At 69.2% G+C, this 57,671-nt stretch carries 40 protein-coding genes and 1 pseudogene (1 of these 41 running past the window's edge); 19 read left to right on the top strand and 22 right to left on the bottom strand.

Annotated elements, in window-relative coordinates; translation table 11 throughout:
• The 5 genes from ACTWPT_RS53890 to ACTWPT_RS53870 form a co-directional block, all read right to left on the bottom strand.
• Positions 1 to 771: the 5' end (the start) of a glycoside hydrolase family 127 protein gene (locus ACTWPT_RS53890; protein ID WP_443185341.1), read on the bottom strand. It extends 999 nt beyond the left edge of the window; 771 of the gene's 1,770 nt are visible here — the first part of the coding sequence; its start codon is at positions 769 to 771; the stop codon falls past the left edge of the window.
• Positions 772 to 1,048: 277 nt separating this feature from the next.
• The gene (locus ACTWPT_RS53885; RefSeq protein ID WP_443185340.1) at positions 1,049 to 2,047 is read right to left on the bottom strand and encodes a LacI family DNA-binding transcriptional regulator; all 999 of its coding nucleotides are present in this window, start codon (positions 2,045 to 2,047) and stop codon (positions 1,049 to 1,051) included.
• Entirely contained in the window at positions 2,044 to 3,072 is a 1,029-nt protein-coding gene (locus ACTWPT_RS53880; protein ID WP_443185339.1) for a LacI family DNA-binding transcriptional regulator, read from the bottom strand. The genes ACTWPT_RS53885 and ACTWPT_RS53880 overlap by 4 nt, the downstream gene beginning before the upstream one ends.
• 266 nt (positions 3,073 to 3,338) lie before the next feature.
• Entirely contained in the window at positions 3,339 to 6,983 is a 3,645-nt protein-coding gene (locus ACTWPT_RS53875; RefSeq protein WP_443185338.1) for a LamG-like jellyroll fold domain-containing protein, read from the bottom strand.
• A gap of 193 nt (positions 6,984 to 7,176) precedes the next feature.
• Positions 7,177 to 8,193: a LacI family DNA-binding transcriptional regulator gene (locus ACTWPT_RS53870; RefSeq protein WP_443185337.1), complete on the bottom strand. Its 1,017-nt coding sequence runs from the start codon at positions 8,191 to 8,193 to the stop codon at positions 7,177 to 7,179.
• A gap of 245 nt (positions 8,194 to 8,438) precedes the next feature.
• Here ACTWPT_RS53870 and ACTWPT_RS53865 point away from each other — a divergent pair, with 245 nt between their 5' ends.
• The 4 genes from ACTWPT_RS53865 to ACTWPT_RS53850 are packed head-to-tail and all read left to right on the top strand — an operon-like array spanning position 8,439 to position 13,180.
• Positions 8,439 to 9,719, top strand: a complete 1,281-nt coding sequence (locus ACTWPT_RS53865) for a sugar ABC transporter substrate-binding protein (RefSeq protein ID WP_443185336.1) — start codon at positions 8,439 to 8,441, stop codon at positions 9,717 to 9,719.
• Positions 9,720 to 9,723: 4 nt separating this feature from the next.
• A complete protein-coding gene (locus tag ACTWPT_RS53860; RefSeq protein WP_443185335.1) occupies positions 9,724 to 10,689 on the top strand; it encodes a carbohydrate ABC transporter permease in 966 nt (321 codons plus the stop codon).
• Entirely contained in the window at positions 10,686 to 11,492 is an 807-nt protein-coding gene (locus tag ACTWPT_RS53855) for a carbohydrate ABC transporter permease (RefSeq protein ID WP_443185334.1), read from the top strand. The genes ACTWPT_RS53860 and ACTWPT_RS53855 overlap by 4 nt, the downstream gene beginning before the upstream one ends.
• 17 nt (positions 11,493 to 11,509) lie before the next feature.
• Complete coding sequence (locus ACTWPT_RS53850) at positions 11,510 to 13,180, top strand: amylo-alpha-1,6-glucosidase (RefSeq protein ID WP_443185333.1); 1,671 nt, start codon at positions 11,510 to 11,512, stop codon at positions 13,178 to 13,180.
• A gap of 137 nt (positions 13,181 to 13,317) precedes the next feature.
• On the opposite strand, the gene ACTWPT_RS53845 is transcribed toward ACTWPT_RS53850, so the two are convergent.
• The 6 genes from ACTWPT_RS53845 to ACTWPT_RS53820 all read right to left on the bottom strand — a co-directional run bounded on the left by ACTWPT_RS53845 (position 13,318) and on the right by ACTWPT_RS53820 (position 19,888).
• Positions 13,318 to 14,841 carry an RICIN domain-containing protein gene (locus ACTWPT_RS53845; protein WP_443185332.1) on the bottom strand — a complete coding sequence of 508 codons (1,524 nt, stop codon included), beginning with the start codon at positions 14,839 to 14,841 and terminating at the stop codon, positions 13,318 to 13,320.
• 1,450 nt (positions 14,842 to 16,291) lie between these two features.
• Positions 16,292 to 17,206, bottom strand: a complete 915-nt coding sequence (locus ACTWPT_RS53840) for a phosphotransferase (protein WP_443185331.1) — start codon at positions 17,204 to 17,206, stop codon at positions 16,292 to 16,294.
• A gap of 110 nt (positions 17,207 to 17,316) precedes the next feature.
• A complete protein-coding gene (locus ACTWPT_RS53835; RefSeq protein WP_443185330.1) occupies positions 17,317 to 17,586 on the bottom strand; it encodes a hypothetical protein in 270 nt (89 codons plus the stop codon).
• Between the two features lie 165 nt (positions 17,587 to 17,751).
• Positions 17,752 to 18,774, bottom strand: a complete 1,023-nt coding sequence (locus ACTWPT_RS53830) for a DUF2855 family protein (protein WP_443185329.1) — start codon at positions 18,772 to 18,774, stop codon at positions 17,752 to 17,754.
• A 20-nt stretch (positions 18,775 to 18,794) separates the two neighbouring features.
• Complete coding sequence (locus ACTWPT_RS53825) at positions 18,795 to 19,133, bottom strand: nitroreductase/quinone reductase family protein (RefSeq protein ID WP_443185328.1); 339 nt, start codon at positions 19,131 to 19,133, stop codon at positions 18,795 to 18,797.
• Positions 19,134 to 19,147: 14 nt separating this feature from the next.
• A complete protein-coding gene (locus tag ACTWPT_RS53820; RefSeq protein WP_443185327.1) occupies positions 19,148 to 19,888 on the bottom strand; it encodes a hemerythrin domain-containing protein in 741 nt (246 codons plus the stop codon).
• A gap of 59 nt (positions 19,889 to 19,947) precedes the next feature.
• Between ACTWPT_RS53820 and ACTWPT_RS53815 the strand changes: the two genes are divergently transcribed.
• Together ACTWPT_RS53815 and ACTWPT_RS53810 are read left to right on the top strand one after the other, a co-directional pair.
• Entirely contained in the window at positions 19,948 to 20,577 is a 630-nt protein-coding gene (locus ACTWPT_RS53815) for a TetR/AcrR family transcriptional regulator (RefSeq protein ID WP_443185326.1), read from the top strand.
• A 755-nt stretch (positions 20,578 to 21,332) separates the two neighbouring features.
• A complete protein-coding gene (locus ACTWPT_RS53810; RefSeq protein ID WP_443185325.1) occupies positions 21,333 to 22,289 on the top strand; it encodes an alpha/beta hydrolase in 957 nt (318 codons plus the stop codon).
• Positions 22,290 to 22,440: 151 nt separating this feature from the next.
• On the opposite strand, the gene ACTWPT_RS53805 is transcribed toward ACTWPT_RS53810, so the two are convergent.
• Positions 22,441 to 22,713, bottom strand: coding sequence for a hypothetical protein (locus ACTWPT_RS53805; protein ID WP_443185324.1), 273 nt, complete (start codon positions 22,711 to 22,713; stop codon positions 22,441 to 22,443).
• A gap of 17 nt (positions 22,714 to 22,730) precedes the next feature.
• Between ACTWPT_RS53805 and ACTWPT_RS53800 the strand changes: the two genes are divergently transcribed.
• Positions 22,731 to 24,209, top strand: a complete 1,479-nt coding sequence (locus ACTWPT_RS53800; protein ID WP_443185323.1) for a hypothetical protein — start codon at positions 22,731 to 22,733, stop codon at positions 24,207 to 24,209.
• A 418-nt stretch (positions 24,210 to 24,627) separates the two neighbouring features.
• Here ACTWPT_RS53800 and arfA read toward each other — a convergent pair whose 3' ends face one another.
• Positions 24,628 to 26,118, bottom strand: a complete 1,491-nt coding sequence (gene arfA / locus ACTWPT_RS53795) for an arabinosylfuranosidase ArfA (RefSeq protein ID WP_443185322.1) — start codon at positions 26,116 to 26,118, stop codon at positions 24,628 to 24,630.
• Between the two features lie 249 nt (positions 26,119 to 26,367).
• Between arfA and ACTWPT_RS53790 the strand changes: the two genes are divergently transcribed.
• Positions 26,368 to 27,390, top strand: coding sequence for a LacI family DNA-binding transcriptional regulator (locus tag ACTWPT_RS53790; protein WP_443185321.1), 1,023 nt, complete (start codon positions 26,368 to 26,370; stop codon positions 27,388 to 27,390).
• Here the strand turns inward: ACTWPT_RS53790 and ACTWPT_RS53785 are convergent, their stop codons facing one another.
• From ACTWPT_RS53785 to ACTWPT_RS53760, 6 genes are all read right to left on the bottom strand, one after another.
• The gene (locus ACTWPT_RS53785) at positions 27,391 to 29,427 is read right to left on the bottom strand and encodes an RICIN domain-containing protein (RefSeq protein WP_443185320.1); all 2,037 of its coding nucleotides are present in this window, start codon (positions 29,425 to 29,427) and stop codon (positions 27,391 to 27,393) included. It lies immediately after the preceding gene.
• A 3-nt stretch (positions 29,428 to 29,430) separates the two neighbouring features.
• A complete protein-coding gene (locus tag ACTWPT_RS53780; protein WP_443185319.1) occupies positions 29,431 to 30,903 on the bottom strand; it encodes an alpha-N-arabinofuranosidase in 1,473 nt (490 codons plus the stop codon).
• A 13-nt stretch (positions 30,904 to 30,916) separates the two neighbouring features.
• The gene (locus ACTWPT_RS53775) at positions 30,917 to 31,750 is read right to left on the bottom strand and encodes a carbohydrate ABC transporter permease (RefSeq protein ID WP_443185318.1); all 834 of its coding nucleotides are present in this window, start codon (positions 31,748 to 31,750) and stop codon (positions 30,917 to 30,919) included.
• Positions 31,747 to 32,673 carry a carbohydrate ABC transporter permease gene (locus ACTWPT_RS53770; RefSeq protein WP_443185317.1) on the bottom strand — a complete coding sequence of 309 codons (927 nt, stop codon included), beginning with the start codon at positions 32,671 to 32,673 and terminating at the stop codon, positions 31,747 to 31,749. The genes ACTWPT_RS53775 and ACTWPT_RS53770 overlap by 4 nt, the downstream gene beginning before the upstream one ends.
• Positions 32,674 to 32,679: 6 nt before the next feature.
• The gene (locus ACTWPT_RS53765) at positions 32,680 to 33,999 is read right to left on the bottom strand and encodes an ABC transporter substrate-binding protein (RefSeq protein ID WP_443185316.1); all 1,320 of its coding nucleotides are present in this window, start codon (positions 33,997 to 33,999) and stop codon (positions 32,680 to 32,682) included.
• A gap of 631 nt (positions 34,000 to 34,630) precedes the next feature.
• Entirely contained in the window at positions 34,631 to 38,113 is a 3,483-nt protein-coding gene (locus ACTWPT_RS53760; RefSeq protein ID WP_443185315.1) for an ATP-binding protein, read from the bottom strand.
• A gap of 110 nt (positions 38,114 to 38,223) precedes the next feature.
• Between ACTWPT_RS53760 and ACTWPT_RS53755 the strand changes: the two genes are divergently transcribed.
• The 3 genes from ACTWPT_RS53755 to ACTWPT_RS53745 all read left to right on the top strand — a co-directional run bounded on the left by ACTWPT_RS53755 (position 38,224) and on the right by ACTWPT_RS53745 (position 40,786).
• Positions 38,224 to 38,940 (top strand): hemerythrin domain-containing protein, encoded by a 717-nt coding sequence (locus tag ACTWPT_RS53755; protein ID WP_443185314.1) that lies wholly within the window; start codon positions 38,224 to 38,226, stop codon positions 38,938 to 38,940.
• A 34-nt stretch (positions 38,941 to 38,974) separates the two neighbouring features.
• Entirely contained in the window at positions 38,975 to 39,433 is a 459-nt protein-coding gene (locus ACTWPT_RS53750; protein WP_443185313.1) for a nuclear transport factor 2 family protein, read from the top strand.
• A 123-nt stretch (positions 39,434 to 39,556) separates the two neighbouring features.
• Positions 39,557 to 40,786 carry an AI-2E family transporter gene (locus ACTWPT_RS53745; protein WP_443185312.1) on the top strand — a complete coding sequence of 410 codons (1,230 nt, stop codon included), beginning with the start codon at positions 39,557 to 39,559 and terminating at the stop codon, positions 40,784 to 40,786.
• Positions 40,787 to 41,014: 228 nt separating this feature from the next.
• Here ACTWPT_RS53745 and ACTWPT_RS53740 read toward each other — a convergent pair whose 3' ends face one another.
• Complete coding sequence (locus ACTWPT_RS53740) at positions 41,015 to 41,311, bottom strand: hypothetical protein (RefSeq protein ID WP_443185311.1); 297 nt, start codon at positions 41,309 to 41,311, stop codon at positions 41,015 to 41,017.
• A 292-nt stretch (positions 41,312 to 41,603) separates the two neighbouring features.
• Here ACTWPT_RS53740 and ACTWPT_RS53735 point away from each other — a divergent pair, with 292 nt between their 5' ends.
• The 8 genes from ACTWPT_RS53735 to ACTWPT_RS53700 all read left to right on the top strand — a co-directional run bounded on the left by ACTWPT_RS53735 (position 41,604) and on the right by ACTWPT_RS53700 (position 54,069).
• Entirely contained in the window at positions 41,604 to 42,788 is a 1,185-nt protein-coding gene (locus ACTWPT_RS53735; protein ID WP_443185310.1) for a DUF5685 family protein, read from the top strand.
• A 207-nt stretch (positions 42,789 to 42,995) separates the two neighbouring features.
• Entirely contained in the window at positions 42,996 to 43,841 is an 846-nt protein-coding gene (locus ACTWPT_RS53730; protein ID WP_443185309.1) for an NTP transferase domain-containing protein, read from the top strand.
• Positions 43,842 to 44,031: 190 nt separating this feature from the next.
• Positions 44,032 to 45,804 carry an aldehyde ferredoxin oxidoreductase family protein gene (locus ACTWPT_RS53725; RefSeq protein WP_443185308.1) on the top strand — a complete coding sequence of 591 codons (1,773 nt, stop codon included), beginning with the start codon at positions 44,032 to 44,034 and terminating at the stop codon, positions 45,802 to 45,804.
• A 176-nt stretch (positions 45,805 to 45,980) separates the two neighbouring features.
• The gene (gene fdhF / locus ACTWPT_RS53720) at positions 45,981 to 48,944 is read left to right on the top strand and encodes a formate dehydrogenase subunit alpha (protein ID WP_443185307.1); all 2,964 of its coding nucleotides are present in this window, start codon (positions 45,981 to 45,983) and stop codon (positions 48,942 to 48,944) included.
• Positions 48,945 to 50,690: an NAD(P)H-dependent oxidoreductase subunit E gene (locus ACTWPT_RS53715; RefSeq protein ID WP_443185306.1), complete on the top strand. Its 1,746-nt coding sequence runs from the start codon at positions 48,945 to 48,947 to the stop codon at positions 50,688 to 50,690.
• Positions 50,687 to 51,904, top strand: a complete 1,218-nt coding sequence (locus tag ACTWPT_RS53710; protein WP_443185305.1) for a molybdopterin molybdotransferase MoeA — start codon at positions 50,687 to 50,689, stop codon at positions 51,902 to 51,904. The genes ACTWPT_RS53715 and ACTWPT_RS53710 overlap by 4 nt, the downstream gene beginning before the upstream one ends.
• Positions 51,904 to 53,823 carry a molybdopterin biosynthesis protein gene (locus ACTWPT_RS53705; protein WP_443185304.1) on the top strand — a complete coding sequence of 640 codons (1,920 nt, stop codon included), beginning with the start codon at positions 51,904 to 51,906 and terminating at the stop codon, positions 53,821 to 53,823. Before ACTWPT_RS53710 ends, ACTWPT_RS53705 begins: the two co-directional genes overlap by 1 nt.
• Positions 53,824 to 53,907: 84 nt before the next feature.
• The gene (locus ACTWPT_RS53700) at positions 53,908 to 54,069 is read left to right on the top strand and encodes a hypothetical protein (protein WP_443185303.1); all 162 of its coding nucleotides are present in this window, start codon (positions 53,908 to 53,910) and stop codon (positions 54,067 to 54,069) included.
• Here ACTWPT_RS53700 and ACTWPT_RS53695 read toward each other — a convergent pair.
• Together ACTWPT_RS53695 and ACTWPT_RS53690 are read right to left on the bottom strand one after the other, a co-directional pair.
• On the bottom strand, positions 54,053 to 57,151 hold the full coding sequence (locus ACTWPT_RS53695; RefSeq protein WP_443185302.1) for a BTAD domain-containing putative transcriptional regulator: 3,099 nt from the start codon (positions 57,149 to 57,151) through the stop codon (positions 54,053 to 54,055). The genes ACTWPT_RS53700 and ACTWPT_RS53695 overlap by 17 nt on opposite strands.
• A 335-nt stretch (positions 57,152 to 57,486) precedes the next feature.
• Positions 57,487 to 57,671 (bottom strand): annotated as a pseudogene (locus ACTWPT_RS53690) (NADH-quinone oxidoreductase subunit NuoH); the annotation flags it as partial.

The raw sequence follows: 57,671 nt of genomic DNA, 5'->3' as shown, positions 1-57,671 counted from the left end.
GAGCTCCTTCTCTCCCGTCTCCAAGTAGAGGTCGGTCACGCCCGCGTTGAGATAGAGCTGCCGTACGGCATGGCCGACGGCGGTCCGCGCCTGCCGTACGGGCAGGTGGTCCTGGAAGTACTGGGCGCCGAAGTGGCCCGTCTTGAGCAGGCCGAGGCCGCGGAGGTCGATCATCCGCTGGGCGAGGGTGAGATCGCGCTCCTCGCCGGTGTGGCGGTAGAGCTCCACCAGGGCGGTCTCGATCTCCGGGTGTCCGCAGACGCCCTCCTCACGTCCGGGGCCGAAGTGCCGGTGCAGCAGGTCGGTGAAACGCCGGGCGATCCTCAGCAGGTCGTCGCGGCCGGCGGCCCGGTCGAGCGCGACCGCCGCCTGGATCAGGTGGCCCAGGACGTACATCTCGTGCGTCCATTCGAGCTCGGCGAAGCGCTTTTCCGGGTGTACGCCCTGGATCCAGGTCATGACGTATCCGGTGGAGTCCTGAACCCGGCCCACCAGGCCGATGACCTCGTCGAGCCAGGCATCCCAGCGGTTGGTTCCGGAGCGCCCGATCTCCCAGGCGACCGCCTCGATGACCTTGTAGAGGTCGGAGTCGGCGAAGACGAAGCCGCGGTAGGCGGCTCCGGACTCGCCGACGACGCGCCGGAAGTTGTCGAGCACGCCGCTGGCCTCGAGCTGGGTGATGCAGTGCGGGATGGTCGCTTCGGCGTTGCGCTGCTGCCAGGCGCCGAGAACGCCGTGGGGACTCAGCCGCGCGGTGAGGGGACGCAGCACAGCCACTCCGGAACGGGGGAGAGCGGGGCTGCGAAGGGGGTGCGAAGTGGGGTTGGCCAAGGATGGCTCCCTCAGGTCGAAGTGTGAAGCAGACGTTAAATCCCTAGTTCAGCGTTGTCAACGATGAGACAAAAGATGACGCGCGGGTAACAACGCCATCAGTGTGCAGTCGGACGGACTTCAGGCAGGAGGAGTCACGCAGCACACCACACGGGCGGCCGTGCGAACGTCAGACGGATGAGTCACACAGCGCACCACGCGGGCGGCCGTGCGAAGGTCAGACGGATGAGTCGCGCAGCACCAAGCGGACACCCGTACGAACCTGGCGGCCGGGCCCGTCGAACCCCTCGATCCGGTCGAGGAGCATACGGATCGCCACGTCCACCATCTCCGCTTGCTCGGGGCTGACCGAGGAGAGCGAGGGGATGGTGAACTCGCCCTCGTCGGTGTTGTCGAACCCGGTGACCGCGACATCCTCGGGCACCCGGATCCCGTGGCTGCGCAACGCGCGCAGCACGCCGCTGGCGGTGGCGTCGTTCACGCACGCGACGGCGTCGAACCGTACGCCGGAGCGGAGCAGCCCCACCATTGCCTCGTATCCGGACATGCGGCGATCCCAGTCCGAACCGAACGTCAGGAGCGTCTCGTCGAACGGCAGGCCGTATTCCTCCAGCGCCGCGAGATAGCCGGCGAACCGATCCCCGGCCGGAGGGACTAACTCCGGGCCCGTCATGACGAGGGCGATCCGGCGCCGACCGGAGGCGAGCAGGTGCCGGACGATCGCCTCGAACCCCTCGCGCTCGCCCATGATGACGCAGTCGACCAGCGGCGTGGCGTAGCCGCCCAGCTGGACCACGGGCCGCAGCGGCACCCGGTCCTCGACCATGTGACCTGTGAAGTTATGAGGGCAGATGATCACGCCGTCGACGTCGCGGGTCGTCACCCCGAGCGCGGCGTCCAGCTCGGCCTCGCGGTCGTGGGCGATACGCAACGTCGTGGATAGGTTCTTCTCCGACAGCGCCAGGATCAGGCGTTCGGCGATCTCGGCGAAGTAGGGCTGGTAGAGGTTGGGCACGGCGACGGCGATCCGCCCAGTCCGGCCCGATGCGAGCCCCCGGCCCGCCTGGTTCACCACGTAGCCCAGCTCCGCCACGGCGGAGCGGACTCGCTCGCGGGTCACGGCCGAGACGTTGGGACGGCCGAGCAGCACGTTGGAGACCGTTTTCGCGGAGACTCCGGCGCGCGCCGCCACGTCGGCCAGCGTAGGCCGCCTCATCCGGCGCCCGTCCCGAGCGTCGACTCCCGGCGCACCAGCTTGACGGGCAGGACCACCGCGCGGGCGTGCGCGGGAGCCGTCCCGTCCAGGCGTCCGGTGAGCAGGTCGAACGTGGTGCGGGCGAGCCGCTCCCGGCCCGGGTCGATGGTGGTGAGTGAGGGCGTGGAGAACCAGCCGTCCTCGAGGTTGCCGTACCCGATGACCGCCACTCCTCCGGGCACATCGACTCCGCGCGCGGCCAGTGTTGCCAGCGCGCCCAGTGCGACCTCGTCGTTGACGCAGAGCAGCGCGTCGACCTCCGGATGCCGGGCGAGGACCTCGGCGGCGGCCCGCGCGCCGACGCGACGGTCCGCGGGAGCTTCGAGGGGCATCACCGGAACCTTCTCCGGGTCGATCCCGGTCGTGACCAGCGCAGCACTCAGCACCGCCCCGATCCTTCCTGCGCCGGGACTCGGCGCCGCCGAGGGGAACCCGCCGTAGGCGCCCAGGACGGCCGGGCGGGTCCTGCCCATGACCGCTAGGTGACGACCGATGAGCATCGCGGCCTCGACCACATCGTCGTCCACCCGGTCCGCCCCGGCCTGCTCCTGTTTCCCCTGGACGACCACGACCGGCCTCTCGCCCAAGCCGTCCGCCACCGCGTCCGGCAGGTCATGACCGATGAGGACGACCCCGTCGAAGGCCCGGCCACGGGCTTCCAGGATGCGGCGGACGCGCTCGGGATCGCGCAGGGTCGGCTCGACGGCGACCTGCATCCCTCGCTGGTTCGCCTCCGTCACCAGGGCTTCCACCAGACCCGCCAGGTACGGCCTGCGCAGTTCTGCCACCCCGATGCCGACGATCCCGGTCAGTCCAGTCCGCAGGGCGCGTGCAGTGCCGTTGGGCACCCACCCGAGCTCGTCGATGGAGGCCCGCACCCGCTGAATCACCTCGGGGCGGGTGTGCGGTTCGAAGTTGACCACGCGCGAGACGGTCTTGATGGAGACTCCGGCGTGCTTGGCCACGTCTCGCATGGTCACGCGCATGCAGCCAGTCTACGGTGATCCGCTGGCGGCGGCGCCGAAGTGCCAGCGACCGTCAGCGACACTGTTCGGTCAGGTGACCGACGCGGTCCGGGAGGCGTGACCGGTCTGCCCCCAGCGCCTCGTGGCGCACAAGCCCGTCCACCGGCAATGGCCACAACGAGGCACGTGGCCGTGTCGGCTCCGCCTTGGCACGCGCTCAAAGCGAGAGTGACGGATGAGCTGGGCGGGATCATTGCCTCCCGCCCAGCTTCACTCGTAGAGAGGGGTCACTTGGCAAGTGGTGTCACTGCGATCTTGTCCACGATGGGGGCGTATTTCGATCGGAGCAGGATGTCGGGGAAGGTGTCGGAGATGTAGGAATCTCCGTCGAAGTTCGGCAGTTCGTTGGAGGCGAAGGCGATGGTGTTGGCTCCCTGCTTGAGCTGGACCGGGATGGTCAGCTCCCAGAAGTTGCCGGCGTGGAAGGAGTGGGGGAACCAGGCGCGCTGGGGCTGGGCGCCGTTGATGGAGATGTTGGCGTGGCGGGCCAGCGGGTCGGGGTTGTAGTGGGAGGCGGGGGACTGCTCGGGGTTGGAGTAGCGGACGGTCACGGCGTAGGTGCCATTGCTGGGGGCGGTGACGTCGAAGGTAAGGGTGTTGGCGTTGCCGGGGGCGCCGCCGATGTCGGTGACGGCCTTGCCGCCGCTGGCCAGCAGGTAGTCGGCGACCTTGGCGGTGCCGGCGATGCGGGCGGACTCGGCTTCGTACCAGGTGGGCTTGAGGGTGCCGTCGGTGTCGGCGACGCCCAGGCGGTCCAGACGCAGCTTGCCGGACTGACCGGTGAGGGTGATCTTGTTGATGCCGCCGGACAGGAACGCCTTCACCTTGGTGTCGGCGTTGACGCCGGTGAGGCGCCGGCCGTTGACGTCCAGCCAGGCTCGGCCGCCGCCCAGGGTTTCGATGGTGAGGGTGGATTCGCCGTCGTCGGGGGAGTAGACCCAGAAGGTGGCGGTCTGGTCCTTGGTGAGGGTGGTGTGGCCGGAGCCGGAGACGTTCTTTCGGGTGTAGTCGGTGCTCGCACCCTTGAGGGTGGCGTACTCGGCCTCGTACGTCGTCTCGGCCGCCGCGGGATTGGCGAGGGAGAGGTCGATCTTGTCGATGAGGGCGTCGCCCTTGGTGGTGCCGGTGCCGTCGAGGCTGCGCGCGGCCAGGGTGAGCACGTGGTCTCCCTTGGTCAGCTTGACCTTTGTGTCGGCGTGGTCCCAGACGACCCACTTGTATCCCAGGGGGAGGTGCAGATCCTGCTCGGCGCCGCCGTCGACGCGGAGGAAGACGTTGGTGGGGCCTTGCTCGCGTACGGCGTCGAAGGTGTTGAGGGAGTTGGCGAAGACGGACAGGTCGTAGGCGCCGTCCTGCGGCACCGAGACCTTGAAGTCGAGCGTCACGTTGGAGCCGGTGCGCAGACCGCCGATGTCGTAGCCGCCGGAGGTGTAGAACTTGGCCACGTTCGAGGGTGAGCCTTCGGGGCCGTTGCGGTAGTAGGGGGCGCCGGTGTGGGCGGCGTTCTCGGCCTCGTACGTGGCCTGCCACAGCTTGGTCGCCTGGGCGGGGGAGGTGGTGTCGCCTCCCGGGGTGAGGATGATCTGGTACGCCGACGACTCCTTGAGCTGGGGCAACGCGTCGCCGAACGCGAAGGTCACGGAGCCGTTGCGCACCGGCTGGTCCAGTTCGGCGAGGACCTGAGGCTGGGTGGAGTCGCCGACCTGGCCGGTCCACGGGATCTCCTGGACCAGTGCGTGCACGGTGTCGCCGAACAGCCCGGTGTCCACGTTGCCGAAGCGGACGTCGGCCTTGCCCGGCGCGCCGCCGAACAGGGCGCGGGCCTGCGCCTTGGCCTTGTCGAGGGTGGCGACGCCCTGCAGCGTGTAGCTGACGTTGGGGCGCGGCGGGGTGACCTTGACCGTGTTGCCGGTCATCTGGCCGTAGGCATTGAGCAGCCACCATTGGCCGTTGCCGCGGTTGGCCTGGACGGCGGAGTCAGACAGGTTGCCGTCGATGTTCCAGTACGCGATGTCGGCGTCGACCTTCGATTCCTCGATGGCCGAGGCCCACTGGATCATCTGGCCGGGCACCGAGGTGTGGTAGTTGTAGGCGTACTCGTTGAGGTTGATCGGCAGTTGCTTGCCCTCATGCGGAGTCCCCGCGAACGCGGTCTTCTCCCAGCCGCGGTACTTCGCCACGTTGCTGCGGATGCGCGCGGGGTCGCCAAGTTCGTGCCAGGTGACGACGTCGGGGATGGTCTTCGCCGCGATGGTGTGCCGCAGGAAGCCCTCCACCTGGGAATACAGCACGCTCGTGTTGGGTCCGGCGATGCGGGCGTCCGGCATCTTGCCCTTGATGAGCGCGTAGACCTCGTCCCACGCCTTGAAGTAGTACTGCGGGTCGCTGAGCCAGCTGATCCGGTTGTAGCTCCACTCGCCCGTGCCGAACATGTTGCCTTCGGGTTCGTTGAACGGCACGAAGACGATGTTGTCCTGGTATTTCGGGTCGAGCTTGCGGAGCTCGAGGACCTGGTCGACCTGCTTGGCGATCTTCGCCTTGAAGTCGTTCAGTCTGGCCTCGGGAGTGCTGCCGGGCCACTGGTAGGGGAAGCCGCGGTAGATGTCGGTCATGTAGATGTACACGTCGCCGTCCGTGGCGTCGGCCAGGGGCTTGACCACTTCGAGGGCGTCGGCGCCGGGGTGCTGGGGACCGTCCTGCGCCTTGGTGGACACGGTTCGCAGGTTGATGCCTTCGAGGAGGTTGCTGGTGGGGACGCCCTCGCCGTAGACGCCGTACAGCGTGCCGGACGCGCCGCCGTGGAAGGCGCCGGTCTCGGCGCCGAGGTCGATGGCCAGTTCGTTGGCGATGACGCGGACGGTGGCCTGGACGTGGGTGCCGTGCGCGGTGCCCTTGGCGGTGAACTGGCCGACCTTGGCGTACTGCGCAGGATCGACGGCGTCCCAGGTGATCGGGACGCTGCGGCGGATGCCGTCGGAGAACTGTGCGGCGGCGTTCTTCGGAAGGTCCGGAGCGACGTCCCTGAACGTCGTCACCTCGAAGGAGGTCTGCTCGACCTTCGTGAGGGTGGCCAGGTGGTTGCCGGCCAGACCGCTGACCTGCTCGGCGGTCATGGCGGCGTCGTAGACGCGGAAGTCGTCCAGGGTGCCGGCCAGGAACGGGTGCCCGTTCCAGAACGGCTTGCCGAGGAAGCCGGAGGTGGTGTTGCCGTCGGCGTGCATGACCGCGGCCAGGTCGAGCTGGGCGTTGGTGCTGCCGATGGTGGCGCCGTTGACGTAGTAGGTGATGGTCTTGCCGTCGATGGTGGTGACGAGGTTGACCCACTGGCCGGTGGGCAGTTTCTGCGCACCGGGCACGCCCACCTCGGTGTTGCCGTTGACCGGTTTGATGGAGGAGCGCGTGGTCGCGTCGCCGGCATAGGACGGGGTGACGAAGGTGGCTGTCCCGGCGTCCTTGCCGAGGTTGTAGACCCACTGGAAGTCGGGGCCGCCCGACCACTTGAGCCAGGTCGAGATGGTCATGGCGGGGCGGTCGCGGAACAGGCCGTTGGGGATCGTCACGTAGGGGGCCGTGGTGGAGCCGTTCGCGCCGCCCGGCAGGGTCAGCGCCTGCGTGCCGTCGGCGCCGGTGGCCGTGGTGGCGGAGCCGGGGTTGGAGAGGGCGCCGTCGAGGCCGGAGGGGGAGCGGTCGGTGATGGTGCCGCCGGACAGGTCCCCTTCGAAGTCGTAGTGCAGGACGAGGTTCGGGGCTGCTGCCGGTGCGGCGGCGACCGCCGGTGAGGCGGTTGCAGGGATCGCGGTCAGCGCGAGCGTGGAGGCGAGGATGGCGTGCGGCACACGCATACGTGCCCGCCGGGACGAGGGTTGAGCCATGCGCCTTTCCCATTCGGGGAGTGCCAAGGAGTCAGTCGAATCGATTCGGCGAATCGATTCGACTGGACCATAAGCGTGTTGTGGCGCGAGGGTCAAGAGCCCGAAACCCGCGTGACACGTCGCCGCCATGTCGCAGTCATGCGAGCCGCGACGGGCCCTCAAAGGGCCGACCTGGGGGAATCGTCCGGGTGGTTCAGCCGCGCGGCCGGGCGGGCCCGGTCGTGCTGCGGAGCGAGATGGGCGGGGCGGCCAGGAGGTGGCGGTGCGGGGTGGCCGGGTCGGCGATGCGCTGGATGAGCAGCTCGACGGCGCGGGCGCCCATCTCGTCGGCGGGGACGTCGGCGGCGGTGAGGGGTGGGTGCAGGTTCTCGGCCCAGTGCTGGGCGGCCACGCCGGCGATGGAGAAGTCTCCGGGCACGGTCAAGCCCGCTTCGGCCAGCGCGCGGTACATGCCGGACACCGCCGCCTCGTTGATGGTGGCGATCGCGGTCAGCTCCGGGTGCTCGGCGAGGAGTTGCTGGAGACAGGATTGCCCGGCCTGGGCGTCGTCGGCACAGCAGACCTGCACGCCGTGCAGGCCACGTTCGGCGATGGCGCGCTCGAAGCCGGCCTGCGCGCGGTGGCCGGGACCGTATCCGGCGGCGACCAGCTCGGCGTTGCGATTGACCAGCGCCAGATGCCGGTGGCCGAGGTCGGCCAGGTGATGGACGCACTTGGCGATGAGCGTCTCGAAGTCGACGTCCACCCAGGACATGTCCTCGGGGTGGCGGGTACGGCCGATGCCGACGAACGGCAGCCCGCTCTGCAGCAGCCGGGCGACCCGGTCGTCCTCCAGCCGGATCTCCATGAGGACGACGCCGTCCACGCGCCGTCCGGTGACGACGCGCTCGAAGGAGCGGTCGTGCTCGCCGCCCGAGGGCGACAGCAGGACGTCCAGGTCGGCGCGGGCGGCGGCGTCGACCACACTGGCCACGAAGCCGAGCTGCATGTCGGTCAGGCGCTGGCCGGCCGGCGGTATGACCAGGCCGATCGTGCGGGTGCGGCCCTCCTTCAGCGCCCGGGCGGAGGCGTTGGGCCGGTAGCCCAGCTCGTCGATGACCGTCATGATGCGGCGCTTGGTCTCCTCCGACACCGGGCGCTTGCCGGTGAGCGCGTACGAGACGGTGCTGCGCGACACGCCCGCCCGCTTGGCGATCTCTCCGATGTTCACCCGTGCTCCCTCGTCCGAATCCGCCGGTCGGCGACCATCGTAGGTCGAACCGGTTCATGAGAGGTACGCCGCCGGATTCCGTGACGACGAAGTGCCGCCTGTCGCACGTTGCGCGCAAACCTTGCCGCACCGCCCATTGACGCCCACGGTGAAGCAGGCCTATCTTCGGTCGAACCGATTCGGCGAATCGATTCGATCGACATTCGAAAACAGCCGCGTAAAGCCTGTCAGCGGAGGTCAGCTCAATGAGATCAGCGGCAAGGAGCCGGCGTGCGGCCGGTGCGAGTCTGGCGGTCCTGGCCGCCGTGGGCGGGCTGGTCGCCTGCTCGTCATCGTCCGACGGCGGCAACGGCGGCGGTTCGACGAGCGCGAGCCAGGCCGCCGGGGGCGGAACCTACACGATCTGGGACCCGTACCCGCAGTATGACAAGAGCTCAGAGTGGGTGAAGCTGCTGGAGAAGTGCGGCACCGACGCCGGGGTCAAGGTCGAGCGCACCGGCTATGACACCAGCGACCTGACGAACAAGGCGCTGCTGGCGGCCCAGCAGGGCAACTCCCCGGACGTGCTGATCGTGGACAATCCGGTCGTCTCCACCCTGGCCGAGGCCGGGGTGCTCACCACCACCGAGGAGAACAAGCTCGACGTCTCCGCGATCGCGCCGAACTTGCTGGCGGCAGGTCAGAGCGGCGGCAAGGCCTACGGCGTCCCGATCGGTGCCAACACCCTCGCCCTGTACTACAACAAGGAGGTCCTGGAGAAGGCCGGGGTGGACATCGCCTCGGTGAAGGACTGGGCCTCGCTGACTGCGGCACTGGAGAAGGTGAAGGCGGCGGGCAAGAAGGGCATCACCTTCTCGGCGATCGGCACCGAGGAGGGCAGCTTCCAGTTCCTGCCCTGGTTCTGGGGCTCCGGCGCGAACCTCACCAAGCTCGACTCGCCCGAGGGCGTCTCGGCCGTGGCGCTGTGGACCGACTGGCTGAAGAAGGGATACGCCCCCAACTCCGTCATCAACAACACCCAGACCACGAGCTGGCAGGAGTTCGCCGGCGGCGACTACGCCTTCGCCGAGAACGGCACCTGGCAGCTCGCCAACGCCAAGGAGGCCGGCTTCGAGTACGGCATCATCCCGGTCCCCGGCAAGGACGGGGGCACCGCGCCCGCGCCCACCGGCGGCGAGTTCGTCAGCATCCCCGTGCAGTCCGACACCGGCCGTTACACCACCTCGCAGAAGCTGGTGACCTGTCTGACCAGCACCGACAACTCGCTCACCACGACCACCACCCTGTCCTACATCGCGCCCACCGAGGCGGTGCAGGCCAAGCAGGTGGCGGCCACGCCCGACCTGCAGGTGTGGGTGGACGCGGTCAAGGCGGCCAAGGGCCGCACGAGCGACGACCTGGGCACCAAGTACCCGAAGATTTCCGAGCCCATGTGGGGTGCGGTCCAGGCGGCGCTGAGCGGGTCCAAGTCTCCGCAGGAGGCGATGGCGGCGGCGCAGGCGGCCGCGGCGAGCGCGACCCAGTAGCAGCATGAGCCGAGTCACACAGACGCAGGCGCGTCCTGCCGCCCGCGACTCCGTACCGGCGACGGGACGGAGCCACCGGGCGGCACGCGCGCGGTCCAGCCAGTGGGCGGCATGGGCCTTTCTCGCCCCGGTCGTGCTCTACCTGCTCGTGTTCTACGCCTATCCGCTCTATCGCAACGTCGAGCTGAGCCTGCGCAACTACACGGTGCGCTCCTTCGTGCAGGGCGATGCCCCGTTCGCGGGGTTCGCCAACTACGCCAAGGTGTTCGCGGATGCGACGTTCGGGCCCGCGCTGTGGCACACGGTGGTGTTCACGCTGGTCTCGCTGGCCTTTCAGTTCGCCATCGGGCTCGGGCTGGCGTTGTTCTTCCTGAAGAACTTCCGGCTGTCGGCCACGCTCAGGGGATTGTTCCTGGTGCCGTGGCTGCTGCCGCTGATCGTGTCCGGCTCGACGTGGTCGTGGATGCTCAACAGCGACTCCGGCGTGGTCAATGCCGTGCTGAGCTGGTTCGGGATCGGGCCGGTGAACTGGCTGACCTCGCCGGACTGGTCGCTGTGGTCGGTCATCATCGCCAACATCTGGATCGGCGTCCCGTTCAACCTCGTGGTCTTGTACTCGGGGCTGCAGGCGATTTCGCCGGCCATCTACGAGGCCGCCGCGCTGGACGGTGCCAATGGCTGGCAGCGGTTCTGGAAGGTGACGTTCCCGCTGCTGCGCCCCGTGTCGGCGATCACCCTGCTGCTCGGCCTGGTCTACACGCTGAAGGTGTTCGACATCATCTGGATCATGACCAAGGGCGGGCCGAGCGGGGCGTCGACCACGTTCGCCACCTGGTCCTACCGGCTCGGGTTCGGCAACCTCGTACCGTCATTCGGGCCCGGTGCCGCCGTCGGCAACCTGCTGATCGTGACGGCTCTGGTCTTCGGGCTGGTCTACATCCGCGCGCAGCGAAGGCAGGCCCTGGCATGAGGCACCTCAAGACCGCGATCGGGCTGGTGCTGACCGCCGTGATGCTCTTCCCGGTCTACTGGATGATCAACGTGTCGTTCACCCGCGATCAGGACATGCGTAAGAGCCCACCGAACTGGTTCCCGGTCGACGGCACGCTGGAGGGCTATCGGGCGGTGCTGGATCAGCAACTGCCCTACCTGGGCGTCAGCCTGGTCGTCGGGCTCGGCACGGTGGCGCTGACCCTGCTGCTCGCGGCGCCGGCGGCGTACTCGCTGGCCAAGCTGCGCCCGCGCGGTGGCGGGGCGCTGAGCTTCGTGCTGCTCATCGCGCAGATGATCCCCGGGATCATCATGGCGATGGGTTTCTACGCCATCTTCCTCAGCACCGGCGTGCTCAACACCGTTCCAGGGTTGATCGTGGCCGATTCCACCCTCGCGGTCCCGTTCGCGGTGCTCATCCTGACCACGTTCATGTCCGGTATCCCCGAGGAGTTGCTGCAGGCCGCCCGCACCGACGGTGCTGGGGTGGTGCGCACGTTCTGGTCGATCGTGCTGCCGGTCAGCCGCAACTCGCTCATCACGGTCTCGCTGTTCGCGTTCCTGTGGGCGTGGTCGGACTTCATCTTCGCCTCCACCCTCGATCAGGGCGGCGACCACCAGCCGATCACCCTCGGCATCTACCACTACATCGGCAACAACAACCAGGAGTGGAACGCCATCATGGCCACCGCCGTGATCGCCTCCATCCCGGCCACCGTCCTGCTCGTCGTCGCCCAGCGCTACGTCGCCGCCGGCGTCACCGCCGGGGCCGTCAAAGACTAAGAAGGGACCCTCACTTCATGACCGTCGCCGCCTCAGGCCCGGTGTTCTCCCTGCGGGAAATCCCGTTCAGCTACCGCGGATCCTGGTTCGGCTTCTCGCCCGTGGTGGCGGAGAAGACCTACGCCGAGGACGTGCACCTGGTCTCGCACCAGACCGGCATGCACGCGATCCTGCGGCTGATCCCCACCGCCGAGACCGCCATCACCGCCACCCCCCACCAGCTCACCTGGAGCAGCGACGAGGACCGGATCGACCTGGCCTACGAGAATCCCGACACCGTACGCGTCAAAGGCCGCGGCCTCGGGCTCCGCCTGCTGGCCGCTGATCCCGTGCTGACGCCGTTCAGCGGCTCGTACTTCTACCAGGACCCCGTCGACGGGTCGTACGTCTTCACCGTCTACCAGACCGGCCGCCGCTACCGGATCACCCTCCTCAGCGGGCAGGCCGAACACCTCGGTACGCAGGCGCTGGGCACCGCCGAACGCGGTCTCATCCTCAGCGGCGAGTGGGAGATCGCCATCGAGGAGTACGAAACCGCCCGGGCCCCTTACGCGACCACGGACGCCTTCGAGCAGGTCGCCAAGGCAGCGCGGGCCGAGTTCGACGCGTTCGCCGCGGCGGTCGCGCCCTGGCGCAGCGACCGCACGCCGGCCGCCGAACTGGCCGCCTACGTGCTGTGGTCGGCCACCGTCCGCCCGGCCGGGTTCATCACCCGGCCCGCCGTGCTCATGTCCAAGCACTGGATGGACAAGGTGTGGAGCTGGGACCACTGCTTCAACGCCATCGCCCTCGCCGGCGGCCTGCCGGAGCTGGCCTGGGACCAGTTCCGGCTGCCCTTCGACCACCAGGACGCGGCCGGCGCGCTGCCCGACTCCGTCACCCACTCCGAGATCCTCCACAACTTCGTCAAGCCGCCCATCCACGGCTGGGCCCTGCGCCACCTCCCTGCTGCGCCCGAACCAGCCGACACCTATCGGCTGCTGGAACGCTGGACCGCCTTCTGGCTCGACGCCCGCCGCGCCCCCGGCCGTGAGCTGCCGCACTACCAGCACGGCAACGACAGCGGCTGGGACAACGCCACCACGTTCGACCCCGAGCGGGTCGTCGAAACCGCTGACCTGGCCGCCTTCCTCGTGCTCCAGATGCGCGAGCTGGCCCGCCTGGCAGCCGACCCGGACACGTCCGCCAGGTGGACCGGCCAGGCCGACAGGATGCGCGACGCCCTCCTCGCCGAGCTGTGGGACGGCGAACGGTTCGTCGCCCGCGGTGCGCGGTCGGGGCGTACCTGGTCCACCTCCAGTCTGCTCGACCTCATGCCGATCGTGCTGGGGGACGAGCTGCCGCAACCCGTCCGCGCGGCGTTGGCCGCCCGGATCGAGCGGCACCTGACCACGTTCGGGCTCGCCACCGAACTGCCTGTTTCGGGGCACTACCAGGACGACGGCTACTGGCGTGGCCCCATCTGGGCGCCCTCGACCGTCCTGATCGAGGACGGCCTGCGCCGCGCCGGATACCCGGACCTGGCCGACGAGATCAGCGCCCGCTTCCGCGCTTTGTGCGAGAAGTCGGGGTTCGCCGAGAACTTCGACGCCCGCACTGGGGAAGGGCTACGCGACCGCGCCTACACCTGGACGGCCAGCGCCTATCTCATCCTCGCTGCAGCCCACGAGCGGCGAAGCAGCACGTGATCCCCGCCTTGGCAGGTGAGGCAGCACCCGCCCAATCTGTTGTCGAATCGATTCGAGTAGCCGGGTAGATGGTGCGCGGCGCACCGGGAAGCGGTGCGCCGCACACGCGCTGCGGACGGTTGCCGAGAACGGCGCTGTCAACGGCCCCAGAGCCGCCAGGTCTGGTTGAGAGGACTGGCTTGGCCTGCTGGGTTGCAGGTCCATTGGTGGACAGGGGCCCTGGGCGCGGTCGAGATGGTGCTGACGTCGACGCACTTGCCACTGTGGCGGGCGACGAGTTGGTAGTCCCGGGGATCGTTGCCCCCGTAGGTGACCTTGCGCAGCGTGAACTGCTGGTGCTGCACTCCGCCGGCGCAGGTCCACTGCCGAATCGGGGCGCCGTCGGCCGTGGACGCCGCGCTCACCTCCAGGCACTTGCCGCTCTGCTGGTTGACCAGCGTGTAGGCGCCGGCCACGCCGGTGACCGGCCGGAGGTTCCACAGCTGCTGATCGCCGCCCTCGCAGTAGAACTGCTGTTGGACGTTGCCGTCGGCGGTGCTGAGGTTGGTGTTGTCCAGGCACTGCTGGGAGTGTTGCGCGACGGCGACGGACTGGAAGCCGCCGTCTGATGGCGGCAGCAGCGTGATGGTGAAGGTCTCGTCGGCGTTGGTGTGCGGCAGGGTCACCGTGGCGGCGTTGCCGGACAGCGTCAGGACCGTGTTCTGGACGGTGATCGGTCCCTGGACCGCATCGCCGCCGTTGTACGGGATGCGTTGCACGACCGCGCGGACCTGGTTGTTCTGGACGATGCCGCTCGTCGTGTCCAGCCGCCGGAGATCGACGGCGATGTTGCCGGTTGTCCCGCCGCCGCCCACCAGCACCTTGGCCACGCCTGTCGTCTTGGTGGCGAAGGCGTCGTAGGACACGCTCGGGGTCACGGCGACGATCTGGCCGGTCTGGGAGGCGTAGAAGCGGTAGACCCACCATTCGCCCTTGGGCAGGTGCTGGCCTGCGCTGTTGCGGACGAGCAGGTTGCCCAGATCGTTGTGCAGGTTGCCGGCGCTCGCCCAGTTCGCGCGCAGCCCGTCGGCGCCTGCCCGCTCCAGCCGGGCGATGTACCAGGACCCGTCACCCGGGTTCTGCTCGTTGGACGCGCCGTATTCGTTGATCTGGTACGGGCGCGGGTGCGGGATGCCGCGCGAGTCGAGGGTCGTATTGGCGGCCACCACGTTGGCCACCGGGTCGCCGGGGAGGGAATGCCAGCTGACGATGTCGGGGACTACGTTGTTGGCACGGACGAAGTCGAGGTAGGAGTTCCACCAGGCGTACGTGGTGGAGGGCACGCAGGCGCAGCTGGGGCCGACGATCAGGTGGCTCGGGAAGGCGGCGCGGATGCGCTGGTAACTGCGGCGCCACAACTCGAGGTACTGGGCCTGCGGACGGTTCCAGAACAGGGTGATGTTCGGCTCGTTCCAGATGTCCCACTGCACGGTGATCCCGGCCGACCGCACGTCGTTGATCAGGCGAGTGAGGAAGGCGTCGTAGTCGGACCAGTTGCCGTTGTCGCCGGGAAAGCGGGAGATCGGATAGCCGTCCGCCCCCCACAGGTCATGCGGCAGGATGATGAACTGGCCACCGAGCGCGCGATCGTCCGGCGCGCCTGGGCCAGCGTTGCGTTCCACCTGCGCTCGTAGGCGCCGGATACCCAGCCGCCGGGTGAGCCGAGTTGCGCGCCGCCGGCGCGCATGTAGCGGAACTTCACGTCGCGGAAGAAGTGATCTGCCGGCCCGGAGGCGTTCTCCGTCATGCCGTAGATCCAGCCGGACGCACGGTAGGTCGGGGCGCCGCCGGCCACGGCGAAATCGACGCTGATGGATTCATCCGCAGCCTGCGCCGGCGCCGGGATGGTCGGGAGGATGACGGCGATGAGCATCCCGGCCAGGAGCCGGGCGGCCAAGGCGAGACGTCTACTGGGCGGTCGCTGGGTCGTCGTAATCATGGGTGGCTCCTTCGGGAGTGGGGGTGAGTGCGGCAGAAGGACCACGAATGTGAATGGGGGTGAGAGGGACGGCGAAGTGGGCGGCCTCGATCGCAGTAGCTGAGCAGCTATGGGGTGCTACGGCGACTGCGAGGGTTTACAGCCCCTCCGGCGAACGATCTCGCTGACCATGAAGCCAGTGCACGATGAATCGATTCGATTTTGGCCCATATATGGGCAGCTAGAGCTATGAGTTCAACTGCGAGAGTTGCTCAAGAGAGGTAAACGAATCGATTCGATGAGAGCGTAGATCTCGCAACGCAGGAATGTCAATGGCATGTCAACGGTGTCACCGTCATATCTCGCCTATGGGAGCGTGTCCCGCTCGAAAATTCGGTTTCGGGCTCTGAGCTGGGGTTCTGATGCGCGATCAATGTGGCGGCTGCCACCATCGCGGGGTGTCGTCGTCGCTGATCTACAGGGTGGTTCGGTGCGTGTGCAGCCTTGTGGCGGTGCTGGCCCCTGCTCTGATTTGTCCAAGGAAGCCGAGCTGTTGGTGCTGCGTCACGAGAATCAGGTCCTTCGACGTCAGCTCGGTGGCCGGCCTCGGTGGGGTCACGCCGACAGGCTCTGGCTGACGGTGTTGTCGCGGCTGGTCCAGCGCCGTCGTTGGGCGGAGGTGTTCCCGGCCGCCCCGGCGACGACCTTGCGCTGGCATCGTCACCTGGTGGCGCGGAAGTGGACCTTCACCGACAGGCGGCGCCCAGGACGGCCTTGCACCCGCCGGCCGGTCAAGGCGCTGATTGTTCGGATGGCGCGGGAGAACCCGATCTGGGGGCACAGGAGAATCCAAGGCGAGTTGGCCCCGGCTGGGGTACCCGATCGCGCCCTCCACGGTGTGGGAGATCCTGCACACCGCCGATTATCGCTCCGGCGCCTCGCCGGGCTGGGCCGACCTGGCGGCAGTTCCTGTCCGCTCAGGCCCACGCGCTCATCGCGTGTGACTTCCTGGTGGTCGAGACGATACCCACGCACCACGTTTAGTGGTCGACCAGCGGAGCCACTGATGAGGCGGTCCAACGCGTTCCACAGTGCGGCTCTGTTGATCGGTGTCATGTTCTGGAGGGGGCGTGCTCTCGCAGGCCGACCGAGTCCTATCCCACCCAGCCGGGGGCCTGCGCCCGCAGGAGCCGGCGTAGCCACATCGCGGTGCCGCCGCCCACCATTTTCTCCACCGGAGGCGGCAGGTGGGCGGCGAGAGAGGCGTAGCTGATCGCCTGGTTCAGCGCGCACAGCGGCGCGGCCAACTTCCAGGCGGCCCGCAGCCTTTCAGGCGAGTCGAACTCCGCCCAGCGCGCCAAATATCCGTCGAGCGCACTGCCGCCGGGCTGGAAGAATTGGCTGCTCAGGTCGAGGAACGGGTGCGCGATTGCGGCATCCGTCCAGTCAAAGAACAGGTAGCCGAGCGGCCCCCGCGCCACGTTGCCCAGATGCAGGTCCCCGTGGACCAAGGAGTACGGCACGGCGAAGCCGGTCAGCTCCGCGCACGCGGCCATCAGCCCGGGCATGGACTCGCGCAACCGGGCGGCCTCCTCGGCCGTCACCCAGGTGGCCGGATCGCACCAGGCCGGCGGTGCGGCATGATCCACCTCGCCGAGCCATGCGATCTGCCCGGACAGCCACGGCAGCCGGCGATCGAGGCACCCGGCACTCCGCACCTCCGGCACCCGCTCGACTGACTCCACCTGGAGAGCTGCGTAGGAGCTCAGCATCTCGGCGTTGACCTCGTCGGACGCGTGTCGGATCGCCGGGCCGAAGTCGGCGAGTGCGAGCAGCCGCCTGTCGCCGTGGTGGCCGAGAGCGGCGGGCACCTGAGCGGGGAAGAGCTTGGCCAGGACGGCGGTGACTGCTCCCTCGTCGGCGAAGAGCGGGGTGGCGACGGAAGACTTGACGTAGATGTCGCCGTGCGGCGTGGCCGCCCGCAGCACTGCGGACAGATCCCAGAGACGCACCTGCTCAAGCCGGTCGTCGAGGTCGAGCCCTAGGTCCGCACTCAGCCACTCGGCCACGTCGTCGATCCATCGCGGATCCGTCCATGGCGGACCACCGTCGAGGCCCGCCTCGACGGCACTGACCCAGGTGGCTGGTTCGGCGTGCCGGTCGCCGCGTCCTGCGCCGCTCAGTGGCCTTTGCGGAGGGACGTTTCGCCCGTGCGCGGCGCGGCGACGAGGGTGCACCGGACGATGCGTGCCGTCTCGTCCGTCTCCGCCCCGCTCAGCCGGAGCACGGCGGCGTCGATCCCGGTCTGCTTGCGCAGGGCCGCCAGCGCCTGCCCGGGCTTGTCGGGCTCGACCCTTCCGACCAGCTCGGTCTTCAGCGCCAAGACCCGGCTGTCGTCGTCCCAGACGATCAGCCAGTCGATCCGCGTGTGCCACTCGGTCTCGGTCATCGGCTGCGACGAAGTCCGACGCGCTGAAGTGCGCCATGGTTGTGCAGGATGTCGAAGCTGATGATGACGGTGCGGGGCTCTTGCCTCGCGGCGAGCGGCCATGGGTGCTTGTCAGCCACAGGTCTCCTGTCGGGTCGCGGAGGGCAAAACCGGCGTGGCGGCGGCTCACGATGGTTTGATGATGTGGAGGTCTTCGGGTTTCGCGTGGCCGCCGATGACCGTGTTGTAGATCTTTTGCAGGGCGTCTGGCCCGGTGTGTTCGACGATGCGCAGCCACGCCGACGCGGCGACGAAGTCGCGCATCGCGGTGTCCATGCGTTGGAGCAGCTCGGTGCCGCCGATGCCGGCGGACAGGCTGCGGACCCGCTCGGGTGCGAAGAACAGTGTGGGCGTGGGACCGGGCAGGTCACCGCCGCGTGCGGGCGCGTCCCAGTGGGTGCCTCCGACGATGATGCTGCGAGTGAGATGGTGTGCGAATCGCTGATGCACCGCGGCGACCACATCGGGATTGCCGGCGAAGTCGACGAAGGCCACGGGGCCATGGAGGTTCTGATCGGCGATCGCGTCGTAGGAGACGAGCTGGTGATAGAGCCCATGCCGGGTCAGTGCAGCGACCTTGTCGGCCGCGGTCAAGCCCACCACGGGGATCTGGCGGCGGCGCAGCAGCCAGGCCAGTCCCATCGCGGTCTTGCTGGAGGCGCTGGAGAGCACGACCGTGGTGGGTGCCGCCGCCTGAGCCGGTTCCGCCTGGGATAGGTCGTGGTCGAGCAGGTAGGCGGTGGAAAACAGCGGCCGCCACACGGCTCGATGGTTGTCGAAGGGATCAGCCGGCATCGCGGCGTAGGTGTTGTAGGTCGCCGACCCTTCGGCGCGGTGTGCCGCGGTGTCGACGTACCCGCGGTCAGGTACGTCGGCGCGAGCGCTGCCGGGCGTCAGCCGCATCGTGACGTGAGTGGACATCGGCAGGTAGCCGTACACCCGGAGGCCTTCTGCGACGCCCGGCGCGCGCGAGCGCACCACCCGGGCGAATCCCCAGCAGGGCAGCCGGCCCCAGCCGTGCGGAGCTGGAAAGAACCGCCAGTAACCGAAGCTGTCGCCGACCCTTCCATAGGTGATGTTGTTGCTGGTCAGGGCGAATCGTTCGACCTCCAGCAGAACCTCACCGTCTACCAGCTCTGGTGCCGGCATCGGTCGTACCTCGGTCTTACTCAGATCATCTCGGGCGGTGAGCAGATCCCACATGGTGACTTCTCCTTGACTCGATGGGTGCCGCAATGGCGTAAGGAATGCGTGGGCGGCTGCCGGTTGCTCTCTCGATGCAGGCTTCGCTTCGAGATGCTCAGGGGTGCCCGGCGGTCTTCGGGCGATGTAGTCCCGGCCGTCGCGGATATGCAGCGGGGGATGGTGAACGCCTGCCCGGAGCGCCGGCTGCGCACGGTCAGCAGGAGTACGTCGCCGCCGCGGAAGCGGTGCCCGAAGCGGGCCCGGGTGCGGCGGAACAGGAAGGTGTGCACCCTGGCGGCGTTGCGGCTGGTCCAGGTGAGCACGCTCGCCCGGGTGATTACGGCCGATCCGCAGGGGACACGTGATGGAAGGTACGCCGCTCGGCGCGGGCGAAGCGCCGGGCGAGCACTCTGCCGGCGGCGCGCAGGACGGGACCTCCTGGCATCAGGCGCACGGCGTGCGGGGGGAGTCCGTGCAGGATCCAGCCGAGCACCGCGGGGATGTCGCGCGGACTGTATTGGGCGCCGAAGTGCTCCTTGTCGAGGCGCTCCCAGTCGTGCTGGGTCAGGTAGGCCTGGACGAGTGCCATCGCGTCGCGCTCTTCGTGGGCGAGGTGCGCCAGTAGCAGGTCGCGCAGCTCGGCGGTGTGCCCGGCGAGATCTCGGCGCACCTGGGTGTCGCCGGCGCGGGCGAGCGTGGCGAATCCGGTGTCGCAGGCGTGGAGCAGGGGGTCGATGTGCTTGTGCTCTGCGGACATGGCGGCCAGCACGGCGCCCGCCTCGGCGCCGCGGGCGCGTTCTAACAGCAGCGGCCACAGCCCGATGTCCTCACCCAGGTGGTGCTTGTGCAGGGTGCTGGAGAACAGCTGCCACCGGCGGCTGAGGCGGGTCCAGCACTGCCGGTCCTCGATCGGGGTGGCGGCGGTGGCGGCGGCGAACAGGTCGAGGTCCCGCCGGAAGGCGCGGTGCATGAGGTACATGCCCGCGACGTCGACGGGACCGGGCGGCGCGGCGGCCTGACCGGTGAGAAGCAACTGCCCGGTGTGGGGGGCGGTGGCGGAAGGGGAAGAGCCTGTCATGATCACTCCTTTTGGATTTAGTCACGATAATATGAATTAAGTTGGGGTAAAGTCAATCCATGACTGAGCGAAAGCGGGCGTACCACTCGGCCTTGCGCGCCGAGCAGGCGGAGCGCACGAGGGCGGCCGTGATCGCCGCCGCCACCGAATGCTTCGTCGGCCAGGGCTACACGGAGACGACGATGAAGGACATCGCCGAGCGGGCGGGGGTCTCCGCGCCGACCGTGTACGCGCAGGGCAGCAAGGCGGCGCTGCTCCTGGCCGTGGTCGACGTGAGCATCGCCGGCGACGCCACAGCTGGGCCGCTGATACAGCACGACCGGTTCCGGCAGCTGCTCGATGAACGCGACAAGGAGACAAAGCTACGCCTGATGGCGCGAATCGCGCAGGACTGGATTCCCCGGGTCGGGCCGGTGATGCGGGTGTTCCGGGAGGCCGCGGCGGGCGATCTGGAGATCGCCGAGGCATGGGAGGACTACGAACGGCGCCGCTACACCGACTCCCGGGCCATCATCGAATCCTTCTCCAGCCTGCTGCGCCCGGGACTGACCGTCGAACGTGCCACCGACATCTACTGGGCGACTTTCACCACTCACACGGCGGAGGCGTTCATGGCCGGCAGGAAATGGGAACTGCGCGAGTACGCCGACTGGCTGGCAGACGCGATGGACCGCCTCCTGCTCCGCTGACGCGGCGGACTGCCCTTGCTCCGGTGACGCAGGAGCGATTCTTCGATGACGCGGCCCGCTATTTCGATGCCCTTCAAAATGACAGTGCCCAGATCGGGAGCGGGTGTCACGATCTCGAAGGGGCCTGCAAGCGGTCCTTGCTCTGATCAGGGCCTGAGAAACCCGCGGAGCACAGGAGGACCCATGAAGGACGGTAACGGGACAGGGAATGCCGCGAGGAGATTTTCCGCCCGGAGGATCACCGTGGCGCTGATCTCGGTGGACATCGCGACCATCGCGAACCAGCAAATGCCGCTCGAAATTCGAGCCTGGGGTGTGAGCTGGGGCTTTGTCTGCGGCAGCGTGAGCCGGTCTGGGAGCCTTGCGAGGTGCTGTTGTCCCTCGCTTACATGATCGTGCGGCGGGTGCTGGAGCGGCTCCATGGATTCCCGGCCTCGGAGGCGACGCGTGTCGGCGTACTCCCTGGTGTGCAGGGGCGAAAGTACAGTCCGATGCTCGAACTATCGGCCAGTACGGCTGCGGCCCATGTGCCGATGTGCGGCGGTATCTCGGTCGCCACCATCGAGCTATGAAGGTGATCGTCCGGACCTGTACCGCTCGCCGACGCCTCGACCGAGCCTCGCGCTACCCCTTCTGGTCACCGCCGCCCGGAGTCGCGTCTTTCCTGTTCTACGAGCCCGATGGCGCCCTCATCCAGACGATCGGCATACCAAGCGATCAACTCGCATAAGCGCATCCTCCGAAGGAGACGACCCATGAATCCCTCCGTTCCCTCCCCGCTGCCGATCCCCGCGCACCTCAGCGAGGCAGCCCGCCAATTCCTGGCGCAGCCGCCGATGCAAGCGCCCACTCTTCCCAAACGGGACGACACCGACGGCTGGTTGCGCCTGGTCGAGCAGACCGACGGCTACATCCGCACCTGGCTCGGAGACCGAGCCCTTCCCTTGCCGGTCGCCGTCCAGGACACACAGGTCGCCGGCGTCCACACGTACGTCCTGCGCGCCGAGAGCGATCCCGCCACCGACGAGGGGCCGATCTACCTCGACATCCACGGCGGCGCCCTCCTCTACGGCGGTGGCGACCTGTGCGCTCACAGCTGCAGCGACACGGCCCTGAGCACCGGGATGACCACCTGGAGCATCGACTACCGGATGCCGCCGCGGCATCCCTTTCCCGCCGCCCTCGACGACTGCCTCGCCGTCTACCGGGCCCTGCTGAAGGTCTGCGACCCGGCCGACGCCTTCGTCGGCGGCGCCTCGGCCGGCGGCAACCTCGCCGCCGCACTGCTGGTGCGGGCCAAGGATGAAGGGCTCCCGATGCCGGCGGCGCTGGTGCTACGGACGCCGGAGGTCGACCTCACCGAGTCCGGCGACAGCTTCCACGCCAACGCCGGCATCGACAACGTCCTGTCCAGCCTGCGGGAGGTGAACGAGCTCTATGCGAATGGGCACGACCTCTCCCACCCCTACCTGTCCCCGCTGTTCGCCGACCTGTCCGGCTTCCCGCCCACGTTCCTGCAGTCCGGCACCCGGGACCTGTTCCTGTCCAACACCGTCCGCATGCACCGCAAGCTGCTGTCGGCCGGCGTCGAAGCCGAGCTGCACGTCTTCGAGGCGATGCCACATGGCGGCTTCGGCGGCGCCAGCCCCGAGGACACCGAAGTCGCCGCCGCGGTCCGCCTCTTCCTCGACCGGCACCGCCGCCGACACTGAGCCTTCATCAAACCCGCCCCATGCCGTCCTGGTGCCCGAGATCGGCCAGTTCGCCGAGGCCGCCCGGTGAGCTTTCAGGTGGACTTCGTCGAGCCGGCGCCGGACATGATGGCTGGGTGCGACGTCGTCCAGCGGCTGGATATTGTCGAGCTCACCGGCGTGTCACTCGCTCGACGGTGATGGTCCAGGTGATCGCCGGGATGCCGGTAAGCGGGGCCGCGGGGGCGGCTGCGTTGTTCCACGCCGCCGCCAAGCTGCCGCTGATCTTGTCCGCGGCGTCGGGGGCGTTGTGCACGGCGATCGTTCGCACTGCGGCGAGGTCGCCCACCTGGACCTGGACCGACCAAGAGACCTGGAACTCCCGATCGGCTACCTGTCCGACTGCGTGCTCGGCTGCCTCAAGGCGGATCGCGCCGCTCTCCATCAGCGAGGCAGAGGCGCTTGCGACGACGGGATGTGGTGGGCGAGACCGTGGACAGCCGGGTGGAGGAGGCGCTTGCCGTGCTGGCGCGCCGGGACAAGGGCGAGGCCGAAGCGGCCCGGTCCGCGTTCGGCTCGCTGACCTTCGGCGCAGGGCTCGACAGCGTCACTCTGTACGGCCTGCAGTACTGGCTGTGGTATCAGCTGCCCACGAAATGGTGGACCGAGCTGGCCGAACATCTGCAGATCGCCGCGGCGCTTGGCACGCTTTTCCACCATCTGGGGTTGCCGCGCTATGCGGCCGTCTGCGTGTCCGACACCACCACGCAGGTCATCTCGGCCTGGAGCCAGAGCCGCCAGTCCGGGTTCACCGCGCTGAACAAGGCGATGAGTGCGTCCGGGGTGGAGCCGCCCGATGTCGGGGGCGTGCTCGTCTGGGGGAAGGTGATGGGCCTGAACGAGAACGACGCTTTCCAGTTGGCGGCCGCGCAGTTGGAGGCGACGATCGCCGCGGATGAGCTGCTTCCCGGGACGCGGGGCTGGCGGGCCGTTGCCCAGCAGGTCACCCGCGAGTTCCTCACGGTGCCGCATGCCGTACCGGGTGGGGCGAGCTGGCTGGAGACGATTCACGGTGAGCGGCTGGAGACGTGGGCCATGTCGCGTGGTGCGGCACGCAAACGGCTCGCTGAGGCGGTCATGCCGCAGTTGGAGACCGTGCCGGGGGTGCCTGAGGGGGCCGCGGAGCAGCTGGCTCCGGTGCGCTGGCTGCTGGACCTGGCCGCCGCTGAGGGCGGGGTCCCGCTCACGGCCAACCACACCTTGGCGCGTACGGTCGTCGCCGAGGGTTGTCAGCGGTTCGGCTGGCTCACCTTGACCGGCCGGCCACGTTCGGAGTCCGACATCGTGGTGGCGCGGACGCTGCGTGAGCTGGTCCGTGAGCTGAGCGCGGTACGGCGTAGCAAGCGTAGCCTGTTGCTCACCCCGGCGGGGAAGAAGCTCGCCGCGGCCGACAGCTCCACGCTGTGGACAGCGGTGACGAGCGCGTTGATCCCTGCCGATCAGGCCGAAGGCGTCGCTGCGGAGATCACACTTGACACGAGCACACCTGCAGGGCGCGCTTCTCCACCAGCGGAAACTCCAGCCGCATCCACCTACTGCGGCGGCGTGAGGCAGAGGTGGGCAAAGCTGAGTCATGCGCTGAGGCCGTGGCTGACGTCGGCGAGCCCAGGGTCAGCAGTGCATGAGCGCGCCCGCGGCGTTGGCGTTGTTGACCACCTCCGGCCCGGCAACGCCTTCGATGGCGCCGTTGCCGAACTCGTGGGGGTGTTTGCTGAGCTTCTTCTCGGTCAGCGGCCGGGAGCCGACACATCAGCAGACCAACTGGAGCGCCATGTCTGCGATGCGGGTCTTGTCCCACGACTTGACGCCGCACTGGGCCGTCCCACTGGAGTCGACATACTTCCAGGAGGTGGCGTGTCCCGAGCCGAGGTTTCACCATGAAGGCCCCTGGACGGGTACGTCTCGCCGATCGGCGCCAACGACTGGCGGATCCGCTTGCCCAGCGACGTGATCACCGCCTGCGGCTTGTCGAGCTTCACCCCGGTCACCAGCACGGTGCCCGACCGCAACACCTGCATGGACGGGACCCACTTCTCGCGCTTTCCAACGTCTTCGCCTCGGACACTGCGGTGAGCACGTCACGGTCGTCGATGTTGAACCAGGTGAACGTGCACGATGCGCATGACACATTGGGCGCGAGCGCGCCAGCACCTCACAAGCAACGACCAACTGACCGCCCCCTATGTCCTCAGCCTGCACTGGTTCACACCCGAATCTGAGCCAGCCAGATGCTTGACACGGCCCCTGGCTGGACTTCGCTGTGTCCGGGTCCAGGAGCTGCGGCCCATCGCCATGACTTTCAGGCCAGTCTGATCACGTTCCAGGAGACCGGGGGCAGTACGACCGTCATCGTGTCGTGCTGGATGCCGGGGTTGGGGCGGGGCGCGATCCGGTCGGGGTCATCGGCGGTGTTGCGGGCGTAGACGTCGGAGTCGGTGAGTGTGGTGGCCTCGACGATGCGAGCCCCGCCGAGTGCCCGGGCGTCAATCCGCAGGGACAGCGGCTGATCCGTCGAGCGGTTGATCGCGAACAGGGTGGTCGCCTCGCCGTCGTGGGTGGCCACGGCGTGTAGTAGCGGCACCTCGCCGTACTCGGCCGTCTCGTACATGGGCGAGACCTGCTCGACGCGCAGCACGTCCCCGGCCGCCAGGCTGGAGGCCTGGGCGAACGGGTGGAACGTGGTCTGCCGCCACGCACGTCGCCCGGGCTCGGTCATGATCGGGGCGATCACGTTGACGAGCTGGGCAAGCGAGGCGGCGGTCACCCGGTCACTGTTGCGCAGCAGCGTGATGAGCAGGCCGCCGAAGGCCACCGCGTCGGCCAGGTGGTAGTGGTCCTCCAGCAGCGGCGGCGCGATCGGCCAGTCCACCGGCGGTGCGGCGTTCTGGAAGCGCGACAGGTACCAGATGTTCCACTCATCGAACGAAATGTTGATCTTCTTACGGGACTTGAGCCTCGCGCCGACGTGGTCGGCGGTGGCCACGACCGAGGAGATGAAGTACTCCATGTCGGTCGCGCAGGCCAGGAAGCTGCCCAGGTCCCCGTCCTTCTCCTCGTAGTAGGCGTGGCAGGAGATGTAGTCCACCACGTCGTAGGTCTCCTCCAGCACCTCGGCCTCCCAGGTGCCGAAGGCCGGCATGGATGAGCTGGAGCTGCCGCAGGCCACCAGTTCCAGGCCGGGGTCCACCATACGCATGGCGCGAGCGGTCTCGGCGGCCAGGCGGCCGTACTCACGCGGGGTCTTGTGGCCGGTCTGCCAGGGGGCGTCCATCTCGTTGCCCAGGCACCACATCTTGATCCCGTGCGGCTCCTTGGCGCCATTGGCGGCCCGCAGGTCGGACAGGGCGGTGCCGGACGGGTGGTTGCAGTATTCCAGCAGGTCGAGCGCCGCCTCGATGCCGCGGGTGCCGAGGTTGACCGCCATCATCGGCTCCACACCAGCCTTGGCGCACCAGCGCACGAACTCGTCGATGCCGACCTCGTTGGTCTCGGTGCTGTGCCAGGCCAGGTCGAGCCGGCGCGGACGCCGCTCCCGCGGTCCCACGCCGTCCTCCCAACGATAGCCGGAGACGAAGTTCCCGCCCGGGTAACGGACCGTGGACACCCCGAGCTCCCTGGTCAGGTCCAGGACGTCACGCCGGAAACCGTCCTCGTCGGCCTTCGGGTGGCCAGGCTCATAGATGCCGGTGTAGACGCATCGGCCGAGATGTTCGACGAACGTGCCGAAGGTTCGCCGCCGGACCGGGGCCACGCGGAAGGCGGGATCGATCGTGAGGTGTGCGGTGTGCACTGCTTGAACTCCAGGTCAGGTTGGGAATCAGACAATTGTTAACGTTATCAACTCGTGCGTCAACGCTTGGACCGTGAATTTTGCTGGGTGCGTGGTGGAGGTTGTGTCGCGATCGATCAGGCTGCATACCAACCGCAGGCGATCGGCTGGTGCGCATGGTCAGTAGAACGCTGCTCCCCGCCTGGCAGCGCCGGTGGGAGCGTCGCTGATATCGTTCTCAGAAGATGTCGCAACGGGGAAGAGGGTCTGGTGGCAGGTATCCGGCGGGAGGGGCGTCCCGCGGTGATCGGTGATGTCGCGCGGCTGGCCGGGGTGTCCCCCCAGACGGTGTCGCGCGTACTGAACGAACGCCCCAACGTGCGCGAAAAGACGCGGAAGCGGGTGCTGGAGGCGATCCGGCAGCTCGACTACCGCCCTAACCTGATGGCGCGCGGCCTGGTCCGCCAGCAGGCGCACACGATCGGCGTGATCAGCTTCGACTCGGTGCTGTTCGGGCCCGCCTCCACGTTGCTGGGCATCGGCCGGGCGGCCCGGGCCGCCGGCTACGGTGTCACGATCGCCACTCCGGAGAGCTTCGACCGCGGCAGCATCGTCGATGCGATGGCTGACCTGGCAAGCCACACGGTGGCCGGAGTGATCACCGTGTTTCCCTCTCAGGTGGCGGCCACCAGCGCGCTGCTCAGCCTGCCCGCGGGACTGCCCGCCGTCGCGGTCGAGGCGGCCCCCGACGACTCGGTGCCGACCGTCCGCATCGACCAGGTGGAAGGCGTCCGGATGGCGGTCGAGCACCTGCTGCGCCTGGGGCATCCGACGGTGTGGCACATCTCGGGCCCGCGCGAGCGCATGGATGCCCAGGCCCGTATCGAGGCGTGGCGGGCGACGCTGGAGCAGGCGGGCCATTCCGCCCCGCAGGTCGTGCCGGGCGATTGGAGCGCGGAGTCCGGATATCAGGCCGGGCTCGAGCTTGCCGAGCGCCAGGGCGTGACGGCGGTCTTCGCCGCCAACGACCACATGGCGCTCGGGCTGCTGCGTGCCTTCCACGAGCGCGGCATCAGGGTGCCGGAGGACGTGAGTGTCGTCGGGTTCGACGACATTCCCGAGGCCGGATATCTGATCCCGCCGCTGACCACGGTCAGGCCGGACCACGAGGAGGTGGGCCGCCGCTCTGTGGAGATGCTGCTGCGTTTGATCGACGGGCGGGACGGTGAGGCCGTACCCTGCGTGGTCCCGACGCTGGTGCGGCGGGCGAGCACCGCACCGGCGCAGCGTTGATCACTGAATGCCCTCCTTCACGAGCGTCCACTGCTGGCAGCCGCAGCCCGTGTCGCTCCACTGGTCGGCGATGGCGCCGTCGGCGGCGGAGTTCTGGTAGATCTCCAGGAGTTTGCCGCTGTTGGCGTTCGGGATCTTGTAGTAGCCCGTGTCGGTCGGTGTGAGCTGCCACGTCTGAGTGGCGTGGCCGGTGACCCCCCACTGGACGGCCTGGGTGCCGTCGGCGGTCGAGGCCGAGGGGATCTCCAGCAGCTTGCCGCTGTTCTTGTTGGTGAAGGTGTAGGGGCCGGTCCCGGTGACGCGCCAGATCTGGGCGGGGTGGTCGGCGTCGCCCCACTGGCCGGCGCCGGCGCCGTCGGTGGTCAGCGCCGAAAGGATCTCCAGGTACTTGCCACTGCTCCGGTTCACCAGCTTGAACTCGCCGCCCACTGTGGTGCCCGGGCGGTACACGTCGATGAAGTCCAGTTCGGCGTACGTGCCGTTGTAGGTGAACCTGATCGTGTTGGCGCCGGCGTTCAGCGACCTGGTGAGTTGGGCCCAGCGGTACCGTCCCCAATCCACGGTCGGCGGGTAGGAGAGGGTGGAGGCGGTGCCGCCGTTGACGCTGACCGCGTGGCCGCTGGTCGCGCCGGTGCCGTTGGCGTAGCGGACGTTGATCGTGTAGGTGCCGGCGGCGGGGACGTTGACATCGAACTGTACGTAGCTGTCGGAGAAGTTGATGTTGCCGACCTTCGATCCGTTGGAGGCATCGGCGTGGGAGACGAGCTGCGTGTTGTTACGGGTGGCGCGCTCGGCCTCGTAGTGGTCGGCGTTGAGCGGGATCGTGCCGACGCGGATGTCGTTGTATCCGGTCGTGGTGTTCTCGACGTTGGTCGCCTGGTAGAGGGTCAGCCCGTCGGGGCTGGTGTCGTAGCCCTGGGCGAAGCCGGAGAAGTAGCCGCCCTGCGTGTCGGAGGCGTCGTAGGTGACGGCGTACGGCAGCCGTTCCCAAGGACCTTGGCCGAGGTTGTAGTTCACGAAGAAGTCCTGGCCGCCGTTGATGTTGCCGGCGCTGTCCAGGCCCCATTTGGCGGAGACGACCACCATGCCGTTCGGTCCGCCCGCGGCCACCCAGCGCACGAACGGGGATGAGCCCATGCCGCGCCCGTCAGTGAGCCTGATCGGGGCGCCCAGGCCGCTGGGCCAGGTCAGCCCGTCGTCGGAGATCTTGTAGTAGTTGACGGCGGTGTTGAGGCTCTGGCTGGGCCGGTTGACGACCTCGTAGGCGGCGAGGTACTTGCCGTTCGGCAGCCGGGTCACGGTGATCATGCCGGGGCGGTCGCTGGAGTTGCCCACCGCGGCTACGTTGGTGACCGGGCCCCAGGTGAGGCCGCCGTCGGTGGATCGGCGGTAGACCACCGCCTGCAGGATGCCGGACGACTTCTGGCGCTCGTCGGAGTAGTAGCAGACCAGGTTGCCCGAGGGGTCGAGGTTCAGCGAGGGTTCCCAGACGGTGGTGGTGGTGGAGGTGGGGCTCGGGTCGTAGACGGCCGGGCCGCCGGTGTCCACGGTGCTGTGGTAGGTCCAGGTGGCGCCCCTGTCGGTGCTCTTGTACAGCACGATTCTGCTGCTGGAGCGGTCGGCGGGCATGATCATGCCGGCCAGGATGATCGTTCCGGCGGCCAGCGCGCCCACCTGCTGCGGCAGCTCGTACAGGAAGGGCTGGGAGGTCAGGGTGAGGGAGGAGAAGGCCTGGCTGGGCACCACATTGGACAGGTGCGACCAGGTGGTGCCGCCGTCGGTGCTGCGGTAGATGGGGTAGACCTGCACGCCGTTGACGTAGACGAGCTGGTCATAGGTGACCAGCAGGGTGCCGTTGGCGCTGCCGTTGTTCTTCAGCGCGATGACCTTGGCGTAGGTGGTGCCCGCGGGGTCGAATGAACTGCCGGCGGGCGGTGAGTAGACCAGGGCGCCGTTGCCGGTCGTCACCGCCTGGGCGGGGGTGGAGGGGATCAGCAGGGCGAGTAACAGCAGGATGAGCAGGGACAAGCGCTTCAATGATCAGTCCTTTCGCTGGGCCGTCAGTGCTGTCCAGGACTCGGCGGGCAGGTGCAGGATGGTGGTGCCGTCGTCGGCGGGCGCGTACTGGGTGAAGGGCAGAGGGAGGCCGGAGCCGGTCGCGGTCAGCATCCAGGCGTCCTGGACCTTCAGAGTTCCTGGGCCCTCATGGCTCAGCCTCACCCGCACCGGCTCCGCGCCCCGGTTGGTGACGAACAGGGCCACCTCCCCGGCGTCCTCGTCATGGGTCGCGGCGGCGGCGACGGCGGGGACGTCACCGTGCCGCACGGTGGAAACCTCCGACCCGGCGACCACCGTGTGGAGGCTCTGGCCGCGGGCCATGTGCGCGGCGAGCGCGAACGGGTAGAAGATCGTCTGCTTGCGAGCCGGACCGCCCGGCTGGGTGAGGATCGGCGCGCTCACGTTGACCAGCAGCGACTGGCAGCCGACGCGGACCCGGTCGGCGTGGTTGAGCAGCGCGACCAGCAGGTCGCCCGTCACCACCGCGTCCAGCGGGGTGTACTCGTGCTCGGTGAGCGGCATGGCCACGTCCGGCTCGCGGGCGGTGAGGTCCACGGAGGGGTCGCGGGTCCAGACGTTCCACTCGTCGCAGGACAGGTTGATGCGCTTCTTGCGGCCCAGCCGCGCCCCGACCGCGTCGGCGGTGGCGATCACGTCGCCGATGAACGCCTCCAGCGCCGCGCCCGAGCCAAGGTACCCGGCCCGCTCCCCGTCGTTGAGGTAGTAGGCATGCAGGGACACGTAGTCGGCCACGTCGTAGGCCTGCTCCAGGACCTCGGCCTCCCAGTAGCCGAAGGTCGGCATCTCCCGGTTGCTGCTGCCGCAGACCACCAGCTCGATGCCGGGATCGACGAGCTTCATGGCCTTGCCTGCCTCGCGGGCCAGCGCGCCGTACTCGCGGGCGCTGGTGTGTCCGATCTGCCAGGGCCCGTCCATCTCATTGCCGAGGCACCACAGGGGGACCTTGTACGGATCGGCGGTGCCGTTGGACCGGCGCAGGTCGGCCCAGCGAGTCCCCTCGCGGACGTTGCAGTACTCGACCAGGTCGGCGGCCGCCTGGATGCCGCGAGTGCCCAGGTTCACCGCCATCATGGGGGTCAGCCCTCCGAGCGCGGCCCAGCGCAGGAACTCGTCGGTGCCGACCTCGTTCGGCTCGATCCCCCTCCAGGCAAGGTCGAACGTGCGGGGCCGCGCGTCGCGCGGGCCGATGCCGTCCTCCCAGCGGTAGCCGGAGACGAAGTTGCCGCCTGGGTAGCGCACCAGCGTGACGCCCAGCTCGCGGACCAGGTCGGCCACGTCGCCGCGGAAACCGTACTCGTCCGCTGTGGGATGGCCGGGCTCGTAGATGCCGGTGTACACGCATCGACCCATGTGCTCGACGAACGTCCCGAACAGGCGGCGGTCCACGGGGCCGCGGTGGAAGGAGGTGCTGAGCGTGATGTCAGCGGTGAGCAATGACGACTCCTGACTATTTGCTGCTGCCTGCCAGCAGGCCCTTGATGAAGTGGCGCTGCACCAGCAGGAAGACGATGACGGTGGGAACGGTGGCGATCGTGCAGGCGGCCATGAGCTGGCCCCACAGGTCGAAACCGCTGGCGGTCTGGGCGCCGGTGACGTTGGTGGCGAGGTTGGCCAGCAGCACCGAGACGGTCTGCCGGTTCTCGTCGTTGACCGCCACGATCGGCCAGACCAGGTCGTTGTAGACGTTGAAGAAGGTGAGCACGGCCAGCGCCGCGAGCCCCGGCCGGATCACGGGCACCAGGACCGACCAGAACGTGCGCAGCACCGACGCCCCGTCGATGGCCGCGGCGTCCAGCATCTCGTCGGGCACCTGGCTGATGACCTGGCGCATGTAGAAGACGCTGAAGGCGTCCACCGCGCCGGGCAGGATCAGCGCCTGGTACGTGTTGACCCAGCCGATCTGCTTCATCTCCAGCAGCAGCGGGATGACCAGGGCCAGGGTGGGCAGCATCAGCGTCAGCAGCACCAGCCCGAACAACAACTCCTTGAACCGGAAGCGGTACTTGGCGAAGCCGTACCCGGCCAGCGGGCAGAACACCAGGGTCAGAGCGCTCTTGGCGACCACCACCAGGGCCGTGTTGCCCAGCGCCTGGCCGATCGGCACCACCTCGAACATCGCCTTGAAGTTGTTCAGCGTGAACGGACCCGCCCCCAGCGGGTCGTTCAGGATGCTCGCCCCCGGCTTGAACGCCGAGACGACCATCCACCAGATCGGATAGAGGAAGACCACGACGGCCGCGGCCAGCAGCACGTATCCACCACCGCGGCGCACCAGGCTCACTTCGACTCCCGGAACACGCGCACCGCCGCGACCGACAGTGCCAGCACCATGACGACCAGCAGGAACGTGTTGGCCGCCCCGGTGCCGAGGTCGGAGGCGCCGATGTGCTGGAACAGGTACAGCCCGCTGGTGGTGCTGCTGTTGTACGGGCCTCCGTCCGTCAGCACGTACGGCTCCAGGAACATCTGCGAGATTCCCAGCGTGGAGATGACCATGAAGAACGCGATGGCGTGACGCATCAGCGGCACGGTGATCCTCCAGAAGGTGGTGAACGGCCCCGCCCCGTCCAGCGCGGCCGCCTCGTAGACCTCGCCGGGGATGCTCTGGATGGCGGCCAGCATGACGATGAGCGCGAACCCGCTGGATTTCCACAGCACCAGCAGGGCGATCGTCACCTTGGACCACTCGGTCGAGGTCAGCCACTCCACGGACGGCAGTCCGGCCAGCCCGAGCAGGTAGTTGGCCACTCCGTAGTCCCGGTCGAAGATCAGGATGAAGGCCTGGGCCATGGCCGCGAGCGGCGTCACGTACGGGATGATCACCGCCGTCCGCAGCAGCCCCTTGAACCGGAGCCCGGCCCGGGAAAGCGCGCCCGCCGCGGCGATGGCGCCGACTGTCTGCAACGGCACGATCAGCAGCCAGATGACGACCGTGTTGCCCAGCGCCGCCCAGAAGTCGGGATTGGTCAGCAGATAGGAGTAGTTGTCCAGGCCAGCCCACCGGTACGTCGCGCCGCCGTGCCAGTCGAGGAAGCTGAGCTGGAAGGCGTAGTAGAGCGGGTAGGCGGTGAAGGCCGCGAAGAACACGAGGAACGGGGAGACCAGCAGCAGCCCTCGCCACCCCGTACGCGGCCCGCGCCGGCCCTGGGTCGTGCGGGCGGCGGACGCGTGCCGGGCCACCACCCGGTTCGCCAGTATCGACACGGCCGGTCAGTTCCTGTCGATCAGGTTCTTCTTGATGTCGGCCGTGGACTTGGCGATCACCTCGTCGACCGACATCTTGCCGTCCATCAGGCGCTGGATGTTGGCGCCCAGGTACTTGGCCGCCTGGCCGTACCAGGTGGGAGCCGTGTAGCCGGGCGGGATCTCCAGCGCCGCCTTGGTGCTGATCGCCCAGTTGTCCACGCCGCCGAGCTGCGGCAGCTTGTCCACCAGGGGCTTGGCCGGGTCGAGCGCCGACCTGACCGAGGGGACCACCGTGTTGAGCCCGGTCGGGTAGACCGAGTTCTTGGAGAACACCGTCCGGTACCCCTCGGGCCGGTAGACGGCGAACTCGTAGAACAGCCAGGCCAGCTCGGGGCTCTTCGCCTTGGCCGGGATGACGAAGGAGCTGCCGCCCATCAGCCCGCTGCGGGAGCCGCCGGCGGACCAGGCGGGCAGGGTGGTCATGCGCCACTGGCCGGTCGTCTTCTTCAGGCCCGACTGCGGGATGAAGATGAACCACTGCGCCCACGGGACCAGCGAGATGATCCCCTCGTCGAGCATGGTGATCTGGGCGGTGCTGGCGAACTTCTGGCGAGCGCCCAGCCCTTCGTCCACGACGGTCTTGATCCAGGTCAGCGCCCGGCGGGAGGGCTCGCCCTCCAGCGTCAGGTTGCCGGAGGGGTCCACCAGGCCGTGTCCCTGCTGCTGGTTCAGGAACATCGTGTACCACATCATGCCCAGGGTGTTGTCCTGCTCCAGCGGGATCGGCTTGGCCTTGGGGTTCTTGGCCTTGATCGCGCGGGCGGCGCCCAGTAGCGCGTCGTAGTCGGTCAGAGAGGCAGGGTTGACGCCGGCGCTTTTGACGATCTCGTCGTTGTAGTAGAGCAGTCCCGGGTCGGTGTCCCAGGGGACGCCGACGAGCCGGCCGTTATGGGTGAGGACGTCGAGCTTGAACTGGACGGTGTCGGCGCGGTACTTGCTCATCAGCGCGGTCAGGTCGTACAGACGGTCGGCGTGCTGGCCGATCTGGTCGTCCTCCCAGAACGACCCGTCCGGCAGGCCGACGCCGCTGACCAGGGCCGGAGGGAGCTTGGTGGCGATGTCCACGCCCTTGAGATTCACCTTGACGTTGGGGTATTCGGCGTTGAAGGCCGGGACCACGGTTCGGAAGACCTTCAGCAGGTCGTCGTCGCGCATCCACAGGGTGACCTCGCCGCTGGCCTGCGCGGCCGACGGGGCGGCCGAGGATCCGAGCACGGCGGGCTTTTCTGACTCCACGGGCACGCCGCAAGCGGCCAGCGTGCCGGCCGCGGCCAGCCCTCCCATGCCTCGGAGGACGTCGCGGCGAGTAGGCGATGTTAGCGCTACCAAATGGTGCGAGCGGACCATGGTCTCTCCTTGGGTCCGGATGATGCCGAGGATGTGGGGACGGCCGAGTGCCTCCGATTGTTAACGATGCCATTCTGACGCGTCAAGGATTGATTTCCCCTTGTACACGGGATAGAACCGCGAATGTTATCGTTGCCATCGCTCCACTGGCTGACCGCTGTCCACCGGCGCAGGTGGCTCAGACCCGGGCGCACCTAGCCGTGGCGAGGGCGGCGTGACGGGCGAGCGGCGGGCGCAGCGCTATGCCCACCGGATCCGGCTGGCCGCTGCTGGAGGTGCTGGTCGAGGGCTCCTGCGCCGACGTGCTCGCGTGCCTGCAGCGGGGTGCCCACCTGCTCGGCCGCCAGGTCGAGACGGATAGTCGCCACCACGGCCCGTGGGCCCGGAGAGCCACAGCCAGAGTCGGAGCGAAAGCCAGCGCCACAGCCAGAGCCGAACTCACGTTCGCACCCCCGCCAAGGCAGGGTGCGCTGACCGGAGAGACAATGCATGGGCGTCACATAGGCCCCATCCGATCGTCCCGATCGAGTGCGTCGCCTTGCCGGGCGGGGGTCTTGCCGTTAGGACGCTATGAGCGCTTGTGGGATTGGTGGGTTGATCCACAGGGGTCGGTCAGCGCGGACGCGCGGATCGTCAGGATGGCCGCCTGCTCATGGTCGCCGGGCCGGTCGCGGCGCCTGAGGGTGGTGGCCAGCTCGCGGGCGCTCGCCGCGGCGAAGGGACGCAGTCCGGCCTCCTCATTGCGCCGCAGCGCCGCTTCGAGATGGTCTGCCGCGCCGTCCAGGTCGCCGTATGCCCTGGCCAGCAGGCCGATGTGGTGTCCGGCGAATCCGGCGAACGTGATCCCCGTGCCGCCGATCACGATCCGGTCCGCGTAGGGCACCAGGTGCGTGAGCAGGTCGTACGCGGCCTCCGCCGGACCCAGCTCGGACCACAGCTCCGCGCGGATCGCCTGGTGGGTCAGCCATAGGTAGTCCATCGGCACCTCCGGCTGCTGCCGCCACGCGCCGAGCGCGGACCGCGCCTGATCGGCCCGGCCCGAACGCAGCAGTGCCAGCGCGTGCCACTCGCGCAGCAGGGCGAGACCGGTGGCGGCGGCGGACTCGGCCAGCAGCGGCTCGATCGCCGGCAACGTGCCTCGGGCCAGGTTCAGCGTCGCCGTCAGGGCGATCGGGACCTCGGCGGCGCCGGCGACGGTGGTGCCCGCGTGGAACTCGTGAGCCTTCGCGATCGCCCGTTCAGCCTCGGCGAACCGGCCGCGGGCGATGTCGGCCACCGCCCCGGCCCAGTCGAGCGCGACCAGCGCCGGGGCGAGCGCGTACGTCTGCGCCAGCTCCCGAGCACGCCGGTAGTCGTGCAGTCCCGCGGCGATGTCGCCCTGCTCGATCTGGTCCCGCCCGCGGAACACCAGCGCGCGGGCGAGGGCGGCCGGATCGTCCGCGGAGTCGGGCAGGCCGGCCAGGTCGGCGAGCTCACGTGCCGCGGACAGCCGTTCGGCCAGCAGTTGGGGTCGCTCGTAGGCGACATGGCGGAGTTCGAGCACGCGAGCCAGGTCAGCCCGGCTGCCATGGGCCCGAGCCAGGGATTCGGCCTCGGTGGACAGGGCCACGGTGCGGCCGGTGGTGTCCGTACCGTAGTAGAGCTCTGCCGCGAGAGCGGCGAGTAGCCGTGCCCGTAGCGCCTGGTGTCCCGGGGGAAGCTCCCGGACCAGCCGCTCGAACAGCGTGACGCCCGAGACGTCTACCACCCGGTACTCGCGCCAGCTCCAGACGGCGTCGGCGGTGGTCGCGACCGCCGCCCGCGCAGCCGCGACGACGTCCCCGCCCGCGAGGGCCACCTCGGCCGCCTCGCGCGTGGCCTCCCACGCCTGCTGGTCGTAGCCCGCGCGCCTGCGGGCCAGCGCGAGGCCGATGAGCACGTCGTACCGGTCGGTGGCGGTGGCGGTGGGGTCTCGGGTCAGCGCGGTCAACGCGGCCTCCTGCAGGCGGGCGGCCTCCGCGGGAGCGGGCTGCCGCGCCGCGAGCGCCGACGCCCGCAACGCGTGAGTCCAGGCGGCGCGGGCGTGCCCGGCCCCGGCCAGGCCGTGGTGGTGGGCGAGCTCGGCGGAGCGCGTCTCGCCCGCCGCGCCGGACCGCTCCTCGATCACCTTGGCGATCGCCGCGTGCAGCCGGCGGCGCTCACCCGGCGGCAGCCGCACGTAGACGGCCTCCCGGACCAGACCATGCGTGAACCGGTGGCGCGTACCGTCCGCCACGATCAAGCCCGCCAGCAGGGCGGCTTCGGTGGCGTTCATCGCGGCGTCCGCGGTCAGCCCTGAGGCCGCCTCGACGAGATCGACATCGAACGTGGGTCCCCACGCCGCGGCCGTCGCCAGCAGGGTCTCCGCGTCGTCGGGCAGCCGGGAGATCCGCCGCCGCACGACGTCCTGCACCCCGTCAGGCACCTTCAGCGCGCGCACGGCGCCCGGTGTGGTGAGGAGGCGTTCGTCCGCAAGCAGCCGCACAAGCTCCCCGAGGAAGAAGGGATTGCCGTTCGTGCGTTCGCCCAACGCCGCGGAGACTTCGTCCGCGATTTCCACGCCGTGCCGGAGCCGGACATAGGCCCGGACCCCCGCCTGGTCCAGCCCGCGCAGACCGGCCCGGACGAGGCCGGCGCGGGTGAGCTCGGCCAGTGTCTCGGCCAGCTCCTGCGTGTGGTCGGCCTGGGCGTCGCGGCTGGTCAGGAGCAGCACGACCGGCAGGTCCGCGAGCATCGCGCCGAGTCGGCGGGTCAGGTTCAGTGTGTCGCCGTCCGCCCAGTGCAAGTCGTCGAGCACCAGCAGGGTCGGTCCCGCGTCACGCAGCAGCGCGGCCGTGGCCTCGGCGAGCCGGAAAGCCGCCATCTCGACGCCCGTCGCCGTGATGGTGGCGGCCGGATCGTCGTCGGAGCCGGGCAGCAGGGCCGCCAGGGCCGGTAGCCGGGCCGCCGGCCCGGCGGCGCGCAGGAGCAGGCCCAAGGCTTGCGACCACGGCCACAGGGCGGGAGCCCCCACGGCTTCCTCGCATCGTCCCCATCCGGTATGTAAGCCCATCTCGGTGGCGGTCGCGGTGAGGGCGCGGGCCAGACCGGTCTTGCCGATGCCTGGTTCCCCAGTCAGCAGCACCACGGTGCCGCGACCGGCGCTCGCATCGACGAGATAGCCGGTGAGGCGTGCCTGCCACTCCTCCCGGCCGACCAGCCTGGCCGCGGCGGCGCGTGGCCTGGCGTCCGCCGATGCGCCGTATGCCGGTGGCGTGACGGGAGCGGGTCTGGCCTCCAGCGACGGTTCGTGGCGCAGCACCGCCTCCTCGAGCCGTCTCAGCTCCGGACCTGGGTCCACGCCGAGCTCCTCGGCGAGGAGCCGCCTGGCCCGCCGTAGCGCCTCGAGCGCCTCCCCTTGGCGCTGGGACCGGTACAGGGCAACCGCGAGCAGCCCCCAGGCCGCTTCACGGAGCGGCTGCGCGGCCACCAATTGCTCGATCTCTCCCACCAGCCGGGCGTGCACGCCGAGAGCGAGCTCGGCGCGGAACCGATCCTCCGTGGCCAGCAGCCTGAGCTCGCCGAGCCTGGCGGCCTCGGCGGCCAGGCCGGGCGACGCCATGGCCACGTCGGCGTACGGCTCTCCGCGCCAGAGCCCGGCGGCGGTGCGCAGGAGCTCCCGGGCATGCGCGGCGTCGGTCGCGAGGGATTCGTGCGCCGCGCTCGCCAGCGTCTCGAACTCGATGGAGTCGAGCGAGCCGGTCGCGAGGGCGTAGCCGGGCGGACGCGTGATGAGGACCTGGGCGGGGGCGCGGGCTGGGCGGTCGGGTTCCAGTGCCCGCCTGAGGTTCGCGACATAGGACTGCACCGAGGTCAGCGCCTTAGGCGGGGCCTCGTCGGCCCACAGCTCGTCGATGAGGCGGCCGACCGAGACGACCCGGCCACGGGCGGCCAGCAGCAGACCGAGCAGCGCCCGCTGCTTCTGGCCGCCGAGCTGGACCGGGTCCCCGTCGGCATCGAGCGCCTCGACCGGACCCAACACCTGATAGCGCACGTCGGTCACGCTACGGCACGTCCCCGCTCGCCGGGAGGTGGCGTCCAAGCCGAAACGGGGTGCCTTCCAAGCGCGTGGCCGCAGGCTGTCCTCATCAGAGAGGAAACAGCATGGAACACCAGACCACCGAAGGGCCGCGGCTCCACGGGCCGGGGCTGACCGACGTGCGCATGATGCAGGTCGCGCACTCCAGTTTCCGCCGTGAGCTGGGCCTGTCCCCGGTGGCGGTACGCGCCGTCGCCGGGGGAGACCACCGCCGGACCTCGATCGTGGCAGCCCACGCGACCCTGTTTCTGTCGCTGCTGCACCACCACAGCGTCGAGGACGATCTGCTGTGGGATGTGTTGCTCGCCCGGGTCCCCGGTGAGCTCGCTCCGCTGGTGCACGTGATGCAGAGCCAGCACGAGCAGGTGGCGGTGCTCTTGGAGCAGGCGCACGAGGCGCTCGGCACCTGGCGCCGGACCGCGTCGGCTTCGGACGGCGAAGCGCTGGCCGGGATCCTGTCCAGCATGTGTGCGGCGCTGTTCGAGCATCTGCACGCCGAGGAGACCCATCTGCTGCCCATCATGGCCCGGCACATCACGGCCGAGGAGTGGGAGGAGTTCACCGCCCGGGGCATGTCCTCGATTCCCAAGCGGCTCATGTTCCTGGGCTTCGGGATGATGCTCTACGAGGGGGATCCCGAGGTGATCGGGATCGAAATGGGCAAGCTTCCCGCGCCGCTGCGCCGGCTGCTGCCGTTGCTCGGCCGCCGCTCGTTCCGGCGCTACGCGCGCCGCGTCCACGGCACCCCCACACCCCCGCGCGGCATCGGCGCCGTCGCCTGAACCAGCACCATCTCACTACCAAAAGGAGTACGTCATGACGTCGAACATCATCTCCATCACTGCCGCCGACCTCGCCGCCGCCCGAGCGCGGAACGAGGACGTGTGGAACCGCTCCAGCAAGCTGCTGTACGCCGGCCGGATCGACGAGTTCGTCACCTTCTGGTGCGACGACGCCACCTACGAGGCTGCCCTGCCGGTCGCGGGCCTGCCCGCGGTGATCTCCGGGCGTGAGGCGCTGCACGCCGCGTTCACCGGCCTGGTCGCCGGGGCGCGCAGCATCGCCGTGCACGACGTCCTGTTCCACCAGACGGACGACCCCGACGTGGCCATCGTGGAGGAGCGTATGGTCGCCGAACTCGCCGACGGCGATACCTACGAGAACCGGTTCATCATGAGGGTGACCTTCCGGGAGGGCCGGATCGCAGAAATGCTTGAATACTACGGACAGCTCGCACACCAGGACCTGCTGCGCAAGCTCGGGTTCGCGTCCTGATCGCATAGGCACCGGAGCTGGCGGTCACGCTCGGCGGCGGTGGTGGCGCCGCGCACGACGCACTCCGGGCGGGGAGAGGTGCTGGTGAGGCATATCGCCGCGTGGTCTGGTCAGGAGAGTGCTATGACCAAGCCGATCGAGCCCGGGGAGTCCCGTCCCGAGGCTGCCCCTCCGGTCCAGGTGCTCCTCTCGGCCTCCAACGTGTGGCGGGTCGGGTTCGCCATCGTCGCAGTCGTCGTCGTGGTGTACATCATCCGCTTCATTCTCACGGACGCGGGTTCGCTGGTCGTCATCGTGGTGATGGCCTGGTTCCTGTCGCTGGCGATGGAGCCCGCAGTGGGCCGGCTGGCCCGGCATATGCGCCGTGGCGCCGCAGCCATCCTCGTGATGATCGGGATCGCCCTGCTCGCAGGGGTCTTCCTCTTCCTGTTCGGCAACCTGTTCGTCGAGCAGGCCGCGTTGCTTGTGCGGGCGCTGCCCGAGGTGGTCACCGGCGCCATCGACTGGATCAACGCCAGGTTCGGCACGAAGTACGACATCTCCACCATCCTCAGTTCCATCAACCTGACCCCTCAACAGGCCGCCACCTACGCCCAGGACCTGGTCGGCGGCGTGCTCGGCCTGCTCGGGACGATCACTGCGGCGGTGTTCAACACCTTCGCCCTGCTGCTGCTGACCTTCTACTTCTCGGCCGACGGTCCCCGGCTGCGGCGCTGGCTCGCCCAGTTCCTGCCCGGCCGCGTCCAGCAGATCTTCCTCACTGTGTGGGACGTGTCGCTGGTCAAAACCGGCGGCTACGTCTCCGCCCGGCTCATCCTGGCCACGATCAACGGCACGACCTCCGCCATCGTGTTCATGCTGATCGGCATGCCCTCGTGGCTGGCGCTGGGCGTGTGGACGGGCATCGTGGCCCAGTTCGTGCCTACGATCGGCACGTACATCGCGATCGCCCTGCCCGCCGTCGTGGGCCTGGTCTCGCCCCGGCCCTGGATCGGGGTGGCGGCGCTGGCCTGGGCGATTCTGTACCAGCAGGTGGAGAACTTGACGCTGGAGCCGCGCATCAGCGGGCGGGCGGTGAACGTGCATCCGGGCGTCGCGTTCGCGGGTGTGATCCTGGGGGCGCAGCTCTTCGGGGCGGTGGGCGCGCTGCTGGCGGTGCCGGTGGTGGCCATGCTGCTCTCGCTGCTCGACACGTTCGTGACCCGCAAGGAACTGGTGCCGGTCCCGCCCGAGGTGCCGGACGCGTACCTCAAGGACGACGAGAAGGGTCAGGACGGCGAGGGCTCGGCAGCGGCGGAGCCCGAGGCCAAGCCGCACGCGGAACGGGCGCAGACAGTGCCCCGGGACGGCTGACCCGGCCGTGGGCAGGGCCAGGCGAGGCTCTGGCGTCCGCTCCTATGGCCCGGCCACGCCGAGCTCAGCGAGCTCGGCGTGGCCCGGTTCGCGGTCGTGGTGGCCGAGGATCGCGTTGCCGAAGGCGGTGGCAGGGGGACCGCGAATGTCAATCTGCGCTACTTCGCGCAAATAGCCATGGCTGCCTGCGCAGCGGCAGTCTGTGTTGGGCCGCGTCCGGCCGCGACCTCAGCTGCGCGTGCGGATCAGCATGACCAGCCCGGCGATGAACGACCCGAGCAGGACGGGTGACAGGACCGCGAGGGCGCCCCACACAGCGAGGCCGAGATAGCCGAGCGCGGACGAACTGTACGTCGGGTCGGCGTCAGCGGCCGCGAACAGCCCCAGGCCGAGGACGACTCCGGCCACCGTGAGCGCGATCGGCGTCCACAGGAGCACGTGAGCCCACACACGGTACGTCCGACTGTAGACACGCCGGGCCGACGGCACGTTCGGCTGCGGGGGATGCCGGACGGATTCGCTCATGCCCCATTTGTACCAGCCCGCCTGGGCCCCGCTCCGCCTGCGGCGGCCGTGGCGGTGCGGGGATCGTCAGTGGGTCTTCAGTGGTCGTCACGTGGTAAACGACGACGCAGTCGCGCGACCACACCACGCCGACCGCCACAACGAGCTCCGCGCCCTCGTGCCGGGCCTGCACAGTGCTCCAGGGCCGGCCGATGAGGGCACCGTCTCCTTCCTGGGGATCCGTTCGACGCCGCGGTATCTTCCGGCGGCCCGGTGCTACGGTTGGCTCTCTAATACGCACATAAGGGGACGTATGTTCGGCATTGTCCGCCCGTGTCGGCACGTCATGTGCAAGGGGCTCTACGCGGACTGGATGGGCCACCTGTGTGGGCTCTGCCTGGCGCTCCGCGACGAGCACGGACACCTGTCCCGCCTGGTGACCAACTACGACGGCCTGCTCGTGTCCGTCCTCACCGAGGCCCAGTCGCCCGCGTCCGCGTCGCGCCGGCGGGCGGGCCCGTGTGCGTTGCGCGGCTTCAAGGGCGCCGACGTGGTGGAGTCCGAGGGAGTACGGCTGGCGGCCTCGGTGTCGCTGCTCCTGGCGGCCGGCAAGGTACGCGACCACGTGGCGGACGGGGATGGCGTGTACGCCCGCCGCCCGGTGGCCGTCGGCGCCACCCGCCTGGCGGGCCGCTGGTCCTCGGCCGGCACAGCCATGGCCGGAACGCTGGGGTTCGACCCCACCCCGCTGACGGTGGCGGCCGACCGCCAGGCCCTCCTGGAACGCGCCCCGGCCCAGGCGCCCCCGGGGAGCGTCGCGGCGCCCGGGTTACGAGAGTTGACGGGGCCCACCGAGGACGCCGTGGCCGCCGCGTTCGCGCACACCGCGGTGCTCACGGGGAAGCCGCACAACCGGGAGGCCCTGGAGGCGGCCGGTCGCGGATTCGGGAAGCTGGCACACCTGATCGACGCGGTGGAGGACCTGGCCGACGACCGTGCGTCCGGGGCGTACAACCCGCTGGCCGCCACCGGCACCGGCCTGGACGAGGCGCGCCGCCACTGCGACGCCGCGCACGCCGAACTGCGCGCCGCTGTGGACGGGCTGGACATGCCCCGCCCCGGCCTGACGCGCGCCCTGCTGGTGCGGGAGACCGGCAGCGCCGTCGCCCGAGCCTTCGCGACCGCCGGGATGCACGGCACAGGCCACCCGCCCGGACACGCGCCCGGAGCCCCTCCCGGCGATCCCGGCGCGCCGCCGGGAGGACGGCCGCCGAAGCGAGACCCCGGCGGACTGCTGTCGCTGGCGTGCACCGCGCTGAGCTGCTGCACGTGCGGCCTGTACCGGCCCGCCTGGGACGAGGACCGCGAGCGCTCCTTCTGCGAGCGCTTCGACTGCTCCGGCTACGACTGCTGCGGCAATTGCAGCAACTGCGGCAACTGCTGCTCCTGCTGCCCGGGCGAGGACGGCTGTTGCTGCGACGGCTGCGGCTGCGACTGACCGCCGCGGGTGGCGCCTTTGAGCGCCGATGCCGATCAGGTCTCCGCCGGACGCGCAGGCGTGCTTGAGGATGAACATCAAGGACGTCCGTCGACAGCAGCGTCCGTCAAGAAGTTGATTCTGGTCATGGCCAAAGACAACCCGAGCTGGAGGCATCGACGGATCCAAGGCGAGCATGGCGGTTGACCGGTGGCCTAGCATGCGGGCATGCAGACTGCTGCGGGCGTTGTGCTTGCGGGCGGGCGCTCCACACGGATGGGGAAGCCGAAGGCCTGGCTGGAGTGGCACGGTTCCACGTTGTTGTATCGCGCCACCGCGGTGCTCGCCAGGACGGTCGGCGGCCCGGTCATCGTGGTCGCCGCCCCTGGGCAGGAGCTGCCGCCACTGCCCTCGGGAATCACCGTAGTTGAGGATCCTGTGGAAGGGCTGGGCCCCATGCAGGGCCTGGCCGTGGGGCTGGCAGCGGTGGCAGACCGGGCCGAGACCGCCTTCGTATGCTCCACCGACCTGCCGTTTCTCCATCCGGCTTTCGTCCGGTGCGTACTGCGCGGCCTGGCCTCGGGGCCCGACGTCGTACTGCCCGTGGCACATGGTTTTCGGCAACCGCTGGCGGCCGGTTACCGGACCGCCCTGGCCGGGCTGGTCGCGGATCTCCTCGCCGAGGGCGACCTCCGGCCGGGCATGCTCTTCAAGCATTGCGAAGTGGCTCAACTGAGCGACGAGCAGTTGCTCGCGGACACTGCGCTCGCCCGGCACGATCCGAGGCTGGAATCCGTGGTGAACGTCAACAACCCGGAGGACTATGCGGCGGCACGTGATCGGCTTCCACCGGAGATCGTGGTCGAGTGCTTCGGGGCGTTGGCGAAGAACGGTGGGCACCGACCGCGAGGTGTCCGGGCCGCCACGCTCGGAGCCGCAGCCGCCTCGGTTGGGCTGACGTTGGACCGCCATGTCATAGCCGCGCTCAATGGTGATCAGATCACCCGGGATGAGTTGCTGCCTCTGGTCGCGGGGGACATCGTTTCCTTCCTGTCCGCGGACGCCGGCGGATGAGGTCCGGTGCGACCGGAGGTAATCGGACGGTGATGTTCTGTCACAGCCGGGCGCCTGACTGGCGCCTGGTCCCCGCCCTCGGCCGGCATGCGACCAGGCTACGCTGATGTCCGTTTTACTCATGTAAACACAGAGGGCCGAAGACGCTTAGGGTCGGAATATGGCGCCTGGTGGTTTCTTCGGACGAGCGTTGCTCGTCGACGTCGGTGGCCGGGAGGCTACAAGCACCCCCTTCGAGCTGACAGAGCGGGTGTTGCGGTCCTACTTGGGCGGGGTGGGGCTCGGCGCGTGGTTGCTGCATCGGCTGGCGCCTCCCGGTGTCGATCCATTGGCTCCGGCGGCGCCGTTGGCCTTCGTCTTTTCCTCATTGGTCGGGACTCCGTTGACGACGAGTGCGAAATTCGCGGTCGTCGCCAAGTCGCCGTTGACCGGATTGCTGACCGATGCCCTCGCCTCCAGCCAGTTCGCGATCTCCGGCAAGCTCACCGGGCATGACGCGCTTGTGATCCGTGGTCGTGCCGACGAGCTCTCGGTACTCTTGATCGACGGCGACGGCGTACGTCTCGAGCCGGCGCCGGACCTGGCCGGGCTGGCGGCCGGCGAGGCCGAGACCGCGGCGAAGTCGCGGTTCGGCCGTAACTGGCGCACTGCGGCCATTGGCGCCGCGGGTGAGCGAGGGGTGAGGTACGCGACGATCAGCCATGACGGCCGCCATGCCGGCCGGGGTGGCCTGGGCGCGGTGCTGGGAGCGAAGAACATCAAGGCCGTGCTGGTCAGGGCGGCGACCAAGGTGTCGGTCGCGGATCAGGCAGGTGTCCTCTCCGCTGCCCGTGATCTGCGTAAGCGCAGCTTCGGACCGGCCACCGCGAAATACAGGGAACTGGGCACGCTGGCCAATCTCCTGGCTTTCAACGCCGTCAGCACGTTGCCCACGCGCAACTTCACCGCGGCGACCTTCGAGGGCGCGCCCCGATTGGCCGCCGAGGAACTGCACGAACTGCGCGGGGTGGCGCGTAACAGTTGCGCGTCGTGCTCCATCGGCTGTGAGCACATCTACTCGCGCAAGGGCGGCGGCAGCCAGCGGATGGAGTACGAGAACGTCTTCGCGCTCGGCCCGCTGTGCGGGGTGTCCGATCCCGATGACGTGTTCGCCGCGAGCGCGCGATGCGACGAGCTGGGGATCGACACCATCTCCGCGGGCGGCACAATCGCCTGGGCCATGGAGTGTGTCGAGCGTGGCCTCATCGACGAGCCGTGGCTGCGGTTCGGCGACGGCAAGGCGGTGTTGCGGGCCCTGGACGCGATCGGAACGCGGTCGCCCGGCCTGGGGGAGTTGCTCGCGCAGGGTTCGCGCCGGGCCGCCGAGGTGGTCGGCCACGGCTCGATCGACTTCGCGCCGCAGGTCAAGGGGATGGAGCTACCCGGTTACGAGCCGCGAAGCCTCCAGTCGATGGCGCTCGGGCTCGCGGTGAACGCCAGGGGAGCCGATCACAACCGGTCCGGCGCCTACGAGGCCGATCTGTCGGGCGAGCTTGACCGGTTCGACGGCGGCGCTGCCCACGTCGCCGCAGCGGTCGGCACCGAGGATCGAGCCGCTGTCATGGACTCGATGATCCTTTGTAAGTTCCTGCGCGGTGTCTTCGACGATCCCTTCACGGAGTGGGCCAGGCTGCTCGGGCTGGTCACCGGATGGTCGTTGGACGCCGACGAGCTACGCGATGCCGCGCGGCGGATCGTCCGGGCGAAACGGGCTTTCAACTTGCGTGAGGGTGCCACCGCGGCCGATGACACGTTGCCGGCCCGGATGCTGGAAACGCCGCTTGAGCTCGGTTCCGGCCGCAGCGCCGTGCTTGACGCCGACCGCCTGCGGTCGATGATCGCCGGATACTACGCCGCACGCGGCCTGGACGAGGAGGGGCGCATCGCGGCGGCCGATCTTGAAGATCTACTGCTCGATGCTTAGCTCGGGTACGGCGCATACGCTCACATAGCTTGACAATCTACCCATGTTGCCACTAAAGCCGAATTTGGTGAGAAATGGTGTGGGGCTAACACTTTAGACTGCGAGTGGTGCATTGTAAGTGCCAGATTGTATGCCGTATTCTGTATGCTACTAGCCGCTCGACTGACGGAGTTGAGATGACGACTCTCGAGGAGCCGGTAACGGCCGTCCGGACTGTGACGGCCGAGATCGACGGCCGTACTGTGACGGTGCCCGAGGGCACCAGCATCTACGATGCGGCACAGCAGATCGGCATCGACATCCCAGTGTTGTGCCACAACGAGCGCTATGACCCCGTTGGCGTATGTCGCATGTGCGTGGTCGACACAGGGGGCAGGGTTTTCGCCGCGGCGTGTGTGCGCCCCTGTGAGGACGGCATGCAGGTCAAGACCAGCACGCCGGAACTGGAGCGCAACCGGGCCACCTTGACCGAGTTGCTGATCTCCGACCAGCCGCCGCGCGCGGACGATCCGAAGCAGACGACCACCGGCGACAACCTGCTCCTCGACCTCGCCGATCGGTTCGACGTGGCCAAGGAGACCACCGACCTGCCGTGCGGTTCCGGCCGGGGACTGGACTCGTCGAACCCGGTGATCGAGGTCAACCACGATGCGTGCATCCTCTGTGACCGCTGCGTCCGGGCCTGCGACGACATTCAGGGCAACGACGTCATCGGCCGTTCGGGCAAGGGCTACTCGACCAGGATCGCCTTCGACCTCAACGACCCGATGGGCGCCAGCTCGTGCGTGACCTGTGGCGAGTGCGTGCAGGCCTGTCCCACTGGCGCACTGACCAACAAGGCGATCAACGACATCCCCATCCGGCCCCGCGAGGAGCTGGACGCGGTCGACAGCGTATGCCCGTACTGCGGCGTCGGCTGTGCCCTCACCTACTACGTCGACCGGTCACGCGGCGCGATCGCCTTCGCGGAAGGCCGCGACCAGCCGGGCTCGAAGAGCCGGCTGTGCGTCAAGGGCCGGTACGGCTGGGACTACGCGGCGTCGCCGCAGCGGCTCACCATGCCTCTGATCCGGAAGGAGTCGTCCTACCCCAAGGGTCCGCTGTCGGCGGACGTGCGCGGCGACGCGGACAACGACCGGGGGCGCGCCGGCGCCGGCGGCAACCGCAGCGGCGGCGGCGGCCGCAGTGCCAAGCTGAGCAAGAACGGCAAGGACGGTCGGCGCAAGCCCGGCGGTCTGGTCGACTACGACGAGGTGCTGCCGCACTTCCGCGAGGCCACCTGGGAAGAGGCGCTCGACCTCGTCGCCCGGCGACTGAGGGAGATCCACGCGGAGAAGGGCGCCGGCGCCATCGCGGGGTTCGGCTCCGCGAAGTGCTCCAACGAGGAGGCCTACCTCTTTCAGAAGCTGGTCCGGGCCGGCTTCGGCACCAACAACGTCGACCACTGCACCCGGCTCTGCCATGCCTCGTCGGTGGCCGCGCTGTTCGAGGGAGTCGGCTCCGGCGCGGTCTCGACCACGTACGGCGACGTCGCCAACGCCGAAGTGGTGATCATCACCGGGTCGAATCCGACGGCGAACCACCCCGTCGCGAGCTCCTTCTTCAAGCAGGCCCGCAGGCGCGGCACGAAGATCATCTATGTCGACCCCCGCGCCAGCACCGTGGCCGAGCACGCCGACTATTACTGCCAGGTCAAGCCCGGCACCGACGTGGCGTTCTACAACGCGGTCATGCACGAGGTGATCCGGCTCGGCCTGATCGACCGGGAGTTCATCAAGGCCCGGGTCTCCAACTTCGAGGAACTGGTCCGCACGGTCAACGACTACCCGCCGGAACGCGCCGCGCAGATCACCGGCGTCGACGCGGACCTGATCCGTAAGGTCGCACGAGTCTGGGGCGAGGCGAAGGCCGGAGTCATCTACTGGGGGATGGGCATCTCTCAGCACACCACCGGTACCGACAACGCCCGCTGCCTGATCGCGCTCTGCTCGATCACCGGCAACGTGGGCAAGCCGGGGGCCGGCCTGCACCCGCTGCGCGGGCAGAACAACGTCCAGGGCGCCTCCGACGCCGGACTGATCCCCATGTTCTTCCCCGACTACCAGGGCGTCGACCGGGAGGCCGTCCGCCGGCGCTTCGAGGAGGCCTGGGGCGCCGAGCTGGACCCCAACCGAGGCCTCACCGTCACCGAGATCATCGGGTCGGTGCTGAAGCCCGGCGGCGTGCGTGGCATGTACATGCTGGGCGAGAACCCGTTCCTGTCCGACCCCAACATCAACAAGGTGCGCAAGGCGCTGTCGCAGCTGGAGTTCCTGGTGGTGCAGGACATCTTCCTGACCGAGACCGCGGAGTTCGCCGACGTCATCCTGCCGGCGTCGTCGTACCTGGAGAAGGAGGGGAGCTACACCAACACCGACCGGCGCGTGCAGCTCGGCCGTAAGGTGATGGACCCGCCGGGCCAGGCTCGGGTGGACTGGGAGATCATCCAGGACATCGCCCAGCGGATCGGGCTGGGGTGGTCGTACTCCTCGCCCAGCGAGGTGTTCGACGAGATGGTCGCGCTTATGCCGTCGTACGCGAACCTGCGCCACGCCAACCTCGGGCTGACCGGGAAGCTCTACCCCAACGACGATCCCGAGCACGACGACGGGACCGTGGTCCTGTTCGACGAGCGGTTCAACACCGACGACGGACTCGCCCATCTCGTCCCGGCGCACTGGCTGCCGGCGAAGGAGTTGCCGGATGGGGATTACCCGCTGGTGCTCAATACCGGCCGGCTACTCGAACACTGGCACACCGGGTCGATGACACGCCGGTCGTTCGCGCTGGACACGATCTCGCCGATCGCTGAGGTGTACATGCATCCCAAGGACGCCGCCGACCGGGGGCTGTCGCACGGCCAGATGGCTCGGGTGCGTTCCCGGCGCGGGGCCATCACCCTGCAGGTGCGCGTCTCCCACCGGGAGCAGCTGGGCAACTGCTTCATCCCGTTCCACTTCCGGGAGGCGGCGGCGAACCTGCTGACGATCGACGAGATCGACCCCTACGGCAAGATCCCCGAGTTCAAGTTCTGCGCGATTCAGGTCGAGGCGTTGAGCGTGGAAGACGCGGAGCCCCTCAGCGACATGGGAAGTGTCTAGATGACCCTGAGTTTCGAGTTGGGACGTCCCCGGGTGCCGGGTGTGGAGGCACGGGCCGGGAAGTTCCCCGGGCCGTCGCTGATCCCGGCGCTCAACGCCATCCAGGCGCGGCTGGGCTGGTTGCCGCGAGAGGAGCTCGAGGAGCTCGCCCGCACCATGCGGCGGCCGCTCTACGAGATCGAGGGCCTCATCTCGTTCTACCCGCACTTCCGCACGACCCCGCCCGCCAAGGTGGCCATCAACGTGTGCCACGACCTGTCGTGCTGGCTGCGCTCCGCGGACGACCGGATCGCCGAGGTGCGCGAACGCTACGGTGATGACACGGAGATCGAGCTCGTCGAGGTGTCGTGCCTGGGCCGCTGCGACGTCGCCCCTGCGCTGGCCGTGAACGAGCACCCGGCGCCGGTTGCCGACGTCGATTCCCTTGTCGGCGCCGCACGGGACGGAGAACTCGCCGAGGCCACTGTCACAGGACGGACCGAGCCCTGGCCCAACGATCCGTACCCGGCCGGATCGGATGTCTCGTCGCGCTACGCGAGCCTGCGCACGCTGCTGGCCGGCGAGATGAGCGCCGACAGCGTGGTGGCCACGCTGGAGGCCTCTGGGCTGCGCGGGATGGGCGGCGCCGGGTTCCCGACCGGCAAGAAGTGGAGCCTGGTCGCCTCCGCCGAGCCGGGCAGCGTCAAGTACGCGATCTGCAACGCCGACGAGTCCGAGCCGGGCACGTTCAAGGACCGACAGATCCTGACCGATCAGCCGCACCTGGTGATCGAAGGCCTCCTGCTCGGCATGGCCGTGGTCGGAGCCGAGCAGGGCTGGATCTTCATCCGGCACGAATACGGCCCCGAGGAGCGCGTGCTGCACGCGGAGATCACGGCACTACGCCAGGCCGGCGTGATCGGCGAGAACGCCTGTGGCAGCGGCCGGCGCCTCGAACTCGACATCTTCGTCTCGCCCGGCGGCTACATCCTCGGTGAGGAGACCGCGCTGCTGGAATGCATGGAGGGCCACCGCGGCGAGCCGCGCAACAAGCCGCCCTTCCCAGGCAACTACGGGCTGCACGGCCGTCCGACGTTGATCAACTCGGTGGAGACCTTCGCAGACGTGCCCGTGATCCTGCAACGGGGTGCCGAATGGTGGGCCGAGCAGGGCGAGGGCGACTCCGTCGGCTGGAAGTTCTTCGCCGTCTCCGGGCATGTGGAGAGTCCAGGCGTCTATTGCGTGCCGATGGGCACGACAGTGCGCAAGCTGATCGACGTCGCCGGTGGCGTGCTCGGCGGCGCTCAAGTCGGCGCCGTGCAGCCCGGTGGAGCGTCCTCCAACTTCATCGGCCCCGACAAGCTGGACCTGGCACTGGACTTCGGGACACTCGCCAAGGCGGGAACCATGCTGGGCTCCGGCGCCCTGGTGGTGCTCGCCGAGGGCACTGATCTGCTGGCTGCCTCGACGAACGTACTGCGCTTCTTCCGCAACGAGTCGTGCGGCAAATGCGTGCCCTGCCGGGTGGGGTCAACCAAGGCCCACGAACTGCTGCGCGGCGTGCTGGACTCGGGTTCCTCGACCCTCGATGACGCGCAGAGCGGCCGTATCCTGCAGTTGGAGGAGACCATGCGCAAGACCTCGATCTGCGGGCTCGGACAGGTGGCACTAGGCCCGGTGGTGTCCGTGCTCGGACTGAACAAGGACGCCGCCGCGGCTCGCCCGCAGCCCCGGCCCGAAGGCTCGAAGGAGCAATCGGACCGTTGAGCGGCAGGGAGTTCTTCACCGCCCGTACCCTCGCCGAGGTCCGGTCCGGATTCCGGCCCGCGCATCGCACGCCCGCGGAGCGCGTCCCGCTGTCGGCGGCGCTGCACCGGGTGCCCGTCGCGGACATCACGGCGCCCGCCGCCCTGCCCGGCTTCGCACGTTCCACCGTGGACGGCTTCGCGGTCCGGGCGATGGACACCTACGGCGCCTCCGATGGGCTTCCGTCCTACCTCGACCTGCTCGGCGCGGTGCGGATGGGCGCCGAGCCCACCGTGGCGGTCCGGGCCGGCGGATGCGTCGCGATGCCGACCGGGGGAGTGCTTCCGGCCGGTGCCGACGCGGTGGTGATGGTCGAGTACACCGCGGAGACCATGCCGGGCACGATCGAGGTCACCCGGCCCGTCGCACCGGGCGGCGGCATCGTCCGCGCGGACGAGGACGTTGCCGCCGGCGGCGTGCTGGCCTCCGGAGGCCGGCCGTTGCGCGCCCCGGACCTCGGCTTCCTCGCCGCCGCAGGGGTGACCACGGTCGCCGTGCACCGCCGCCCCCGGGTGGCGATCATCTCCACCGGGGACGAGGTGGTGGCGCCCGGCACGGTGGAGCTCGCACCCGGGCAAGTGCGCGACGCCACCGCCTCCGCGCTGGCCGGGCTGGTCGCCGATGCGGGCGGCGAGCCGGTGATCGCCGGCATCGTCCCGGACGAGCCCGGCGCGCTCAAGGAGCGGCTGGCCGCGGCCGTGGCCGAGTCCGACCTGGTCGTCGTGTCGGCGGGCTCGTCGGTCGGGGCGAGGGACGAGACGGCGGGCGCGGTGACCGCCATCGGTGAGATCTGGTGCCACGGCATCGCCGTCAAACCGGGCAAGCCCACGCTGCTGGCCGAGTGCTCCGGGATCCCGCTCATCGGGCTGCCGGGCAACCCGCTGTCCGCGCTGGTCGTGTTCGGGCAGGTCGGGGTGCCGTTGCTGTGGCGTATCGCCGGGTGCGAGGCCCCGCCGCCGCAGCCGAGCACGCGTGTGCGGCTCTCACGTGACCTGGCCTCGGCGGCCGGCCGGCTCGACGTGGTCCAGGTCAGGGTCCGGGACGGCGTGGCGGAGCCGCTCTTCGGCCCGTCGGCGCTGCTGTCGGTCCTGACCCGCGCCGACGGATACGTGATCGTGCCCGAACCGGCCACCGGCCTGGACGCGGGCACCGAGGTAGAGGTCATCCTGTACTGATGAGCGCAGAGAGTCCCTTCGTCTCCGATGTCCCCGCGGCGCATGCCCTCGCCGTCTGGCGCGAGGCACGTGCCGCGGCGGGATGTCCCGCCCGGGTCGACGCGGTCCGGGTACCGGTCGGCGCCGCCGTGGGCCGGGTGACGGCCGAGCCGGTGTGGGCGCTGCGATCCTCACCCGCCTTCGACTCCGCGGCCATGGACGGCATCGCCGTACGCGCCGCCGACACCGTCGGCGCGGCCGAGACCAGCCCCGTACTCCTGGCCGCCGACGACTTCGAGGTCGTCGACACGGGCGACCCGCTGCCCGACGGGTACGACGCCGTGGTCATGCGTGAACACGTGCATCGCACCGCGGACGGCAGGGCGGAACTCCGGGCCGCCGTTCCGCCCTACCAGCACGTCCGGTCCATCGGGGAGGACATCAGCGCCGGTGAGCTGCTGCTCCCGGAAGGCCACCGGCTACGCCCTGTGGACGTCGCCGCCTGCGCGGCGGCGGGAGCGGCCGAACTCGGTGTCCGCCGCGCGCCGCGGGTGGTGATCGTGCCGACCGGGGACGAGATCCGCCCGATCGGAGCGGAACTCGCCCCCGGTGACATCCTCGACACCAACTCGATGATGCTGGCCGCCCAGGCGAGGGAGGCGGGCTGCGAGACCCGGGTCACCGAGATCGTCCCCGACGACCCCGAGGCCATCACCGCAGTGCTCCGAGAGGCCACCCGCGATGCCGACCTGGTGATGCTCATCGCGGGTTCGAGCGCCGGGCGGGACGACTACACCGCTCGTGTGGTCGCCGCCGCCGGCGTCGTGGCGGTCCACGGGGTCGCCGTGCGCCCCGGCCACCCGGTCGTCTTGGGCGCGGTCGCCGCGACACCCGTGATCGGAGTCCCCGGCTATCCGGTGTCCGCGGCGCTGACCTTCGACATTTTCGCGGCCCCGCTCCTCGCCGAGTTGGAGGGCGCCGCGCCGCGCGAACGCCCGTCGGCCGTCGCACGCCTGGCGAGGAAGCTGCCGTCCGCCATCGGCATGGACGACTGGGTGCGGATACGTCTCGGTCGGGTGCGCGATCAGCTCGTGGCCACCCCGCTGCCCCGGGGCGCCGGCGTGCTCACCTCGCTCGTACGCGCTGACGGCCTGCTCGTGGTGCCCTCAGGAGTGGAGGGCCACCACGCCGGTGAACAGGTCCGAGTAGAACTGCTGCGTGGCCTGTCCGAGATCGGCCGGACCATCGTCGCGATCGGCTCGCACGATCTGGTGCTCGATCTCGCGGCCTCCGCACTGCGTGCCGCCGACCCGCTGATCACGCTGGCGTCGTCGAATGTCGGGTCGCTGGGCGGCCTCGTGGCCCTGCGTGACGGACTGTGCCACATCGCGGGGTCGCACCTGCTGGACCCGTCGACCGGCGAGTACACGCTGCCGTACGTGGACAAGCTGCTGGGCCCGGCCGCGGACGTCGCCGTGGTCCGGCTGGTGCACCGGGATCAGGGACTGATCGTCGCACCTGGCAATCCTCTCGGCCTGACCGGGGTGAAGGACCTGACCCGACCCGACCTGCGCTACGTGAACCGGCAGCGAGGCGCCGGCACGCGGGCGCTGCTGGACCACGAGCTGGCTCGCCTCGGCATCGACGCGAGTGAGGTGCCCGGCTATTCGCGCGAGGAGCACACCCACCTCGCGGTGGCCGCAGCCGTGGCCGCGGGCCGGGCGGACGCCGGCATGGGCATCCTCGCCGCCGCCCGCGCGTTCGGGCTCGACTTCATCCCGGTAGCTCAGGAACCCTACGACCTGGTACTCCGCACCAGCGAGCTCTCCGAGGAACTGCTGGCTCCACTGTGGGCGCTCTTGGAGCGTCCCGATTTCCGCGCCAGTGTGGAGGCGCTGGGCGGTTACTCCTGTGCCGAAACAGGGCGACGCATCCGCTGACACCCCATTGCTCGTACTGCATACCACGGTCGTACCGCACCGAGCGCTACCCGTGACGATCCACAAGGTCTACGCATTCAACCTATGGCCATCGCGATCACCATCGGGGTCGCGCTGCTGATGGGATTCCGACCGTCGGCGAGTTTCGCGGAGTGGCTCGGCGTGATCGGCATCGTCGCGTTGACGGTCGGGCTCTCGTTGATCGGCTACCTGTGGGCGCGCGCGACGTTCACGAAGCGAGCGTGATCTCGGCCAGCTCACGCCAATGCCGCCGCTGTCCGTCGCGGGTCGCCTCGGCGAACACAGTTTCGCCGAGGCGATTCCGCGTGTCCGCGGCGATTCTGGATGCGTCCGGCTGCGAACGATCCGGCGTACCGCGTACGCTGTCGCTCGCCGCGAGCAAGCGCACGGCCTGCTCGTACTGCCCCTGGCGCAGCGCGAGATCCGCGATCCCGATCAACATCTCGGCGATCGTCGGTGGATGCGTGTGCTCCATGGCCGCGGCCGCGCGGAACGCCTCGGCCCGATACGCGCGGGCCTTCTCGAGATCCTCGGTGAGGTAGCCGTACAGGTGCATGGTCATGGCACGGACGGAGTCGACCATTTCCGCGTCGCCCAGCACTGCCCGTACCGTGGTCAGGTGCTCGAGTGCCTGGTCCGGCTCGCCGCGCCAGCGCGCCAGCTGCGCCTTCGCAAGCGCCAGCTCGGTAAGCGCGTCCGGCCAGGCGATCCCGCCCGCGCACCGTTGCGCTTCTGCCATGGCGAACGTGCTGGATCGCTCATCGCCGAGCAGCCAGTACAGCTGAGCCTGCCGCGCCCGCACGCCGACCACGTCCTCGGTCGCGCCTACCTCAGTCAGCGCCACAGCCGCCTCTTCGTAGTGCTCACACGCTCGTGCGAACTCGCCGCGCATGGCGAGCCGATCGGCCAGGAAAGGCAGCGCCAACGAGATCCCCATCCGGTCACCCAGCGCGCGGAACTCGGCAAGGGCGATTTCGGCGTCGAGGTCCACGTCAGTCTCGTCGCCGCCGAGCGTGAGCCGGAATCGGCCACGAGTGAGCCTGGCCTGCGCGCGCACCCACGGATCGTCGCCGGCGATGAGCGGCTCGAACGCGGGCAGGAGCTCCGTCGGGCCCTGCAGCGTCAGCTCCAACAGCCCGGCGAACCCGAGCAGCGGGTGGCGAGACCCGCTGCGCTGGGCGAACCGGTGCGCCTCGTGGATCCACTCCCGCGCCTGATACTGATCGCCGCTGACCCCGGAGGTCACGAACATGGTCACCATGAGGTACGCCAGCGCCCGCACCTCATCGGACACCTCACCGTGCAGCGAGGCCGCCGCGATGCTCAACTCGGCGCCCTCGGCCCTGTGCCCACTGAAATACCAGTAGTAGCCCGCGGCCGCGACCAGCCGCATCGCCTCCTGGGCCCATCCCTCGGCGATCGCCCCGCGCAGGGCCGCACTGATGTTGTCGTGCTCGGCTTCGAGCGTGGACAGCCACTCCAGCTGCTCGGCCCGACGAAGGTGCGGGTCGGCCGTCTCGGCCAGCTCGGTGAAGTAGGCAAGATGCGCCCGCCGCGCCGGCTCGGTCTCCCCGGCTTCGGCGAGCCGGTGCGCCGCGTATTCTCTGATGGTGTTGAGCATCCGGTAGCGCGGCGTGCCCTCGCCGTCGGCCAGCAGCAGCGACTTCTCGATCAACGCGGTCAGCACGTCGAATACCTGCTCCCCGGCGAATGCCTCGTCCCCGCACACCCGTTCGGCCGCTTCCAGGCTCGCCCCGCCGGAGAACACCGAGAGCCGCCGCAGCACGACACGTTCGGCCTCGGTCAACAGATCCCAGCTCCAGTCCACGACCGCGCGCAGCGTCTTGTGCCGGGGAAGCACCGTACGGCTGCCGCTGGTCAACAGACGGAATCGGTCATCGAGCCGACGTGCCAGCTGATCGATGGACATGGTGCGCAGCCGTGCCGCGGCCAGCTCGATCGCCAGCGGCATCCCGTCGAGCGCCCGGCAGATCCGCGCCATGGCCGACAAGGTATGCGTGTCGGAGCCGATGTCCTTGCGCACCAGATCCGCCCGGTCCCGCAGCAGCCGCACCGCGGGCGAGGATCCGGCCTCGGCGGGGTCGGCTCCCTTGGCGGGCAGCGCGAGTGGCTCGACCTGCCACAGCACCTCCCCGGTGATGCCGAGCGGTTCCCTGCTCGTGGCCAGAATCCGCAGCCTCCGGCACTCCCCCAGAAGCCGATCCGCGAAAGCCGCGGCCTCCTCGATCACGTGCTCACAGTTGTCCAGGATCAGCAAGATCGCGCGCTCCCGGACCGCGGCGATGAGCCGATCCATCGGTTCCCCACCCCGCGCACCACCGAGCACTGCCTGGTCACGCAGGCCGATCGCGGTGAGGGCGGCCTGCGCCAGCTCACCGCCTGCCCGCAGCGAGGCCAATTCGACCAGCCACGCCCCATCCGGCAGCTCGGCGAGCATCGTCCGCGCGGTCTCCGAGGCCAGCCGTGTCTTGCCGGAGCCACCCGCTCCCGTCAAGGTGACCAGCCGGTGCTTGATGGCCAGGTCGGCGAGCGCGGAGATGTCATCGTCCTTGCCGACGAAACTCGTCAGCTCGGCGCGCAGGTTCGTCCTGCGGTTCTCTGCCCGCTCGCCCAGCTCGCCTCGCAGCAACGCGGTGTGCAGCGCGGAGAGCTCGGCCGATGGATCGGCGCCCAATTCCTCGGCGAGCCGCTCGCGCGTCCGCTGGTACACGGTCAACGCCTCAGCCCCACGCCCCGCCTCGGCGAGCGCTCGCATCAAGGCCCCCACGAAGCCCTCCCGCAGCGGGTACGTGGCAACCAGCTCGGTCAGCTCGGAGACCAACTCCGAGCCACGGCCGAGGCGAATATCCGCATCCACCCGATCCCCGAGCGCGGCAACGTGGAGTTCGTCCAGCCGCGCGACCGCGGCGTCGAACGCATCGCTGCCTTGCAGTGCGATGTCCGCCATGGCCGTACCGCGCCACAATGCCAAGGCCGTGTGCAGCAGATCCGCGCGCGCCGCAGGCTCGGCGGCACGGGCCTGACCGATCAGGTGCTCGAACCGCCACACGTCCACGGCATCAGGAGCCACGGCCAGCCGGTACCCGCCGGAATCCGCCTCGATCACACCGTCCGGCAACACCCTGCGCAGCCTGGACACCAACGCCTGCAAGGCATTCACTTCGTCCGTGGGCGGGCGTTCCCCCCAAATCCAGTCCACCAGCCTCGCACGCGTGACGATCCGGCCAGGTTCGAGGGCGAGTGCAGCCAGCAGCGCGCGCAGCCGAATCCCAGGAACCTCGACCATGGCCCCATCGCGGTTCCGGACCTCGAACGGTCCAAGCAATCCAACTCGCACATGAGCAATTGTGCCGAACCATGGCGAGGACCGACTAACCGCCACTGCGCGCACACCGTCGACCTTCATCGGACCGTTATCATCGCAGGTCGGGCGAATGTGTTGGATTTTCGGCGGATGCTACGGCGACCCCGTGAGTCGCGCCGCTGCCTCCGCTCTTGGTATCCGGCGGCACCGCGCGACCGGATGGACCCCAGTCCCCTCCCCTCGGAAAGCTCGCCGACGCGTTCGCCCCGATGCTGATCGATCCGGCGACGGACCGCGACGCGTCCTGTCCGAGGGGCTCACGGCCGGGAAACGCCGTGGTAGTGCGGCAGGTCGAGCGGTGGCACCGGGAAGCCGCCCTTCGTCGGCTCGTTGGACAGTTCCTCGAACTCGGCTTCGACCTGGGCCTTCCTGGCTTCCTTGCGCCGCTGGTTGACGGTGTCGAACCGCATCCAGATGGCCAGCGCCCCGACCACGATGACCC

Origin of the sequence: Nonomuraea sp. 3N208, from assembly GCF_052245935.1 — a bacterium.
Classification (GTDB): Bacteria; Actinomycetota; Actinomycetes; order Streptosporangiales; family Streptosporangiaceae; genus Nonomuraea.
Note: the sequence above shows the minus strand (reverse complement) of the source record. Positions and strands in the feature narration are given on the sequence as shown.

Bases quoted from the DNA above. Each gene is read 5' to 3' on its own strand.
- ACTWPT_RS53885 (WP_443185340.1), bottom strand. From the start codon at position 2,047: ATGAGGCGGCCTACGCTGGCCGACGTGGCGGCGCGCGCCGGAGTCTCC.
- ACTWPT_RS53880 (WP_443185339.1), bottom strand. From the start codon at position 3,072: ATGCGCGTGACCATGCGAGACGTGGCCAAGCACGCCGGAGTCTCCATC.
- ACTWPT_RS53875 (WP_443185338.1), bottom strand. From the start codon at position 6,983: ATGGCTCAACCCTCGTCCCGGCGGGCACGTATGCGTGTGCCGCACGCC.
- ACTWPT_RS53865 (WP_443185336.1), top strand. From the start codon at position 8,439: ATGAGATCAGCGGCAAGGAGCCGGCGTGCGGCCGGTGCGAGTCTGGCG.
- ACTWPT_RS53860 (WP_443185335.1), top strand. From the start codon at position 9,724: ATGAGCCGAGTCACACAGACGCAGGCGCGTCCTGCCGCCCGCGACTCC.
- ACTWPT_RS53855 (WP_443185334.1), top strand. From the start codon at position 10,686: ATGAGGCACCTCAAGACCGCGATCGGGCTGGTGCTGACCGCCGTGATG.
- ACTWPT_RS53850 (WP_443185333.1), top strand. From the start codon at position 11,510: ATGACCGTCGCCGCCTCAGGCCCGGTGTTCTCCCTGCGGGAAATCCCG.
- ACTWPT_RS53835 (WP_443185330.1), bottom strand. From the start codon at position 17,586: ATGACCGAGACCGAGTGGCACACGCGGATCGACTGGCTGATCGTCTGG.
- ACTWPT_RS53830 (WP_443185329.1), bottom strand. From the start codon at position 18,774: ATGCCGGCACCAGAGCTGGTAGACGGTGAGGTTCTGCTGGAGGTCGAA.
- ACTWPT_RS53820 (WP_443185327.1), bottom strand. From the start codon at position 19,888: ATGACAGGCTCTTCCCCTTCCGCCACCGCCCCCCACACCGGGCAGTTG.
- ACTWPT_RS53815 (WP_443185326.1), top strand. From the start codon at position 19,948: ATGACTGAGCGAAAGCGGGCGTACCACTCGGCCTTGCGCGCCGAGCAG.
- ACTWPT_RS53810 (WP_443185325.1), top strand. From the start codon at position 21,333: ATGAATCCCTCCGTTCCCTCCCCGCTGCCGATCCCCGCGCACCTCAGC.
- ACTWPT_RS53805 (WP_443185324.1), bottom strand. From the start codon at position 22,713: ATGGAGAGCGGCGCGATCCGCCTTGAGGCAGCCGAGCACGCAGTCGGA.
- ACTWPT_RS53765 (WP_443185316.1), bottom strand. From the start codon at position 33,999: ATGGGAGGGCTGGCCGCGGCCGGCACGCTGGCCGCTTGCGGCGTGCCC.
- ACTWPT_RS53755 (WP_443185314.1), top strand. From the start codon at position 38,224: ATGGAACACCAGACCACCGAAGGGCCGCGGCTCCACGGGCCGGGGCTG.
- ACTWPT_RS53750 (WP_443185313.1), top strand. From the start codon at position 38,975: ATGACGTCGAACATCATCTCCATCACTGCCGCCGACCTCGCCGCCGCC.
- ACTWPT_RS53745 (WP_443185312.1), top strand. From the start codon at position 39,557: ATGACCAAGCCGATCGAGCCCGGGGAGTCCCGTCCCGAGGCTGCCCCT.
- ACTWPT_RS53740 (WP_443185311.1), bottom strand. From the start codon at position 41,311: ATGAGCGAATCCGTCCGGCATCCCCCGCAGCCGAACGTGCCGTCGGCC.
- ACTWPT_RS53735 (WP_443185310.1), top strand. From the start codon at position 41,604: ATGTTCGGCATTGTCCGCCCGTGTCGGCACGTCATGTGCAAGGGGCTC.
- ACTWPT_RS53730 (WP_443185309.1), top strand. From the start codon at position 42,996: ATGCAGACTGCTGCGGGCGTTGTGCTTGCGGGCGGGCGCTCCACACGG.
- fdhF (WP_443185307.1), top strand. From the start codon at position 45,981: ATGACGACTCTCGAGGAGCCGGTAACGGCCGTCCGGACTGTGACGGCC.
- ACTWPT_RS53715 (WP_443185306.1), top strand. From the start codon at position 48,945: ATGACCCTGAGTTTCGAGTTGGGACGTCCCCGGGTGCCGGGTGTGGAG.
- ACTWPT_RS53705 (WP_443185304.1), top strand. From the start codon at position 51,904: ATGAGCGCAGAGAGTCCCTTCGTCTCCGATGTCCCCGCGGCGCATGCC.
- ACTWPT_RS53700 (WP_443185303.1), top strand. From the start codon at position 53,908: ATGGCCATCGCGATCACCATCGGGGTCGCGCTGCTGATGGGATTCCGA.
- ACTWPT_RS53695 (WP_443185302.1), bottom strand. From the start codon at position 57,151: ATGGTCGAGGTTCCTGGGATTCGGCTGCGCGCGCTGCTGGCTGCACTC.